The 57,671-nt window shown below is 72.9% G+C and carries 45 protein-coding genes (2 of these 45 only partly in view); 21 read left to right on the top strand and 24 right to left on the bottom strand.

Annotation, left to right across the window (positions count from 1 at the left end):
• A protein-coding gene (locus tag ACF08F_RS22530) for an ATP-grasp domain-containing protein (RefSeq protein WP_392300309.1) crosses the window boundary here: on the bottom strand, window positions 1–870 show its 5' portion. 384 nt of this gene lie to the left of the window's left edge; only the first 870 of its 1,254 coding nucleotides appear in the window; it begins with the start codon at window positions 868–870; its stop codon lies beyond the left edge, outside the window.
• Between the two features lie 386 nt (window positions 871–1,256).
• Between ACF08F_RS22530 and ACF08F_RS22525 the strand changes: the two genes are divergently transcribed.
• Window positions 1,257–2,174: a 2-hydroxyacid dehydrogenase gene (locus ACF08F_RS22525; protein ID WP_392300308.1), complete on the top strand. Its 918-nt coding sequence runs from the start codon at window positions 1,257–1,259 to the stop codon at window positions 2,172–2,174.
• 83 nt (window positions 2,175–2,257) lie between these two features.
• Here ACF08F_RS22525 and ACF08F_RS22520 read toward each other — a convergent pair whose 3' ends face one another.
• The 9 genes from ACF08F_RS22520 to ACF08F_RS22480 form a co-directional block, all read right to left on the bottom strand.
• On the bottom strand, window positions 2,258–2,821 hold the full coding sequence (locus ACF08F_RS22520; RefSeq protein ID WP_392300307.1) for a hypothetical protein: 564 nt from the start codon (window positions 2,819–2,821) through the stop codon (window positions 2,258–2,260).
• 110 nt (window positions 2,822–2,931) lie between these two features.
• Window positions 2,932–4,215: an MFS transporter gene (locus tag ACF08F_RS22515; protein WP_392300306.1), complete on the bottom strand. Its 1,284-nt coding sequence runs from the start codon at window positions 4,213–4,215 to the stop codon at window positions 2,932–2,934.
• Complete coding sequence (locus ACF08F_RS22510; protein WP_392300305.1) at window positions 4,212–5,537, bottom strand: acetyl-CoA carboxylase biotin carboxylase subunit family protein; 1,326 nt, start codon at window positions 5,535–5,537, stop codon at window positions 4,212–4,214. The genes ACF08F_RS22515 and ACF08F_RS22510 overlap by 4 nt, the downstream gene beginning before the upstream one ends.
• Window positions 5,534–7,141: an MBL fold metallo-hydrolase gene (locus ACF08F_RS22505; RefSeq protein WP_392300304.1), complete on the bottom strand. Its 1,608-nt coding sequence runs from the start codon at window positions 7,139–7,141 to the stop codon at window positions 5,534–5,536. Before ACF08F_RS22505 ends, ACF08F_RS22510 begins: the two co-directional genes overlap by 4 nt.
• 68 nt (window positions 7,142–7,209) lie before the next feature.
• Window positions 7,210–10,026: an AMP-binding protein gene (locus ACF08F_RS22500; protein ID WP_392300303.1), complete on the bottom strand. Its 2,817-nt coding sequence runs from the start codon at window positions 10,024–10,026 to the stop codon at window positions 7,210–7,212.
• 126 nt (window positions 10,027–10,152) lie between these two features.
• The gene (gntD, locus tag ACF08F_RS22495) at window positions 10,153–11,172 is read right to left on the bottom strand and encodes a guanitoxin biosynthesis L-enduracididine beta-hydroxylase GntD (RefSeq protein ID WP_392300302.1); all 1,020 of its coding nucleotides are present in this window, start codon (window positions 11,170–11,172) and stop codon (window positions 10,153–10,155) included.
• 49 nt (window positions 11,173–11,221) lie between these two features.
• The gene (locus ACF08F_RS22490) at window positions 11,222–11,902 is read right to left on the bottom strand and encodes a cyclase family protein (RefSeq protein ID WP_392300301.1); all 681 of its coding nucleotides are present in this window, start codon (window positions 11,900–11,902) and stop codon (window positions 11,222–11,224) included.
• A complete protein-coding gene (locus tag ACF08F_RS22485) occupies window positions 11,899–13,116 on the bottom strand; it encodes an argininosuccinate synthase domain-containing protein (protein ID WP_392300300.1) in 1,218 nt (405 codons plus the stop codon). Before ACF08F_RS22485 ends, ACF08F_RS22490 begins: the two co-directional genes overlap by 4 nt.
• Window positions 13,113–14,225 carry a TauD/TfdA family dioxygenase gene (locus ACF08F_RS22480; RefSeq protein WP_392300299.1) on the bottom strand — a complete coding sequence of 371 codons (1,113 nt, stop codon included), beginning with the start codon at window positions 14,223–14,225 and terminating at the stop codon, window positions 13,113–13,115. The genes ACF08F_RS22485 and ACF08F_RS22480 overlap by 4 nt, the downstream gene beginning before the upstream one ends.
• A gap of 856 nt (window positions 14,226–15,081) precedes the next feature.
• Here ACF08F_RS22480 and ACF08F_RS22475 point away from each other — a divergent pair.
• From ACF08F_RS22475 to ACF08F_RS22455, 5 genes are all read left to right on the top strand, one after another.
• Window positions 15,082–18,207, top strand: a complete 3,126-nt coding sequence (locus ACF08F_RS22475; RefSeq protein WP_392300298.1) for an amino acid adenylation domain-containing protein — start codon at window positions 15,082–15,084, stop codon at window positions 18,205–18,207.
• A gap of 259 nt (window positions 18,208–18,466) precedes the next feature.
• Entirely contained in the window at window positions 18,467–19,564 is a 1,098-nt protein-coding gene (locus ACF08F_RS22470) for an NAD-dependent epimerase/dehydratase family protein (protein WP_392300297.1), read from the top strand.
• A gap of 55 nt (window positions 19,565–19,619) precedes the next feature.
• Window positions 19,620–20,153: a chloramphenicol phosphotransferase CPT gene (gene cpt / locus ACF08F_RS22465; protein WP_392300296.1), complete on the top strand. Its 534-nt coding sequence runs from the start codon at window positions 19,620–19,622 to the stop codon at window positions 20,151–20,153.
• Between the two features lie 192 nt (window positions 20,154–20,345).
• The gene (gene cysK / locus ACF08F_RS22460) at window positions 20,346–21,326 is read left to right on the top strand and encodes a cysteine synthase A (RefSeq protein WP_392300295.1); all 981 of its coding nucleotides are present in this window, start codon (window positions 20,346–20,348) and stop codon (window positions 21,324–21,326) included.
• 26 nt (window positions 21,327–21,352) lie between these two features.
• The gene (locus ACF08F_RS22455; protein WP_392300294.1) at window positions 21,353–22,462 is read left to right on the top strand and encodes a homoserine O-acetyltransferase; all 1,110 of its coding nucleotides are present in this window, start codon (window positions 21,353–21,355) and stop codon (window positions 22,460–22,462) included.
• 73 nt (window positions 22,463–22,535) lie between these two features.
• Here the strand turns inward: ACF08F_RS22455 and ACF08F_RS22450 are convergent, their stop codons facing one another.
• The 4 genes from ACF08F_RS22450 to ACF08F_RS22435 form a co-directional block, all read right to left on the bottom strand.
• Complete coding sequence (locus tag ACF08F_RS22450) at window positions 22,536–23,177, bottom strand: HAD family hydrolase (protein ID WP_392300293.1); 642 nt, start codon at window positions 23,175–23,177, stop codon at window positions 22,536–22,538.
• A 49-nt stretch (window positions 23,178–23,226) separates the two neighbouring features.
• Window positions 23,227–24,174, bottom strand: coding sequence for an aldo/keto reductase (locus ACF08F_RS22445; RefSeq protein WP_392300292.1), 948 nt, complete (start codon window positions 24,172–24,174; stop codon window positions 23,227–23,229).
• A gap of 983 nt (window positions 24,175–25,157) precedes the next feature.
• Entirely contained in the window at window positions 25,158–26,030 is an 873-nt protein-coding gene (locus ACF08F_RS22440) for an undecaprenyl-diphosphate phosphatase (protein ID WP_392300291.1), read from the bottom strand.
• 111 nt (window positions 26,031–26,141) lie between these two features.
• Window positions 26,142–26,615 carry a winged helix-turn-helix transcriptional regulator gene (locus tag ACF08F_RS22435; RefSeq protein ID WP_392300290.1) on the bottom strand — a complete coding sequence of 158 codons (474 nt, stop codon included), beginning with the start codon at window positions 26,613–26,615 and terminating at the stop codon, window positions 26,142–26,144.
• Window positions 26,616–26,718: 103 nt separating this feature from the next.
• Between ACF08F_RS22435 and ACF08F_RS22430 the strand changes: the two genes are divergently transcribed.
• On the top strand, window positions 26,719–27,888 hold the full coding sequence (locus tag ACF08F_RS22430; protein ID WP_392300289.1) for a thiolase family protein: 1,170 nt from the start codon (window positions 26,719–26,721) through the stop codon (window positions 27,886–27,888).
• 94 nt (window positions 27,889–27,982) lie between these two features.
• On the opposite strand, the gene ACF08F_RS22425 is transcribed toward ACF08F_RS22430, so the two are convergent.
• On the bottom strand, window positions 27,983–28,753 hold the full coding sequence (locus ACF08F_RS22425) for a TVP38/TMEM64 family protein (RefSeq protein ID WP_392300288.1): 771 nt from the start codon (window positions 28,751–28,753) through the stop codon (window positions 27,983–27,985).
• Between the two features lie 193 nt (window positions 28,754–28,946).
• On the opposite strand from ACF08F_RS22425, the gene ACF08F_RS22420 reads away from it, so the two are divergent.
• Window positions 28,947–29,681 (top strand): DNA alkylation repair protein, encoded by a 735-nt coding sequence (locus tag ACF08F_RS22420; protein WP_392300287.1) that lies wholly within the window; start codon window positions 28,947–28,949, stop codon window positions 29,679–29,681.
• A 4-nt stretch (window positions 29,682–29,685) separates the two neighbouring features.
• Window positions 29,686–30,531 carry a spermidine synthase gene (locus ACF08F_RS22415; protein ID WP_392300286.1) on the top strand — a complete coding sequence of 282 codons (846 nt, stop codon included), beginning with the start codon at window positions 29,686–29,688 and terminating at the stop codon, window positions 30,529–30,531.
• Here the strand turns inward: ACF08F_RS22415 and ACF08F_RS22410 are convergent.
• Both ACF08F_RS22410 and ACF08F_RS22405 read right to left on the bottom strand, forming a co-directional pair.
• A complete protein-coding gene (locus tag ACF08F_RS22410) occupies window positions 30,493–31,896 on the bottom strand; it encodes an MFS transporter (RefSeq protein ID WP_392300285.1) in 1,404 nt (467 codons plus the stop codon). The genes ACF08F_RS22415 and ACF08F_RS22410 overlap by 39 nt on opposite strands.
• A gap of 103 nt (window positions 31,897–31,999) precedes the next feature.
• Complete coding sequence (locus ACF08F_RS22405; RefSeq protein ID WP_392300284.1) at window positions 32,000–33,121, bottom strand: hypothetical protein; 1,122 nt, start codon at window positions 33,119–33,121, stop codon at window positions 32,000–32,002.
• 82 nt (window positions 33,122–33,203) lie between these two features.
• On the opposite strand from ACF08F_RS22405, the gene ACF08F_RS22400 reads away from it, so the two are divergent.
• The 3 genes from ACF08F_RS22400 to ACF08F_RS22390 all read left to right on the top strand — a co-directional run bounded on the left by ACF08F_RS22400 (window position 33,204) and on the right by ACF08F_RS22390 (window position 37,080).
• Window positions 33,204–33,656 (top strand): DUF4442 domain-containing protein, encoded by a 453-nt coding sequence (locus ACF08F_RS22400; RefSeq protein WP_174867632.1) that lies wholly within the window; start codon window positions 33,204–33,206, stop codon window positions 33,654–33,656.
• Window positions 33,657–33,828: 172 nt separating this feature from the next.
• Window positions 33,829–36,360, top strand: coding sequence for a glycoside hydrolase family 3 C-terminal domain-containing protein (locus ACF08F_RS22395; protein WP_392300283.1), 2,532 nt, complete (start codon window positions 33,829–33,831; stop codon window positions 36,358–36,360).
• Between the two features lie 66 nt (window positions 36,361–36,426).
• On the top strand, window positions 36,427–37,080 hold the full coding sequence (locus tag ACF08F_RS22390; RefSeq protein WP_392300282.1) for a DedA family protein: 654 nt from the start codon (window positions 36,427–36,429) through the stop codon (window positions 37,078–37,080).
• Window positions 37,081–37,175: 95 nt separating this feature from the next.
• On the opposite strand, the gene ACF08F_RS22385 is transcribed toward ACF08F_RS22390, so the two are convergent.
• The gene (locus ACF08F_RS22385; protein ID WP_392300281.1) at window positions 37,176–37,703 is read right to left on the bottom strand and encodes a gamma carbonic anhydrase family protein; all 528 of its coding nucleotides are present in this window, start codon (window positions 37,701–37,703) and stop codon (window positions 37,176–37,178) included.
• Window positions 37,704–37,836: 133 nt separating this feature from the next.
• Between ACF08F_RS22385 and ACF08F_RS22380 the strand changes: the two genes are divergently transcribed.
• Window positions 37,837–38,592, top strand: coding sequence for an acyltransferase (locus ACF08F_RS22380; RefSeq protein ID WP_392300280.1), 756 nt, complete (start codon window positions 37,837–37,839; stop codon window positions 38,590–38,592).
• Between the two features lie 69 nt (window positions 38,593–38,661).
• Here the strand turns inward: ACF08F_RS22380 and ACF08F_RS22375 are convergent, their stop codons facing one another.
• On the bottom strand, window positions 38,662–39,525 hold the full coding sequence (locus ACF08F_RS22375) for an EamA family transporter (protein ID WP_392300279.1): 864 nt from the start codon (window positions 39,523–39,525) through the stop codon (window positions 38,662–38,664).
• Between the two features lie 111 nt (window positions 39,526–39,636).
• Between ACF08F_RS22375 and ACF08F_RS22370 the strand changes: the two genes are divergently transcribed.
• On the top strand, window positions 39,637–40,209 hold the full coding sequence (locus tag ACF08F_RS22370) for a helix-turn-helix domain-containing protein (protein ID WP_392300278.1): 573 nt from the start codon (window positions 39,637–39,639) through the stop codon (window positions 40,207–40,209).
• 44 nt (window positions 40,210–40,253) lie between these two features.
• Window positions 40,254–40,817 carry a YbaK/EbsC family protein gene (locus tag ACF08F_RS22365; RefSeq protein ID WP_392300277.1) on the top strand — a complete coding sequence of 188 codons (564 nt, stop codon included), beginning with the start codon at window positions 40,254–40,256 and terminating at the stop codon, window positions 40,815–40,817.
• Between the two features lie 202 nt (window positions 40,818–41,019).
• On the opposite strand, the gene ACF08F_RS22360 is transcribed toward ACF08F_RS22365, so the two are convergent.
• Window positions 41,020–41,427, bottom strand: a complete 408-nt coding sequence (locus tag ACF08F_RS22360; RefSeq protein ID WP_392300276.1) for a CoA-binding protein — start codon at window positions 41,425–41,427, stop codon at window positions 41,020–41,022.
• Between the two features lie 225 nt (window positions 41,428–41,652).
• Between ACF08F_RS22360 and ACF08F_RS22355 the strand changes: the two genes are divergently transcribed.
• Both ACF08F_RS22355 and ACF08F_RS22350 read left to right on the top strand, forming a co-directional pair.
• On the top strand, window positions 41,653–42,000 hold the full coding sequence (locus ACF08F_RS22355; RefSeq protein WP_392300275.1) for a CU044_2847 family protein: 348 nt from the start codon (window positions 41,653–41,655) through the stop codon (window positions 41,998–42,000).
• 16 nt (window positions 42,001–42,016) lie between these two features.
• On the top strand, window positions 42,017–46,279 hold the full coding sequence (locus ACF08F_RS22350; RefSeq protein ID WP_392300274.1) for a trypsin-like peptidase domain-containing protein: 4,263 nt from the start codon (window positions 42,017–42,019) through the stop codon (window positions 46,277–46,279).
• Window positions 46,280–46,411: 132 nt separating this feature from the next.
• Here the strand turns inward: ACF08F_RS22350 and ACF08F_RS22345 are convergent, their stop codons facing one another.
• On the bottom strand, window positions 46,412–47,917 hold the full coding sequence (locus ACF08F_RS22345) for a carboxylesterase/lipase family protein (RefSeq protein ID WP_392300273.1): 1,506 nt from the start codon (window positions 47,915–47,917) through the stop codon (window positions 46,412–46,414).
• A 68-nt stretch (window positions 47,918–47,985) separates the two neighbouring features.
• The gene (locus tag ACF08F_RS22340; RefSeq protein WP_392300272.1) at window positions 47,986–49,473 is read right to left on the bottom strand and encodes a long-chain fatty acid--CoA ligase; all 1,488 of its coding nucleotides are present in this window, start codon (window positions 49,471–49,473) and stop codon (window positions 47,986–47,988) included.
• A 186-nt stretch (window positions 49,474–49,659) separates the two neighbouring features.
• Here ACF08F_RS22340 and ACF08F_RS22335 point away from each other — a divergent pair, with 186 nt between their 5' ends.
• From ACF08F_RS22335 to ACF08F_RS22320, 4 genes are all read left to right on the top strand, one after another.
• A complete protein-coding gene (locus ACF08F_RS22335) occupies window positions 49,660–51,156 on the top strand; it encodes a PucR family transcriptional regulator (protein WP_392300271.1) in 1,497 nt (498 codons plus the stop codon).
• A gap of 9 nt (window positions 51,157–51,165) precedes the next feature.
• Entirely contained in the window at window positions 51,166–51,792 is a 627-nt protein-coding gene (locus tag ACF08F_RS22330; RefSeq protein ID WP_392300270.1) for a YigZ family protein, read from the top strand.
• Window positions 51,793–52,112: 320 nt separating this feature from the next.
• Window positions 52,113–53,282: an exonuclease SbcCD subunit D gene (locus ACF08F_RS22325; protein WP_392300269.1), complete on the top strand. Its 1,170-nt coding sequence runs from the start codon at window positions 52,113–52,115 to the stop codon at window positions 53,280–53,282.
• Window positions 53,279–56,314 carry an AAA family ATPase gene (locus tag ACF08F_RS22320; protein ID WP_392300268.1) on the top strand — a complete coding sequence of 1,012 codons (3,036 nt, stop codon included), beginning with the start codon at window positions 53,279–53,281 and terminating at the stop codon, window positions 56,312–56,314. The genes ACF08F_RS22325 and ACF08F_RS22320 overlap by 4 nt, the downstream gene beginning before the upstream one ends.
• On the opposite strand, the gene ACF08F_RS22315 is transcribed toward ACF08F_RS22320, so the two are convergent.
• Together ACF08F_RS22315 and ACF08F_RS22310 are read right to left on the bottom strand one after the other, a co-directional pair.
• On the bottom strand, window positions 56,304–56,753 hold the full coding sequence (locus ACF08F_RS22315) for an Lrp/AsnC family transcriptional regulator (protein ID WP_141302037.1): 450 nt from the start codon (window positions 56,751–56,753) through the stop codon (window positions 56,304–56,306). The two genes, ACF08F_RS22320 and ACF08F_RS22315, sit on opposite strands and share 11 nt — an antisense overlap.
• An 86-nt stretch (window positions 56,754–56,839) precedes the next feature.
• Window positions 56,840–57,671, bottom strand: the 3' portion of a protein-coding gene (locus tag ACF08F_RS22310; RefSeq protein ID WP_392300267.1) for a DUF885 domain-containing protein. 872 nt of this gene lie beyond the right edge of the window; 832 of the gene's 1,704 nt are visible here — the last part of the coding sequence; the start codon falls outside the window, past its right edge; its stop codon occupies window positions 56,840–56,842.

The raw sequence follows: 57,671 nt of genomic DNA, 5'->3' as shown, positions 1-57,671 counted from the left end.
GTTGATCTCCACCAGTCGCGGGCCCTTGGGGGTGAGCTTGAATTCGGAGTGGGTCGAGCCGTGGACGAAGCCGAGGGCCTGGTGGATGTGCCGCAGCTGGTCGAGCAGTTCCGCGTCGGCGAGCAGCGGGTCGTTCGCGTCGACGTCGTGACCCGTCTCCTCGAAGTACGGTTCGAGGCCGAGCCGCTTGTGCGCGAGGACCGTCGGGGTGACCTCGCCCTCGTGGATGACGGCGTCGACGCTGATCTCGGGTCCGGTCAGGAACTCCTCGACGAGCACGTTCGCGACGTGCCGGGTGAGGTTCGGGAACTCGGCTCCGTCGGCGGCGGCGAAGGCCGCGGCGATGTCCTCGGCCCGGTCGGCGCGTACGACTCCGAAGCTGGCGGCCATGGCGCGCGCCTTGACGATCACGGGGAAGCCGATCTCCTCCGCGGCGGCGAGGGCCTCCTCGACGGTGGTGACGGTGCGGGAGAGGGGCTGGGGGACGCCGGCCGCGGCAAGCGTGGCGCGGGTGGCGGCCTTGTCACGGCAGTTGGCGATGGTCTCGGGCGGGCTGCCCGGCAGGCCGAGGTCCTGGGCGAGGCGCGCGCAGGAGACGACCTTCGTCTCGTCGTAGGTGAAGACGCCCACGACCGGGAGGGAGTCCATGACGGTCCGTGCCGCCTCGCGCGTGGCGGCCGCGTCCTGCGTGTCGACCCGGGTGGCGCCCGCGCAGTAAGAGAGCTGCCAGGTGGCCTCGGTCGGGTCGAGGAGCCACAACCGGTAGTGCTGCGAGACGGCGGCCAGGACGTACTCGCGGTAAGGGCGGTATCCGCTGCCGACGAGCAGCAGGACGGGCAGCTCGTCGGTGGCGGCGGCCTGGTCGGTCATGGGCGGTTCCTTTGTCTGTGCGGAGACGGGCTGGGCGCGGAGCGGCCGGACGAATTCGCCGAGGGGATTCTTTTCGCGCCCGCGGGAGGAAGCAGGGCGCATACGAATAAGCCGGAGTGTGAGGGTGCCATCTGAAATTCCGGGGATTTCCGACACTTCCGAAGAACCCGGCGTGATGTCAAGTGATCTTGAGTTCTACCATCTGACCTCGCATGTTGTCTACGAATCGAAAGATGGTCGCCACATTTACGGCAATTCATTTGGTGGTGGCGGTATGCGGCGCGGGGCATTATTGTGCAACGCATGAATGTTGCCGGAAAGCATATTTCGGGGAACCTGGAGTTCCTCTTTCCTGGAAACGCCGGCGTACGATGGGAGACGGTTTCGTGATCACGGTTTGGCTGCCCGAGGCAGAGTCCGAGACCCTCATGGGCGGCCTGCCCGACGGGTTCCGCGCCGACGTGTGGACCGGTGGTCCCGAGCTTCCGGACTCGGTGGACACGGTGGAGGTCATCGTCCCGCCGTTCGATGTCGCCGATGCCGAACTGGCCCGGCTCGCCGAGCTGCCCCGGCTGAAGTTGGTGCAGCTGGAGTCCGTCGGGGTGGAGTGGATCCGGCCCTTCGTCCCGGGCGGTGTCACGTTGTGCAACGCCCGGGGCGCGTACGACGCGGCGGTCTCCGAGTGGATCATCGGGGTCTCCCTGGCCCATCTGCTGCGGCTGCCGCACTTCGGGCAGGCCCGGCGCGACGAACGGTGGGACTACGGCCCGACCGACTCCCTCGAGGGCAAGCGGGTGCTGGTCGTCGGCCACGGCTCGATCGGCGCGGCGCTGTCCGCGAGGCTCGCGGCCTTCGACGTGGAGGTCGTGGGCGTGGCCCGGCGCGCCCGGGAGGGCGTGCACGGCATCGAGGAGCTGCCCAAGCTGCTGCCCGAGGCGGACATCGTGGTGCTGCTCGTGCCGCTGACCCCCACCACCGCCGGTCTCGTGGACGCCGCGTTCCTGGCGGGGATGCGCGACGGCGCCCTGCTGGTGAACGCTGCCCGCGGCGGCCTTGTCGACAACGACGCGCTCCTCGCGGAGCTGCACGGCGGGCGGCTGCGCGCCGCGCTCGACGTGACCGACCCGGAGCCGCTGCCCGCGGGCCATCCGCTGTGGTCGGCGCCGGGACTGCTGCTGACCCCGCACGTCGCCGGCTCGAACGGCACTCCCCCGGCCAAGGCGATGGCCCTGGCCAAGGCGCAGCTGGAGCGCTACGCGGCCGGTCGGCCGCTGGCCAACGTGATCGACGAGGACGGCTACTGACGGACCGGACGGGCCGCCGCCGCGAGAGGCGTCGGCCCGTCCGCTCGTCGTTCGCCGGGCGGCGGACGGGCGGCCGGCGTCGATCAGAGCCAGCCGGAACGGACCAGTGCCTGCAGCTGGCCCTCGAGCGGAGCCGGCGGCTCGCCCGCGGGCGGGTTGCCGAGCTCGCCCGCGCGCACGCGTTCGAGCAGCTTGCGGGTCGCCTCCACGATCTCGGGCGCGGTCCCGCGCAGCTCCGCCGCGTCGGCCGGGCCGGCGGTGTCGAGGGGGAAGCCACCCGTCGTCAGCAGTTCGTCCAGGTCGGACAACTTGTCCCCCAGCCAGCCCAGCGGGTCGGCGGACAGCTCGCGGACGAACACCCGGTCACCCGGATCCCAGCCGGTGAAGACGGGGTGGTGGTGCGTGCGGTCGAAGCTCCCGGGCTTCCCGTCGACCGACTCCAGGAAGTCGGCGCGCCACACGGGGCGGCCCACCGAGACCGGGTAGGCGGCGTAGACGGAGTCCACGAGCTCACCCTGCTCGACCAGCCGCAGTTCCAGGCGCACGCCGTGTTCGGCGCTCTCCTGCCCCTTGAGGGGTTCGGGGTCGACGAAGTACAGATCGCCCACCACGATGCCCACCTTGTCGAAGGCAAACATGTACAGCATCCAGTTTTCCTCTCGCGTCGCGACCGGCAGGGCGTCGCGGGCGTGCCGCCCGGCGCCGTACCGGTGCTCGGATCTGTTGCGCGCGGTGCGCGGTCGAGTGGTCCGGCGGCCTACTCGGGTGCCGTCCGCGGAACGCCCCGGGGGGTCTCCCGCGCCGTACGGGCCTCCCGTACGCCCCACCAGAGGAGGACGGCGAGCGCCGAGGTGAGCAGGGCCGGGGCGAAGCGCAGCACCTGCTCCGGCAGGGAGACCGACCACCCGAGGAGCAGGGAGGACAGCGCCGCCCCGCCGAGGATGAAGGCGCGCATCACCGCGTTGACGCGACCGGAGACCTCCTCGGGGATCATCCGGAAGCGGTACTCGTTCGTGGTGACGTTCATGCCGGCCTCGCCGGCCATCAGCGCGCAGAAGGCGAGGACGACCACCGCCGGCCACGGTGTCAGCAGCCCGACGCAGGAGAGCGCGCACAGGGCGAACCACAGGCCGATGCGGCGCTCCGCGGTGGCGTCGGTCCACAGCCGGCCGCCGAGCCACGCGCCGAACGCGCTGCCCGCGGCGCCCGCGGCGAGCACCATGCCCGCCCAGCCGCTGGACCAGCCCCAGGTGCGGCCGGCGAGCACCAGGATGACGGTCGGCACGGCACCCGCGCCGAGGTTGTAGAGCGTGAGCGCCCCGGTGATCCGGGGGATGCCCCGGATCCGGCGGAAGCTGCGGAATCCCTCGATCTGCATGCGCAGGAAGCCGCGTTCGACCGTCGGCTTCTCGCCGCGGGGCAGGGCGAGTGCGACCAGTGCGGTGAGGAAGAAAGTCGCAGCGTCGATCCACAGGGCCCAGTAGCCGCCGATCGCGGCGAGGACGCCGCCGGCCAGCGCGGGGCCGATACAGCGGGCCAGCTGCGTGGCCGTCCCGTACCTGCTGTAGGCCTCGGTGACCTGGCCGGCGGGCGCGAGCTGCGGCAGGAGCCCGAAGTCGCTCGTGAGGTTGGAGACGACGGTGCCGCAGCCCGCGACCAGCAGGACCGCGAGCACGAGTTCGACTTGGTCCGCCATCAGCAGCAGCGGTGTCAGGGCGATCAGCACGCCCTGCAGGAGCTCGGCGAGGATGAAGACCCGCCGCCGCTCGTACCCGTCGATCAGCGTGCCGAGCAGGGGCGAGGCGACGAAGGGCAGGTACTGCACTCCGAGGCTGAGTGCGGCCAACATCGGTGACCCGGTGCTGGCGAGGATCGTCCACGGCATCGCCAGGTGCAGGAAGGTGTCACCCAGTTCGGACACCGACGCGGCCGACGTCAGCAGCCAGAACTTGCGCCACGAGGCCTGCGCCGGGCGGGACTGCCCCCGGGGCGGGGCCGTGACGGAGCCCGACCCGCTGTCGTCGGGCTCGGTGCCGCTCAAGAGTCCTCCCCCTCGGGCGCCACCGCGAGGGGCGCGGTGATGAGCGCGTAGGTCTCGACGATCTTCGCCATGTCCTTCTCCACCTCGGCCGAGGACCGGCCGCCGACCAGGAAGCCTCCGGCGTTGGGCCAGACACTGCCGCTGCTCTCCAGCACGTCGCCGAGGGCTGGGATCCTGGTGCCCAGGACCGAGTCGGGAAGGCCGTCCAGTCCGGTGACCGCCGTGACCAGGCGGGGTTCCTCGGCCGCCAGGGGCATGTAGAGCCACCCGGAGGAGCGCGGGTTCGGGTGGTCGATCATGATCTTCGAGGTCTCCACCTCAGAGGGCCGGCCCAGGCAGGCGAGCACGGCTTCCCTGGCCAGGTCGACGCCGAACACGGTGCGCTGGTGCCAGGAGATGCCGGCGCCGCCGAACCGGTTGCCGATCTCGAGGAAGACCAGTTCGTCGTCGGGCGTGTGGAACAGCTCCAGGTGGATCACGCTGTCGCGCAGCCCGAGGGCCTCCACGACGGTCGTCGAGAAGGCGAGGACGCGTGCCGTCAGGTCCGGGTCGTCGGGAGTGACGGCGGCGAGCGGTGCGTCCCCGTGCTGGAAGTCGAAGCAGCTGTCCAGGTAGCGGGAGGCGCAGAACCAGCGCATGGCTCCGTCGCGTACGACACCGTCGATGTGGAAGATCGAGCCGGCGACGAACTCCTCGGCCTCGTAGCCCGCTTCCAGGCCGTCGCCGGCGGCGAGGGCGAGGAGCGCGGCGCCGTCGTCCAGGACGTGGACGCCTCGGGCGGCGGCCTGGCTGCGCGGCTTGAGCACGATGCGGCCGGGGGCCCGGCGGACGAAGTCCTCCAGGGCGGCGGCGTCCGTGTCCGGTCCGACAGGGAGGAAGCGGGGCACCGGGACTCCGGCGGCCGCCACCGCCTCCTTCATCGGCACCTTGTCCCGGCACAGCAGTGCCGTGCGCACGCTCGTGCCGGGAAGCCCGAAGTGCTCGCGGAGCCGGGCAGCCGGCAGGGTGGTGTGCTCGTACATGCCGACGATCGCGGCCGGTGGGCCGAACTCGGCGGACAGCTGCTCGACGAGTTCGAGGATGCGGTCGAAGGCATGGTCGTAGGTGTCCAGGTCGTCCGAGTCCGGGAGGTCCACGCACGCGATCCGCGCGAAGCGCTCGGCGAGCTCCTCCGGGAGCCGGGCGGCGCTGCGGTGCGGCATGACGGCCGTGACGTGGTCGGCGTCGAAGTCGACGGCGTGGGCCTCGGAGGCGTGAAAGCCGACGTGGACGACGTGTCGGCGTGCAGGCGGCGCGGTGCTCGCGTCGGGCTCGGGGCTCACGGCCGCACCGCCATCGACTCGTGCAGGTACAGGCGCTTGGCCCGGCCGCCGCGCTCCTCCACGTAGGACACCAGCTTGTTGCTGTCGATCATCGCAGGGTGCTTCTCGTCGTACTCGACGCACATGACCGCGCCGAGCCAGGGTTCCTGTCCCATGGCGTAGACGTAGACCGAGCCGGCCTGGAGCGTGTCGACGATGGCTGCGGCCTGCTCGAAGTTGCTGCCCTTGAGACGCCGGCCCGCGTCGACGGCGCGCTCCAGGCGCTCGGGGAAGAGCGGGCCGTAGAGCCAGCTGACGGGGGCGCCGACGCTCTCCATGCCGATGAACACCGTATCCACCTGGCCCACGGAGGCCGTGACCTGCCCGTAGAGCTGGGGGGAGATGTTGGTGGAGTCGGCGGCGAACAGTACGCGGGTGCCGTCCAGGTCGAGGAGCCAGCCGCACTTGGTGCGGATGCGGATGTCGCCGTGCTCGCCGAGGAAGGGGAGCGCCGTGATGCTGCCGCCGGGTGTCTCCAGGGTCTCGAGGTCGTCGAGCTCCACCACGTCCCGGAAGCCGAGGGCGCGCAGGATCCGGGTGAGGTCCGGGTCGACGAGGCTGGAGCTGGCGGACTTGGCTATGAGGACGCGGCCGACCCGGTGGCGGATCTTGAGCAGCGTCTCCAGGAGCATGTGGTCTTGGTGGTTGTGGGTGATGAGCACGTTGTCGATGCGCTCGGGAAGGTCGTCGAAGGTGAAACGGCCGTCGCTCTCGTGCGAGTAGCCGCTGTAGCTGATCACCGGGTCCACGAGGAAGGTGGTGCCGCGGTGGCGTACGAAGACGCAGGCGTGGCCGACGTACTCGATGGTGTCCGGGGCGTCCTGCGGGGCGGCGGCGGGTACGGGGGTCTCCTCGAAGAAGCTCCGGAAGGTCCGCGCGCGCTCCCCGTCGAGGCCGAGTTCGGCCGTGAGCCGCTCGAGTTCGTCCGCGTGGATCCCGCCGGCGAAGATCCGGTCGAGCAGCGGCGAGTCGAGCCGGACGGTCACGAGGACCTGCTCGGGGCCGTATTCGAGCACGGGGGTGGTAAGGGCGAACGCGCGGTCGTCCTGGTGGATCTCGGAGAAGCGGATCTGGTGCAGCCCCGGATCGAAGTACGGGGACGCGTAGAACAGCGGCTCGATGAAACGGTAGTCCGGGGTGCGGTTGTCCCGGTTGTAGAACAGCTCCACCCGTCCGGCCAGCGGTTCGGGAAGCTGCCGGTACACCGGCTCCATGGAGGCGCCGTTCAGCGTGGGCAGGATCTTCTGCTCCAGCTCGTCGATGGCGTCGGCGAGTTCCATCAGGGGGGCGTGCCGGTCGCGCGCCGACTCGTACCAGTCGCGGATCTTCTCGTAGGCGCCCTCGCGCTCGTGGACGAAGGGTCCGCCCTGGAACCGGGCCTGCTTGAGCGCGGTGCGGTGGGCGTCGGGCCTCTCCAGGAAGGACTCGACGATCGTGCGGTAGTGGCCCTTGAGGAATTTCGCCAGTGTGAACGGCGGCAGCAGGTACGACCAGGCGTACCATCCGGCGACGGCGGGCTCCGCGATGACGTTCCGCTTCAGGGACAGCAGCGGTGCTGAGGTCATGTCAGCTCTCCTTCTCACAGACGTGGTGGTCGAGGGGTCTTCCCCACGGACGGCCGTACGGGCCGGCGCTACGCCCCCAGGTGGTTCGTCCGCAGCTCACGGATGATCTCCCGGTCCGTTTCACGCACCCGCTCGCCCCAGCCCTCCGCTCCGATCCACTGCCGGAAGGCGGACAGGAGGGGACCTCCGGCGGTGCCCGCCTCGGTCACCGCGGCCAGCCACTCGCGCGGGTCCACGACCTGGTCCCGCTCAAGACCGAGTGCGGCGCGCAGTTCCTCGATGTCGTACGTGCGCTGTACGAGCACCGATGCCTGGGCCGGGCCCCGTGAGTCGGCCGCGTCGAGGAGTGCGGAGGCGACGTCGGCGACGTGGCACAGCGGAACGCCGCCGACGAGGCGGGGCAGCACACCGTGTCGCAGCGACAGCCCCAGGAGCTGGGCGAAGACGTCCCGGTCCAGGAACGAGCCCTCGGAGCCGGTGTGTCCGTACACGAGCCCGGCGCGGACCAGGTCGACGCGGCAGCGCTCGCCCTGGAGCGCCCCGGCGTACCCCTCGGCGAGGAACTTCGCCTGCGAGTAGGGCTCGTCGATCGCCGTCAGCGTCGCTTCGGAGAGGGGCACGAAGTCCGTGCCGACCGAGGCCGCGGACAGGAAGACGAAGCGCGGTGCGTCCAGTGCGGCCGCCGCGCGCACCAGGGCGCGGGTGGAGGCGACGCTGCCGTGCAGCTGGCGTTCGAGCGGCAGGAGGTGGTTGACCTCGAAACCGCAGTGCACGACGGGACCCCAGCGGTGACCGTCGGCGGCCCTGCCGGAGGCGGTGTCGAGGTCGTCGTAGCGGAGGAACTCGACACCGGCGAAATCGGCGGGCCGCCGGTCGAATCGCGCACTGTGCCGGGCGACGAGGTCGTCGGGGTCGCTGGTGGACACCACGGTGACGAGGCGGCCGTCGGACAGCAGCCGGTCGAGCACGTGGCCGCCGATGAAGCCGCCGGCCCCGGTGACGACGACTCGGTCGGTCTGCTCGCGGTCGTCGGCCGGTGCCGGGCGCAGCGCGGCGAGCTCGGCGGGCAGACCGGCCAGCTCGGCGGAGACGGTGGCGAAGACGCCTGGTACAGGGTCGTGTGCCGGTGCGCCGGTCTCGGTCCCGTCGGTGGATTCGCTCACGGTCGTGCTTCCCCGCAGGCCGCGCAGGCCCGCGAGGAAGCCGTCGACGTTGAAGTCGTAACTGAGCAGGTCGAAGACGCTCTGTACGATCTCCTCGCCGTAGATCTCGCTCAGTTCGACCTGGACGCGGACGAGGGCGAGCGAGTCGCCGCCGGCGTCGAAGATGGAGATCGCGGCGTCGATCTCGGTGCCGAGGACGCCCGCGACGACGGCGTGGACGGTGGCGAGGTCGTCTCGGGCGGCCGGCGGCTCGTCCGTGACCGGTGTGACGGCGGCGGCCGCGTCGGCGTGCTGCGCGAGAGCGCGCACGGCCGCCTTGTCCGCCTTGCCGTTGTCGGTCACCGGCAGTTCGGGGAGGGCCAGCAGGACGTCCGGCACCTCCCAGGCCGGCAGTACCTCGCGCAGCCAGGCCTTCAGCTCGGCCTCGGGGCGAGCCGTCGCGGTGTGCGCGAGGACCAGGGAAGCGTCGTCCTCCAGGAGGACGACCGACGCGTCCAGCAGTTCGGCGATCCTGCCGCCCAGTTCGGTGAGGCTGATGCGGTGGCCGAGACGCTTGATCTGTTCGTCGATGCGGCCGAGGTAGTGGACCTCGTCGTCGCGGAGTTCGACGAGGTCGCCGGTGTGGTAGGCGGGGCTGCCGTCAAGAGTGGTGAAGGGGCCGCCCTCGCGGGGGAGGCCTTCGTAGCCGAGGGCGACGCCCGGGCCGACCAGGACGAGTTCGCCCTGCCCGGTGGCGTGGTAGGTGCCGTGCTCGGCGTCGTGGACGCGCGCCTGGTAGCCCTCGATGGGACGGCCGACCGATGTGGTGAAACGGGTGGGTTCGGCAACGGAGAAGCAGACGGTGCCCTCGGTGGGCCCGTAGGCGTTCAGAACCCTGCTGTAGCGCCCGGCCGCCCGGAACTCCACCTCCGACAGGGCCTCGCCGGCGAATACGACGGTGCCGATGCCCTTGCGGGCTTCTGCGTCCAGTCGCGCGTACACCGACGGCGGGACCGTGATCACGTCACAGCCGTGCTCCCCCAGGTACCTGCCGACCGCGCTGAGCCACGAGGCGCCCTCACGGGTCGGCACCACCAGGCGGGCCCCGGCGTAGAGGGCGACGAGGATCTCGGCGATGGAGGCGTCGAAGGAGAGGGAGGAGAACTGCAGCACGCGGTCGCAGGGCGAGATGCCGAACAGGCGGGTCTGCTCACGGCACAGCGTCTCGATCCCGGCATGGCCCACGTTGACCAGCTTGGGCACGCCCGTCGAGCCCGACGTGAAGATCGAATACGCCACTTCCCGGGCCGGCCAGGACGCCGGCGCCTCAGCGGGTCCGTGCGTTGCCGCGGCAGCGGCCGGGATTTCCTCGGGGCCCAGCACCGCGACCGGTGCGGCCTGTTCGCGGAGCGCGGCGCGCGTCTCCGCAGCGAAGCACAGGACCAGGCTCGGGTCGGCCACGCCCAGCGCCTCGCGCAGGCGTTCCACGGGAAGCTTGGGGTTGAGCGGGGTGTGGACGAGTCCGGCGCGCATCACCGCGAGCGCCCAGACCAGGGCCTCGGCGCTGTGGTCGCCGATCAGGACGACCCGGCCGCCGTCCGGGGAGAGCCGGCGCAGCAGCGCCGCGCGCTCCCGGGTCACCTGGTCGAGGTCCGCGTAGGACCAGGACAGGGCGCCGGACTCCAGCGCCACCAGGTCGCCGTGCCGACCGAGGATGTGGGCGACGAAGGCAGGAAGTTTCACGGATGAACCCTCTTTCGACTTGCTGTGCGGGGCGGTACGGGAAGGTCGGCCGAGGGCCATGCGCGTCGGGGCGGGGTGCTCCGGCGGTCGACGTCGATCGTCTGGCACCCCGCCGCGGGAATCGGGCTAGGAGATGACGCGGCTGTCGGCCGAGGTCCTGCCGACGCGCGACCGTCGCAGGTCGCGAGTGATGTTCATGCGCTTGAGCCAGCGGTCCGTGCCGTCGTACAGCGCCGTGAAGGGCTTGCGACCGTGGATCGCCCGGAAGTTGTCCAGGAACAGGATCTCGCCCGGAGCGAGGGTGACGTCCTGGAGCTTGCGGTTGATCTCGTCGCACAGCCGGGCCAGGGCGCCGGCCGCCTCATCGTCCAGCGCGGTCATGCAGTCGGGGTCGACACACAGGTAGGGGTCGTCCTCGCCGCCGAACAGCACCGGTTGCACGGACGGGTTGCGGTGCAGGTCCTCGATGCGGTCGAAGCTCCGGCGCGCGGCCGCGTGCCGGAACTCCGGCAGGTGGGTGGTGTAGGCGTTGCGCTCGGCCGAGTGCGAGCCGCTCGGCCGAGCCGCGAACAGTGGCTGCCGCAGGATCTCCCGGTCCGCCTCGTCGATCTCCAGGTCGGCGATGTCGGCGTAGGTGGTGGGGGCTCCGTACGGATTGCGCAGGCACATCAGTGCGGTGTAGTCGGAGCGGTGGGGGTGGAACGCCTCTTCGGTGTGCCATGCGAGCGTCTCCGCGGAGCCGGAGGAGATCTGCTCCTTCTCGTGACCCTTGATGGGCACGATGTTGTGCATCAGCAGACCCAGGTGCAGCGTGGCGTAGCCGAACGGGTCACCGAGGAGCTGGGCGCAGAGGGCGAAGACGGCCTCCTCGCGGAGCGCCGCGGCCTCCTCGTCCTGGTGCCAGTGGCTGGGGGTCGGCGGGAGGTCTTCGCCGATCCGTACGCCGGACAGCAGGAATCCGCCCGACGGCTCGGTCAGCCGGAACTCGGTGAGCGCACGACGCAGGTCCCGGGGCAGCTCGTGCGCGAGCACGGCCGCCTTCCGGTGGAACTCGGCCGCGTGCACGCTCGCCACGTCGGCGGTCAGCTCCCGGACGAGCTCGTCGATCTGGGCGTTGGCCTGGGTGTCCAGGTGGTACTTGTCCATGTCCATGACCTTCGTGGAAGTGGGAACGGGCTGCTCTCGTGGGGCGCCGTCAGCCCTGGGCCTCGACGAGTGCGTACGCGCGGACCGGGAAGGTGCCCATGCCCGCGACCGGAACGGGCGCGGCGTGGAAGCGGAATGCGCGGCCGACGACCTGCTCCAGCCCCGTCATGTGCTCGACGACCGGGATGTCCGCGGCGAGCAGCCCGGTGTGCGCCGGGCGGGTTCCGTCGGCCATGTCGTCGATGTTGACCGAGTCGATGCCGACCAGTGCGGGGCGGCGGGCCACCAGCCACTCGACGGCGTCGGCGTTCAGGAAGGGGTGCTCCGCGTCGGCGTAGCCGTCGGTGCCCCAGTGGCGGTCCCAGCCGGTGTGGACCAGGACGGCCCGGTCGGTCACGTCGAGGCCCTCGAAGGCCTCGGGGCCGATGCCGCGGGTGCCCGCCGGCACGGAGACGGCGACGCCCTCGAGGTCGGCGAAGCGGGACAGCGGCACCTCGGAGAGGTCGGCGCCCCCGTCGAAGCGGTGGAACGGGACGTCGGCGTAGGTTCCGGTGTTGGCGACCAGGGTGATCCGCCCGATCTGGAACTCGGTGCCCGGGGTGTACTTGCCGCGGGAGTCGGCCCTGGACATGTGGTCCTCGATGACCGGCCCCGGGAGCCCGGGGTAGGTGGTCATGCCCGCTCGCACGACGTGCGACAGGTCGACGAGTTCCCTCTTGCTGGTGTTCATCGCGGATCTCCGATTCGCCGCAGGCGGCTGGACAGGGTGGCCTGGGACAGCCACGGGGTGTACGAGTACTCGAGCATCGAGTCGTGGAAGCTCTTGCCGAAGCGGGTGTAGTAGAGGCCGTTCGGCGAGGACACGCTGAGGACGGTGACGGTGCCCTTGTGCAGGCGCAGCCTGACCGTGCCGGCGAGCGGGCGGTCCAGGTCGGCCAGGCACTTCGCCAGGCTCTGCCCCAGGTGGCCGAACCAGCCGCCCTGGACCACCGTGGTGGTCCACTCGCGTGCGATGGATCCGCGCACGGCGTGCTCCTGCGCCGTGAACACGGCGTTGGCCAGGACCTGGTGCGCCTTGATGATCACGGTGGCCGCCGGTGCCTCACGGACCTCGTGGTTCTTCACGCCGAAGGGCGTGTCCTCCAGTCCCGAGGAGCGGCCCACGCCGTGCTCACCGGCGAGTGCGTTGAGCCGGTGCACGAGGTCACCGAAGGCGATGGGCTCCTCGTCGAGCGCGACGGGCTGACCGCCTTCGAAGACGAGGGCGATCTCGACCGCTTCATCGGGGGCGTCCGCGACGTCCCTGGTCCACCGGAAGACGCTCTCGTCGAGGCGGTTCTCGGGGCTCTCCAGGGATCCGCACTCGATGACGCGTGCCCAAGGGTTGCTGTCGATGCTGTGGATGCCCTCGGCGAAGGTGATGCCGGCCTTGCCGAGTGCCGCCAGCTTCTGTTCGCGCGGCAGGTCGGAGCCGAGGAAGGGGGCGGCGACCCCGATCTCCGGGTCGAGGGTGGCGATCGACCCGCTGAGCCGGATCGAGCTGTTCTGCATGTACGTGGCCGTGTGACCGATGACGTCGCAGCCGTGCTCGCGTGCCACGCGGACCGCGGTCTGCGCCATGAGCGGGCGGGTGAGCGTCGAACCGACGGGGAACTGCTCCTGGTACAGCGCGTCCGCGTGCACGGCGGCGGGGGCGAACTCGCCGAAGAACCGGTCCGTTACGTCGACGTCGACGAACTCGGCGCCGAACAGACGGGCCTGCTCGGCGGCCTTCGCCGACGGCTCGGAGTCACCGATGCGCACGTGGAGCGCTGTCACGTTGGTTCCGAGAGTCTGGAGGTGCTGGAGCAGGTACGTGCCGTCGACCCCTCCCGAGTAGAGCAGGAGCATGCGGCGCGGCTTGCGCTCGGCGAGCTCCTCCAGGGTCGTGATGAACCGGTTCACGCCGGGTCCTCGATTCGCAGGGTGGGGGTGACACCGGCCGGGGTGGCGGAGAGGCCGATGCTGATGAGGGGTGCGCAGACGCGGGAGCCGGGGGCGCGGGCCGCCCGGGAGCGGCGGATGTCCGCGACGGCGAAGCAGCGCCGGAGCCAGCGGTCCGTTCCGTCGAAACGTGCGGTGAACGGGGAGCGCCCGTGGATGGCACTGCGGTTGTCGACCACGAGGAGGTCACCGACGTCGAGCACCGCCCCGCTCAGCGACGCCAGGAACGCCGTCCTCAGCTCCTCCAGTGCCGAGCGCGCCTCGTTCCCGAGCGGTTCCATGGCGTGGAAGTCGGCGAGCAGCTCCGGTGCGTCCGCCGCGCCGGAGAGCACGGGCACCGGGTCGGTCGTCAGCCCCGTGCTGCCGTCCCCGAAGGAGCTGCTCACGCGGAGCCGGTACAGCGGCCGGCGGAGCAGTGCCCTGGTTCGCTCGGAGAGCAGGGGAAGGACACGCCCCACGGATCCCAGGACGGTCTCGGCCCTGCGCTCGTGGTCGGGACGCAGGCACATCAGGGTGATGAAGTCCGGCTTGTACGGATGGAATCCGTCCTCGGTGTGGAGTTCGAGGTACACGGTCCCCGAGTTCTCCTGGCGTTCCGCCGCCCCTTCGACGGGCACGACGTCCTGGATGATCCGTCCCGCCTTCTCGTCGGCGTAGGCGATGACGTCCCCGACGACCGAGGCCACCGCGAGCTGGGCGAAGGTGGCGACGGGCAGTTCGTCCCAGTCCGCCAGGTATCCGTCTGACGGAGTGGCCGGAATGCTGGAATCCGTTGGCATGTTCCTGATGAGAAGGACGCCCGCATCGTTCCCGTGCCTCCGGAACCGGCGCAGGGTCTCCACCACGCGGTCCGGGAGCCGGTATCCGGAAAGCTCGGCCGCCAGCAGCAACTCTTCGTCGTCCAGGGACCGGGACTTCATCGCGCGGGCGCTCGCCTCGAACTCCTCGTGCGCGGAAGTCCGTTCGGCTTCGGTCAGGGCGATCGTCGCGTCACCCAGCCCATGGAGGCCGCCACCCGCAGGCTCACCTCCGGGCGCATCCGGCAGCATCGGCTCTCGTACCTGAATCATTTACTCCCCTCCCTTGGCTTCGCAACTGCATGCGAGGTTCGCCCGTCCGGATCGGTGCGATTGAGTCGAAATACATTGATCGACGGCGCGCGTCTGGGACATACCGAGTCGACCGCGACCTACGGGAAATGGTGTGCAGTCGCTGAGGGGTAGGCCGGAACGGCCGAATTTCAATCAACTCCCACAGGGAGGAGAATCCGTCAGGCCCCGCCACCTGCTGCGATCAGCGTCACGCCAGCTGGTCAGCACTTCACATCGAACCGCAGGTAACCCGAAGGCAACCCGGAATCGGCAATAGCGGAACACGCGACGTAAACGACCGTAAACCGCACATCCGAGCCGAACTCGGCAGCGTCGTACATGGAAGACTCCCCCGAGTCAAGGCATCATCGCCCGATGACTCCATCCAAACAGATAACTCCTGGTCAGCGCAAGGGGTGTTGATTCCACCTGCAACGAAGTCGGCCCTTGCCACCCCTGCGGCGCCAAACTACAGTGCTTCCCGCCAGAGCTAGTGAATGACATCGACGGGGGATATGCAATGAGGTCTGGACCGGGCTAGAGCCCTGTAGCCGGCGCATCGGGTGCGTGTGAAGACGACGTTCGGCGGGTTCTTTCCGTCGCCGGACGGGACATCTGCACCGTGCGCACACGTGCCACATCTTCATGAACCGTTCACAGTGGGCGATCGACCATTTCCGGTCGACGTCTGCCCAATTGCGACACTTCCGGCCGCAAGGGTTTACCCACCCTTACCTGCCGGCTATTCCATTGCGCCCGAATTATCCTGATCGACGGCGTAGACGCGCACACGGCAGAAAAACCACGCCGTGGAACACAGCATGAAAGTTCGCACATGAGCCATCCGACCATTCATGGCCTGATAGCCGAACGGGCCCGGTCACACCCGGACCTTCCGGCCGTCGAAGACGGCACCGAACGCCTCGCGTTCGGTGAACTGGAACGCCGCGCCGACGCCGCGGCACACCGGCTGGCCGCCCGGGGAGTGGCACCCGGCGTCTTCGTCGCCGTCTGTCTGGAGCGCTCCGTCTCCATGGTCGTGACGCTCCTGGGCATCCTGAAGGCCGGTGGCAGCTACGTCGCCCTCGACCCCGCGCACCCCGAGGACCGGCTGCGCTGGATCCTCCAGGACATCCGGCCCCGCCTCGCAGTGGCGAGTCGGACCCTGCGGTCGTCGGTGCCCTCGGACGACCTGCCGCTGCTGATCGCGGAAGAGCTGGCCGCTCCGCCGCGTGACCACGAGAGCAACGGAGGCGTCGAAGCCGCCGGACCCGTCGCGGAGTTGCCCCCCGGCGATCCCGGCCGCCTCGCCTTCATCACGTACACCTCGGGAACCACCGGACGACCCAAGGGCGTCATGGCCGAGCACGGTTCCGTCGCCTGGTTCATGGGCATGATCGACCCCTACCTGAAGCTGGGACCCGGCACCCGCTTCCTGCAGTTCTACCCGCTGACCTGGGAGACCCAGGCGCTCGACATCTACGCGGTGCTCGCGGCCGGCGGTACCGTCGTCATCCCGCCCCCCGCGGTCGAGACCGCCGGACCGGGCCTGGTGCGATTCCTGCACGAGGCCCGGATCACAGGTGCGATGCTCCCGCCCGCCCTGCTCGCCGAACTGACCGAGGAACCGGTCCTGACGGACCTCCACACGCTGGCCTACATCGGCGAGCGCTGCCAGCCGCAGGCCGCCGAACGCTGGGGCGCCGGCCGTCGGTTCGTCAACCTGTACGGGCCCACCGAGGTGACCGTTGCGGCGAGTGCCTCGGACGAGCGCCGCCCCGGCGACGCGCCCCCCATCGGCAAGCCCCTGCCCGGCCGTGAACTGCACATCCTGGACGAGCGGATGCGTCCCGTCCCGGACGGCGAGGCGGGCGAGCTCTACGTCGGCGGCCGCGGACTCGCCCGGGGCTACTGGGGACTTCCCGAGCTGACGGAGCAACAGTTCCCGGCGGACCCGTTCAGCGGCCGCCCCGGCGCCCGGCTCTACCGCACCGGCGACCGCGTACGGCTCCTGCCCGACGGAAACCTCGACTTCCTGGGCCGCGTGGACGGACAGCTGAACGTCCGCGGCCACCGTGTGGAGCGCGGCGAGGTCGAAGCGGTCCTCGCCTCCCACCCGGGCGTGCGTTCGTGCGCCGCGGTCGTCCAGGGCGAGGGACCCGACGCGCGGCTGGTCGCCTTCGTCGTCGGCGCTCCCGGCATCGACTCCGAGCTCCCCGAGCTGCTGGCACGGAAGCTGCCGCCCGTCATGGTCCCGTCCTTCGTCGTCCGGCTCGACAGCCTCCCGCTCAACCAGCACGGCAAGGTCGACCTGGCGAAGCTGCGCGGGCTGCCCCTGCCGGGCACAGGCACCGCGGGCGCGTACACGGCGCCGAAGGCCGGCGCCGAGGCCGACCTCGCCCGGATCTGGGAGGAGGTCCTGGGCATGGAACGGGTCGGTGCCACCGATGGCTTTCGTGCCCTCGGCGGCACCTCGCTGCAGGCCATCCGGGTGCAGAACCGCATCCGGGAGCACTTCGGCATCCCCCTGACCGTGCGCGAGGTCCTCGGTACCGTCACGCTGGCCGACACGGCCGAGCTGCTGGCCGCCGACGGTGCGGACCGGCCCGCCCTGCCCGCGCTCACCCGCACCGACACCGACACGTCCTATCCCGCGTCGCTGCACCAGCGGCGGGTCTGGACACAGGCCCGGATGAAGCCCGCTGCCTCCGTCGCCTACAACGAGACCACCGCGCTGCACCTGACGGGGCCGCTCGACGTGCCCGCGCTCCGGCAGGCCGTACAGGACCTGGCCGACCGGCACGAGGCCTTCCGTAGCAGCCTGCACCTGGACGGCGCCGACCTGCGGGTCGACGTCGCGCCGCGGGTCGAGGTGCCACTGGTCGAGGAGGACCTGACCGGCTCCGCCGACCCCCTCGCGGAGGCCGCACGGCGCGCCGCCGCGCTGGGCGCCGCCCCCTTCGCCCTGGACCGCGCCCCCCTCCTGCGGGCGTTCCTGCTCACCACCTCGCCCGAGTCCCGGGTACTCGTCCTGGTCACGCACCACACCGTCGCCGACGGCCTGTCGCAGGACGTGATCGACCTCGACCTGGCCCGGTGCTACGCCGCGCGCCGGGAGGGCCGCGACCCCGAGCCCCGTCCGGCCGACGGACTGCGGCCCCGCGACCACGCGGTCTGGCAGCGCGCCACCGTCGGGCACCCCGCGCTCGCGGCGGGCCTCGACCACTGGCGCGAGCTGCTCGCGGACGCCCCGACGGAGGTGCGTCTGCCGGCCGCCGTACCGCGGCCGCCCTCCTTCAGCCACCTCGGCGCCCGGCTCGACCAAGGCACCGGCGCCGAACTGCGCCATGCCGTCGAGCGCTTGGCGAAGGAGGCGGGCACCACCCCGTACGCCGTCTGCCTGCTCGCGCTCGGCATCCTGGTGGCCCGGCACACCGGGCAGCAGGACGTGCTCATCGGCTCGCCCTTCTCCGGACGCCCGAACCGGGGGTCCGAGGACGTCGTCGGCTTCTTCACCAACACCGCGGCGATGCGCGTGTCGCTCGCCGGCGACCGGGTGCCGCTGCACGTGCTCGACGGCCTCGACCGGCAGGTCCAGGATGCGCTGGAGCACCAGCACGTGGCGTTCAACGACGTGGTACGGGCCGTCGGCGCCCGGGCCGGTGCCTCGGGCCAGCCCCTCGTCCAGGTGGTCCTCGCCTACCAGGGGCCGCTGCGCCCCCTGGCGGCGCTGACCGGCACCGAGGCGGTGCCGTGGCTCGTGGACAACGGAACGGCCAAGGCCGACCTGACCATCGAGATCAACGAGGTCGAGGACGAGCTGGTGGTCGTGCTCCCCTACAGCGCCGATGTCCTGGACGGCCCGACCGCCCGGCGGATGCTGGACGAGTACCTGGCCATCCTGGGCGAGGTGACCGCCGAGCCGACACGGCCCGTCCGCATCGCGGCACACCCCGGCTAGGGCGTTTCTTTCGGATCAGGCCGGATCAGTGAGCGGGGTCTGGTGCGTGCGATCGCAAGGCGGAGGAGGGAGGCATGGCGGAGCCATGGCGACCGACGACAACGCGGCGAGCGTAGGTGCCGGACCCCGCGAGCCCGGCAAGATCCGGAAGAGGCCCCTAGGGCGTGTTGCGAAAGTCCCGCCTGCCCGACGGCACCCGACCGGCCGCCGTACACCCACCACCCGACCGGCCACGAGCCGCCAAGAGGGGACCCTCGCAGTGGATCCTTCCGCACTCCTCACTCGACCTCTGGCCGGGGGCGATGTTGCGGCCGACGTCAACGCCCCCGGCATACCGGCCCGATCGGTGTTCCGCGCCGTCTCGGCGGAGCTGGACGGGCTTCCGGCAGTCCTCGCCGCACTGCGCCCCGAGGGTCCCGTGGCCGAGGAGGCGGTCACGGTCGCCGGGGCCGACGGTTTCGTCGGCGGCCATGTGCTGGAGCGGCTGCTCGGCAGCGGCAGCCGGCTCACGGTCGTCGCCACGGGCCACGCGGAGCGGGTCGTCGACCGCCACTGTGCGCGCTTCGGACGCCGGCCCTCCGAATTCGCGGACGTCCGGTTACTCGGCTACGACGACCTCCGTGAGGCAGCGGGTTCCCGTGACCGCTGGGGCACGGTCGTGCACTGCGGACACGAGGCCGGCGACACCCTGCCGTCGGAACGACCGCCGGAGGCCGGCGTGGCCGCCACGCGCGCGCTGGTCCGGGCGGCGGCCGAGCGGGGAGCCCACCGCTTCGTCCTCGTCTCGTCCGCTTCCGTCGGTGAGGAGTTCACGCCCTTCACCGAGGAATCGCTGGTGGCCGTCAGGGACCCGCACGCGCGGTCGCAGTTCGTCGCGGAGGCGTACGCGGGGGCCCTGGAGGGTGCGGCGTGCCGCGTCACCGTGTTGCGGGCCGGACTCGTGTACGGGCACGCGCCCGGTGACCTCGGCTTCCTCGAGCACGACGCCTTCGCCAACCTGCTGCGCTCATCGGCTCGGTTGGGTGTGATGCCCCGCCTGGAGGGACGGGTGCCGGTCTGCCACGTCACCGACCTGACGAACTCCCTCCTTGCCGCCGCGACCGGAGGCACCGTGTCGGCGACCCGTTCCGTGCTGGTACAGCGCACGTACGACCTCGACGCGCTGCGCGCGGAGCTGCACGGTGTGCGGGTGGTGGATCCTCAGGAGTGGCTGACCGCCGTCTCCGGGACGGGCGGAGTGGACACGCGGATGCCGGCGGCGCTGCTGCGGTGGCTGAACGGACCGGGCTGGAGCCGGCCGGTGTCCACGACCTGTCGGCCGATCATCAGGCAACTCACCCGGGCCCTGTCCCTGTGACCACCGCGCCCGACACCCCCACTGAACGCACACCATCGAAAGGCGAACGCACCCAGTGAACACCAACGTCATCGTGCTGAACGGCGGTTCCAGCGCCGGGAAGTCCGGCATCGTCCGCTGTCTCAAGGCGATCCTCCCGCAGCCGTGGATCAACATGGGCGTGGACGACCTCATCGACCGGCTTCCGCCCTCCATGCTCGACTCGGGCAACGGCGTCTCGTTCGGGCAGGGCGGCGAGGTCATCCTCGGCGACGACTGGCGGGCGATGGAGACCGCCTGGACGAAGGGCGTCGCCGCCATGGCCCGGGCGGGCGCCCGCATCATCATCGACGACGTCTTTCTGAGCGGCGGGACCGACCAGGAGCGCCTGCGGGGTCACCTCGAATCCCTGAACGTCCTGTGGGTCGGTGTGCACTGTTCCCCCGAGGCCGTCGAGAAGAGGGAGATCGCGCGGGGCGACCGCATTCCCGGCATGGCGGCCCTGCAGGCCGCCACGGTGCACAAGGGCGTGGTGTACGACGTGGAGGTCGACACCACCCACGCGGAAACGCTCGACTGCGCGCGCGCCATCGCCGAGCACGTGCGCTGACCGCCCCGACGCCGCCCACGGGCGGGCACCTTTCCCCGCCACGTGCCCGTCCCCCCAGGCCGTGGCCGCACGACGCGCGCCGGGCCGACGGCAGGCCGATGCCGTTCGACGCCTCCCTCAACGCAACCCGACCGACAGAGCGACCGAGCGGACACGCGAAGGCCGCATTCGCCGACGAAGGACAGTTCCCTCATGCCTCTGTACGACAGCATCCTCGACACCATCGGCCGTACGCCGATCGTCAAGCTGGACCGCATCGCGCCGGACCACGTCACGCTCTACGGCAAGGTCGAGTCGTTCAACCCCGGCGGCTCCGTCAAGGACCGCCTCGCCCTCTCGGTCATCCTCGACGCGGAGGCGAGAGGGGAGCTGAAGCCCGGCGACACGATCGTGGAGTGCACCTCGGGCAACGTGGGCGTCGCCCTGGCGATGGTCGCCGCGGCGCGCGGCTACCAGTTCGTGGCGGTCATGGGGGACGACTTCTCCGTGGAGCGCCGCAAGCTGATCCGCGCCTACGGCGGCAAGGTCATCCTCTTCCCCGCCGTCGCCGAGGGCAGCGCCGGCGGCCGGGCCAGGGCCGACGCACTGGCGGAGAAGCACGGCTGGTTCCGCTCCCGGCAGTTCGACAACCCGGCCAACCCGGCCTACCACCGCGAGACGACGGCGGCGGAGATCCTCGGCGACTTCGCGGGCAAGCGGCTCGACTACTTCGTGTCCGGCTTCGGTACGAGCGGCACGCTCACAGGCGTCGGCCAGATGCTCAAGCGTGCCCGGCCCGAGGTGCGCGTGGTGACCTTCGAGCCCGAGACGGCCCGCGTGCTGGCCGGCGAGGAGTGGAAGGCCCACAAGATCCAGGGGCTGGCCCCCAACTTCGTGCCCGGGGTGCTCGACCCGAGCGTCATCGACGACCTGCTGACCGTGGACGAGGTCGTGGCACGCGACACGGCGCGCCGCATCGCGGCCGAGGAGGGCGTCTTCGTGGGCATCTCCGCCGGGGCCGCCGTCGCGACGGCGCTGCGCGTGGCGGAGACCGCTCCCGAGGGGTCGGTCCTGCTCGCCATGCTGCCCGACACCGGCGAGCGCTACCTGTCCACCTTCCTGTTCGAGGGCATGAACGAGGGCTCGGACGACGAGTGGCTGGCCTCGCTCGACGAGAACACCGACGGCGCCTGACCGAGGACCTGAAGGGGAACGGGAGCATGAGGGAATTCATCCCCCCTGCCACACGCTTCGTCGACCTGCCCGACGGCTTCCCGATGAAGCGTGGCGGCACGCTCCACGGTGCGCGGATCGGCTACCAGACGTACGGAAGGCCGAGCCCGGCACGCGATGTCGTCCTGATCCTCACCGGTCTGTCCGCCGACGCGCATCCGGCCTCCCACGCGGACGACCCCAAGCCGGGCTGGTGGGAGTCCATGCTGGGGCCGGGCAAGCCCATCGACACGGACCGCTGGTACGTCATCTGCGTCAATTCGCTGGGCAGTTGCAAGGGCTCGACGGGACCGGCCTCGATCGACCCGCGGACGGGCGAGCCCTACCGGCTGGGCTTCCCCGACATCGCCATCGAGGACATCGCGGACGCCGCAGCGCACACGGTGCGGGCCCTGGGATTCGAGCGCCTGGCCTGCGTGATCGGGGCCTCCATGGGAGGGATGAGCGCGTTGTCCCTGCTCGCCCGGCACGGGATCGCCAGGAACCACATCAACATCTCGGGTGCGGTGCACTCGTCGCCGTTCTCGATCGCCATCCGGTCGTTGCAGCGAGAAGCGGTGCGGTGCGACCCGCACTGGAACCAGGGCCGGTACGACGCCGAGCGATACCCGCGGCACGGGATGCTCCTCGCGCGCAAGCTGGGGATGGCGACGTACAGGTCGGCACAGGAGTGGGAGAGCCGCTTCGGGCGGGCACGCCTGACCCGGGAGCGTCCCGCGGAGGACGACCCGTTCGGCCCGGAGTTCGAGGTGGAGGGCTATCTCGACTTTCACGCACGGCGGTTCCTGGAGGGGTTCGACCCGAACAGCTACCTCTACCTGAGCCGCTCCATCGACCGGTTCGACCTGGGCGAGTCCTGCGGCGGCACGGCCGAGGCAGCGCTGGCGGGGCTGCGACTCGACAGGGCACTGGTCATGGGGGTCGAGACGGACATCCTGTTCCCGGTGCGGCAGCAGCGTCAGATCGCCGAGGGGCTCGCCGCCGGCGGGACCGACGTACGGTTCCTGCCGATGGAGTCACCGCAGGGACACGATGCCTTCCTGGTGGACACCGATCGTTTCGGTCCACCGATCGCCAAGTTCCTGTCGTCTGTGTGACGCCGCGAAGGCGGGTGCGGAAGGGGCGAGCCGCCCTTCCGCACCCGCCTCCGCGGCGTGGGGATTCGTTCGCTCAGCCCGCCGACAGGATCGGGAACGCCTCGGCGACGGACTTCACGACCTCACCCGGCTGCGGAGCCCCGATCGGCAGGGCCCGGCCGCCCGAGATCCAGATCGTCGACATCCCCAGGGGCGCGGCGCCCGCGATGTCGTGTTCCAGGGAGTCGCCGACCATCCAAGCACCTGCCAGCTCCACGCCGGCGCGGCGCGCGACGATGTGGAAGACCTCCGGATCGGGCTTGCTCACCACTTCGTCGTCCGCGTAGCACACCACGTCGAAGAGGCCTTCCAGGCGGTCGTGCATCTTCGGAAGCTGCTGGGCCCTCGTCCCGTTGGTCAGGATCGCCGTCCGCCACCCTCGCTCCCGCAGGGCGCGCAGGCCTTCCGGCACACCGTCGTAGGTCCGGACGAGCTGCGGCATCCGTACCGAGAAATTCCGTTGGAGTTCGGCCGGGGATTCGGGGAATCCGAAATGGTCCACGATGGCGCGGAAGGTCTCACCGGGTGGAACCGGTCGATTCTGTTCTTCCCGCAAGAATTCCAGACCCTCCGGCCCCAGCGACCGCTGCTCGGTCAATTCCACGAACCAGCGGTCGATCGCGCCGGTGCTGTCCACCAACGTGTCGTCGAGGTCGAATATGACGAACTTGTTCACGCGTGCCCACTCATTCTCGCGGAAAGGACGGAAACGGAAAGGGTCGGCGTCACTCGCGCGCGCCCGTCGGTGCGGGCATCGCGTCGAGCTCGGCGAGCTCGTCCTCCGTCAACACCAGGTCGGCGGCCGCGGCGTTCTGGTCCAGGTAGCGCGCGGTCTTGGTGCCCGGGATGGGGATGACGTACTCGCCCTGCGCGAGCAGCCAGGCCAGTGCGACCTGGGCGGGGGTTGCCGCGTGGCGCTCACCGATGGAGCGGACGACGTCCACGAGCCGCGCGTTGGCGGCGAGGTTCTCCGCCGTGAAGCGGGGCATGTCCGCGCGGAAGTCGCCGTCACCGAGGTCGGTGGGCGATGCGTACCGCCCGCTCAGCAGGCCGCTGCCGAGCGGCGAGTGGCACAGGAAGGCGATGCCCTGCTCGTTGCAGTAGGGCACCAAATCAGCCTGGAACTCGCGCGTGAACAGGGAGAACTCCGACTGCACGGCGGCCACCGGGTGCACGCTCTGGGCCCGGCGCAGCTCGTCGAGCGTCATCTCCGAGAGGCCGATGGCGCGCGCCTTGCCCTCGGTGACCAGTTCCGACAGCGCGCCCCAACTCTCCTCCACCGGCACTTCCGGGTCGACGCGGTGCTGGAAGTAGAGGTCCACGTGGTCGGTGCCCAGGCGGCGCAGGCTGGCCTCCAGAGCGGAACGGAGGTACTCCGGGCGACCGTTGAGGCTGAAGTCCGAGCCGTCGTAGCGCACCCCGCCCTTGGTCGAGAGCACGGCCTCCTCGCGCCGTCCCGCGAGAGCCCGGCCGACCAGTTCCTCGTTGGTGAACGGGCCGTACACGTCGGCGGTGTCGATGAGGTTGACGCCCAGGTCGAGCGCCCGGCCCACCACGGCCAGGGAGGAGCTGTCATCCCGGTTCTGGGGGTCGTAGGCGAAGGACATTCCCATCGTCCCCAGGCCTATTCGACCGATAACCGGCCCTCCATTGCCCAGTGTGGTGGTTCGCACGAAACGATCCCCTTTCAAGGAGATGGTCGGTTGAGGTGCCCGACTGTTTGGCTGCCGATACCGAAAGCCATCGCGGGGCCGCAGAGATTCAACATCCTAGCCTGTGGGGGAGCTTCCGTTCGAGGGATTGTGACGCGTTCCTTGTGGTCGGGAACCGCCGTCCGAAGCGGAGTGCACGAGGTCGAAGTACCTCGTTTATGCGTTTACCGCGAAACGAGCCACCGATACGGCGGCAGCCGTGAGCAGCAGGTCGTCCTGGGCGCAATGACTTGTCATACTCCAGCAGCGGATCGCGTCCTGGGCCGGTTCTTCTCCGGTAGTGGCTGCGGCGGGCGGCGGCTTGCCGATGCAGTCGCCGGCGGGACCGGTCCGGTACGTGATCCCGGGGATCGCGCCGGGTCTGGCCGGGCCAGGCTCCGGCGGGCCGCCACCCAGCGATGGTGAGTCGGGGTGTCCCCGTCGGAGAAGTCGATCGCCGGCGGCTTCGCGCTGGCCCAACTCCCGCTCCACCAGGGCCCGTCCACGGCTCGTGACAGAGGCGGCGAACACCCCGGTCCGACAGTTGCCGATCTTTCCCGAGGTGCCCGCCCTTGACCGTTGACCATGGTCTGCGTGGTGGGGACCCGGCTCGTGCAGCAATCACCGGCAGCCGGCGGATCACCGGGCCGACGCCCACGTGATCGCTGAACTCGTCGCCGAGGTCGGCCCGTTGTGGAACGAGCGTCACCACCCGCGATACGTGAAGGTGAACACGCGTCCGGCCCGCGGCCTTCGACGCGCCACCGCCGACCATGCACGAGCTCGTGAGAAGCCGCCCCCTCGCCTTGCGGGCTCTTCCGCGTCATCCCCTGCTTTGCGGACGCGCACGTCCTGGTGGGGCGTGTCCCGCCTCCCCGGTGGGAGACGAGTGGGAGACGGTCATGGCGTGGCGCTGCGATCAGGCGCTGGGAAACGCCGGACAGAGCTACCTGTGCGGCTCTGGCTCAACCGCCGGATTCGCCCGCGTGCGGGCTGAGCACACCGGCTCCCACCAGCACGAAGAGCAGGATGCCGAGCAGGATGCGGTAGATCACGAAGGGCATGAAGCTCTTGGTGGTGATGAACTTCATGAACCACGCGATGACGGCGTAACCGACGGCGAAGGCGATGATCGTGGCGAAGATCGTCGGCCCCCAGGAGACGTGCCCCTCGCCCGCGTCCTTCAGCTCGTACGCGCCCGAGGCGAGGACCGCCGGGATCGCGAGGAGGAAGGAGTAGCGGGCGGCGGCCTCACGGGTGTAGCCCATGAGCAGGCCGCCGGAGATCGTCGCGCCCGAGCGGGAGACGCCCGGGATCAGCGCCATCGCCTGGCAGAAGCCGAAGATCAGGCCGTCCCGCACGCCGAGTTCCTTGAGCGTCTTGCGCTCGCGGACGACGCGGTGACGGCCGCCGGCCTCGTCCCGCGCGGCCAGCCGGTCGGCGACGCCGAGGACGATGCCCATGACGATCAGGGTGGTCGCGATCAGCCGCAGGTCGCGGAAGGGGCCCTCGATCTGGTCCTTGAGCGTGATGCCGAGGACGCCGATCGGGATCGAGCCGACGATGACGAGCCAGCCCATCTGGGCGTCGTGGTCGGAGCGCATCGACTTGTCGGTGAGCGAGCGGAACCAGGCCGAGACGATCCGCGCGATGTCCTTGCGGAAGTAGATCAGGACGGCGGTCTCGGTGCCGATCTGGGTGATCGCGGTGAAGGCCGCGCCCGGGTCCTCCCAGCCGGCGAAGGCCGCGGTCAGCCTGAGGTGCGCGCTGGAGGAGATGGGAAGGAACTCCGTCAGCCCCTGTACGAGTCCGAGGATGAACGATTCGAACCAACTCATGGGGCTAGGGCCGTCCCGTTATGTACGTGTGCGGTCAGAAGGTCGAGCGCAGCGTACCGCCCCAAGATGACGTGCTCGTGATCAGGCTCGTGACGCTTCCGTGACCAGGACTTATCCGGCTTCGTCGAGCCTCGCGGGGCCCGACGTCGTCCATCCCGGCGACCGGACGTGGGCGCGGAGGCTCGGCCGGTCGGCCTCGCCGCCGCAGTGGGCGCAGACGACGCGCGGACTGAGGACCTCGCCGCAGTCGTGCTCCAGGACGACGGGGCGGTCGTCCTCGTTGAGGTGGCGGTCGCCCCAGGCCATCAGGGTCAGGAGCACGGGCTGGAGCTCCTCGCCGGCGGCCGTCGCCCGGTACTCGAAGCGCTGCGGGCGCTCGCTGTACGGCACCTTCTCCAGGATCCCGGCCTCGACGAGCCGCTTGAGGCGGGCGGTGAGGATGTCGCGCGGGGCGCCGGTGTTGCGCGCGATCCGGTCGAAGCGGTGCACGCCGAGGGAGACCTCGCGGAGCACGAGCAGCGCGTACTTCTCGCCGACGAGCGAGAGCGTGTCGGCGATCGAGCAGGGGCGGGGGGCGGCCTTCATGGAGCCAGCCTAGGCCAGCCCGAGAGGGAGGGTTTGAAAAGCCAACTCACTGGGATATGTTACCGACGAGTGTTGGTCCAGTTTTCCAACTCAGGAGTTGGTCATGCGTGACGCCGTCATCGTCGAAGCCGTCCGTACACCGATGGGAAGGGGCAAGGCCGGGGGAGCCCTGTCCCACGTCCACCCCGTCGCCCTCCTCTCCCACACCCTGCGCGCCCTGATCGACCGCAGCGGCGTCGACCCCGCCCTCGTCGACGACGTGATCGGCGGAACGGTCGACCAGGTCGGTGAGCAGGCCATGAACACCACCCGGTACGCCTGGCTCGGCGCCGGTTTCCCGGAGTCCGTGCCGGCCACCACCGTCGACCGGCAGTGCGGCTCCTCCCAGCAGGCCGTCCACTTCGCCGCCCAGGGAGTCCTCTCCGGGGCGTACGACATCGCCGTCGCCTGCGGAGTCGAGTCCATGAGCCGGGTCCCGATGTGGTCGAACGTGCCGCCCGGCGCCGACCCCTTCGGACCCGGCGTCGCCGAGCGCTACCCGGAAGGCCTCGTGCCGCAGGGCATCAGCGCCGAGCTCATCGCCGCCAAGTGGTCCATCGGCCGCGAGGCCATGGACGAGTTCGCCGCCGCGTCGCACACCAAGGCCGCCCGCGCCTGGGAGGCCGGACTCTTCGACGCCGAGGTCGTCCCGTACGAGGGCGTCCGCCGCGACGAGTCGGTGCGCCCCGCGACCACCCCCGAGATCCTCGCCGGCCTCCGGCCCGCCTTCGAGGACCCCGGCTTCGCGGCCCGCTTCCCGCAGATCGACTGGTCCGTCACCGCCGGCAACAGCAGCCCCGTCAACGACGGCGCGTCCGCCGTGCTCGTCATGGCCGCCGACACCGCCCGGAGCCTCGGCCTGCGGCCCCTCGCCCGGCTCCACAGCTTCGCCGTCACCGGCTCCGACCCGCTCCTGATGCTCACCGGCGTCATCCCGGCCACCGAGAAGGTCCTGCGCCGGGCGGGCCTCTCCCTCTCCGACATCGACCTCTTCGAGATCAACGAGGCCTTCGCGAGCGTCGTGCTCGCCTGGCAGCAGGAGACCGGCGTCGACCCGGCCCGGGTCAACGTCCACGGAGGGGCCGTCGCGCTCGGGCACCCGCTCGGCGCCAGCGGCACGCGCATCGCGACGACCCTGGTCCACGCCCTGCGGGCCCGGGGCGCCCGCTACGGCCTCCAGGCGATGTGCGAGGCGGGCGGACTCGCCAACGCGATGATCGTCGAGGCGCTCTGAGCGACGGGCGCCCAGAGGTCGTCAGGGCGTCAGGCCCTTGAGCCGTCAGGCCCTCAGGACATCGTGACGCTGTCCCGTCGGGACCGTCGTCCCGTCAGGCCGTGCCGACCGGCTCACGCTCCTGTGCGGGAGCCGCGTCCGGGAGCGCGGCCGGGGTCCCGGACGCGCCCCGCAGGGCGTGGCGCTTGCGCCAGGCCACGACCGCCGCGCCCAGCCCGGACAGGACGATGAACCCGGCCGAGAAGAGGAACGCGGGCGAGCCCGGCGAACCGGCCTGGGCGCCCGCGATCACGTACGCCGCCGTGTTCGGCACGGTGCCGATCGCCGTCGCCAGGAGGAACGGCACGTACCGCATCCGGGACACCGCCGCGCAGTAGTTGGCCGCCGCGAAGGGGACGCCAGGGAAGAGCCGGATCGCCAGCATCGAACGGAACCCGTGCCGGCTCAGCTGCCCGTCCGCCGCCGTCAGCCAGCGGCCCCGGACGAACGGCCGCAGCGCGTCCTGCCCCAGGACCCGGCCGAGGGTGAAGGCGATCCCGGCGCCCAGCACCGTCCCCGCCACCGCCGCCGTCAGACCGGCCGCGGACCCGAACAGCGCCCCCGCCGCCAGGTTGAGCACCGGACGCGGCACGAAGGCCGCCGTGCACACCCCGTACGCGAGGCCGAAGAGGAGGACCGCGCCCGCGCCGCTCGTCTGCGGGGGCCAGCCCGAGGCCAGCAGCCGCTGGGGCTCGTACAGCAGCACCAGCCCCGCCGCGGTGAGCAGCAGCAGGGCGAGGACGGAGAGCCGCGAACGGGGCGAGAGCAGGGCCTGGGAGCAGCGGACTGCGAGGGAGCCCGGCGGCCGGGACGCGGGAGCGAGCATTCGGGGAGAGTAGCGGACGGGTCCGTATGATCGCCGTAATGTGCGTCATGTCCGTCCGGGCGGAGACCCGGCGGAATCCGGGCGGCGACGGCGGCGACCGCTTGGCGTCCGCTTGGCGTCCGCGTGGCATCCGGCCGGTGTCCGCCCGGCGGCAGGGCGGCGTCCCGGACCGTGCCGTGACCGAGAGGGCCCCATGACCGAGACCGCGCCGACCGACGACGTCCCCGGCAGTGCCCTCGCCGACACCGTCCTGGAGCGGCTCACCACCCTCTACCCCGCCGCCGGCAACCCCTTCCGGGCCCAGGAGATGGTCGCGTACATGAAGGGCGTCGCCCCCTTCCTCGGCGTACGGACGCCCGAGCGCCGCGCCCTGTCCCGCACCGTCCTCGACGGCACCGCCCGTCCCGACGAGGACGACTGCACCGCGATCGCCCTGCGCTGCTTCGCCCTGCCCGAGCGCGAGTACCACTACTTCGCCGTCGACTACCTCACCCGCCATGTGAAGCGCTGCTCCTCCGGCTTCCTGCCCGTCGCCCGCCGGCTCGTCACCACCGTCTCCTGGTGGGACACCGTCGACCACCTGGCCGCCCATGTCGTCGGCGGCCTCGTCGCGGCCGACCCGTCCCTCGCGGCCCGCATGGACGAGTGGATCGAGGACGAGGACCTGTGGGTGGCGCGCACCGCGCTCCTCCACCAGCTCCGCTACAAGGACGCGACCGACGCCGACCGGCTCTTCGCCTACTGCCTGCGCCGCGCCGCCCACCCCGACTTCTTCGTCCGCAAGGCGATCGGCTGGAGCCTGCGCGAGTACGGCAAGACCGCCCCCGCCGAGGTCCGCGCCTTCGTCGCCGCCAACCGCTCCCTGCTCTCCCCGCTCTCCGTCCGGGAGGCCCTGAAGAACCTCGACCGGCGGCCCTCGGCACAATGAGAACGTGAACGAGCACATCCCCGTCATCCGCGAGGTCGACCAGGGCACCGCGCGCCTCATGCCCGACGTGGACCGGGAGCGGGCCTGGCTCCTGACGGTCGACGGCGCGCCCCAGTCGTACGTCGACCTGGACGATCCGGCGTACCTGGAGTTCGAGTACGCGCGCCGGCTCGCCCATGTCGTCGACGGCGCCGCCGACGAGGGCGCACCGCTGGACGTCCTGCACCTGGGCGGCGGGGCGCTCTCCCTGCCCCGGTACGTCTGCGTCACCCGGCCCGGCTCGCGCCAGGACGTCGTGGAGGCGGACCGGGAACTGCTCGCCCTCGTCGCCGAGCACCTGCCGCTGCCCGAGGGCTCGGGAGTCGCCGTGCACGGCGCGGACGCCCGGCAGTGGCTGGAGGCGGCGCCGGACGCCTCGGCCGACCTGATCGTCGGCGACGTCTTCGGCGGCTCGCGGGTGCCCGCGCACCTCACCTCGATCGAGTACGCCCGCGAGGTCCGGCGCGTCCTGCGGCCCGGCGGGCTCTACGCCGCCAACCTGGCCGACGGCGCGCCCTTCGGGTTCCTCCGCTCCCAGCTCGCGACCTTCGCCGCCGTCTTCCCCGAGCTGGCCCTCGTCGCCGAACCGGCCGTGCTGCGCGGCCGCCGCTTCGGGAACGCGGTGCTCGTCGCCTCCGCCCGGGAGATCGACGTCGCCCACCTCGCCCGGCGGGCCGCCGCGGACGCCTTCCCCGCGCGCGTGGAGCACGGGGCGACGCTCGACCGGTTCACCGGGGACGCGGAACCGGTCCTGGACGCCGGGGCCGTACCGTCACCCGTGCCGCCCGAGGGCGCCTTCGGCGTCGGCTGAGACGGTGGCCTGGCCGTCGGCCGAGCCGTCGGTCCGGGCGGCGGTGGGGGAGTCGGGAGCCGGCCCCGAGGCAGCGTCCGAGGCAGGCCCCGGCGCCGCGCCCGCGATCTCCTTCGTCTGCGGACGGCGGGTCAGGTTCCGTACGTCCGGCACCAGCAGGACCAGGGCCGTGACGAACACCATCAGCCCCGCCGCGCCCCACAGGGCCTCGCTCCGGCCGAACGCGCTCTCGGCCGGGCCCGCGAGCGCCGTGGACAGCGGCAGCAGGGCGGTCGAGCCGAACCAGTCGTAGGCGGAGACCCGGGAGAGCTTCTCCTCCGGGATCTCCTGGTGCAGGGCCGTCATCCACGAGACGCCGAAGACCTCGATCGCCATGCCGCTGATGAACATGGCGGCCGTGAGCCCCACCACGTCCAGCGGTACGGCGAGCGCCGCCGAGGGCAGCGCTATCGGGAAGACGCAGAGCGTGCCGACGAACAGCAGCCTGCGCGGCTTCCACCGGGTCATCAGGACGGCGCCGGCGACGGTTCCCACCCCGTAGGCGGCGAGCGCGATGCCCCAGGGGCGGGCGCCGCCCAGCTCGTCCCGGGCGACGAGCGGTCCGAAGACCGCCTCGACCGCCCCGATCAGGCCCACGACCACCGAGAACTGGGCGACGATCGACCACAGCCACGGCCGGCCGATGAACTCCTGCCAGCCCTCGCGCAGATCGGCGAGGAGCCCGCCGCTCGGGGCCCGCTCGGGGGTGCCGCTCACATCGAGGAAGGCTCGCAGTCCGCCCGCGACGGCGAAGGCGAGGGCGTCGATCGCGAGGACCCAGCCGGGCCCGACGAAGGCGACGAGCGCGCCGCCCAGCGCGGCGCCGCCGATGCCGGCGCCGTGCATGGCCATCCGGTAGACGGCGAACGCCCGGCCGGCCTGCTCCCCCGTGACGCTGGTCAGCAGCATGCCCTCGGCGGCCGGGTTGAAGAAGGCCTGCCCGGTGCCGCACAGGGCGGTGAGCACCATCATCTGCCAGATCTGCGCCCCGCCCGAGAGGACGAGGACGGCGAAGACGGCCTGCGAGACGCAGTTGAGGGCGTTGGCCGCGACCATCACGCGGTGGCGCGGTATCCGGTCGGCCACGGCGCCGCCGATGAGCAGGAAGAGGACGAGCGGCAGGAAGCGGGCCATCGCGACGAGCCCGACGTCGCCCGCGCTGCCCCCGCTCTCGAAGACCGCCCAGGTGGTGGCGATCAGCGCGCCGTGCGCGCCGAGGTTGGTCACCACCGTCGCGGCCGTGAGCAGGACGTAGTTGCGGCCCGCCCACTCGGGCCGGCGGGCGGCGAGGGAGGTGCGGCGCGGGGAGGGGGCGGGTTTGTTCACCCCGGGACTATCCCTGGCTCCTCCCCTTCCTGCCAAACCGATATCCGGACGGTGGGGAGCGCCCCGCGCCGCGCGGGCACGGGGCGCTTCTCCGCCGGCCGGGTCAGGACGCGGAGGTGAGCCTGACCGTGGAGAGGATCTGCTTGATGGTGGCGTCCGGCAGTTCGTCCTTGACGCCGTCGGGCCCGTAGAGCACGAAGGTGCTGAAGTCGCCCTTGGCGTTCTTGAAGGTGAAGGCGAGCGACTTGCCGTCCGACTCGCACTTGTTGCGCTTCTTGACGCCCGGAGCGGTGGCGGTCGCCATGCTGCCGGTGAGGCCGGACTTCGTCGTGTACGGCACGGGCTTGGAGATCTTGATCGTGCTCTTGGGCATGTGCTGGGCGTAGCCGCCCCACACCCAGGTGCCGGCCTCGCCGCGCGCCGCGTCCGAGGTGTTCTTGGCGCCCTGGCCGCCCTTGGTGCCGGCCGTGGCCAGGCCCCAGGTCTCCTCGCTGCCGTCCTTGTTGACGTCGTAGGTGCACCAGTTCTTCTTGAAGCGCGTGGGGCTGGACATCGTGACGAGCGGGGTGCCGGACTTCTTCTCGTCGTCGAAGTACGTGATCGACCCCGGCTTGAACACCTCCCACTCGGGCGGTACGTCGAACAGGGTGCCGTACTTGGGGTTGTGGACGACCTTCCAGCCGGGGATCGTCGGCTGCTGGGCGGCGCCGTCACGCGGGTTGTCGAGCGGCGGCGCGGAGGGCTCGGAGGGCTCGGAGGGCGCGCCGGAGGCCGGGGCCGACACGGACGGCTTCGGGTCGGCGGCGGTCGGCTCCTTCTCGTCGTCCTTGCCGAGCACGAGGAATCCGGTGACGCCGGCCGCGACGACCACGGCGGTGGCGGCGACGATCGCCACGAGCGTCGTCTTCTTCTTGCCGCCGTCGGGGCCGGGCGTCCCGGGCTGCCCCGGGACCGCGTACTGCGCCACGGTCGGCTGCTGGTACGGGTTCGGCTGCTGGTATCCCGGCTGCTGGGGGTAGCCCTGCTGGCCGTACCCCTGCTGCGGGTAGCCCGGCTGGGCGGGCTGCTGCGGATACCCGGGCTGCGTCGGCGGCTGTGGGTAACCGGGCTGGGCCGGCTGCTGCTGGTACGGGTTCGGCTGCTGGTACCCCGACTGCTGGTAGGGGTTCTGACTCTGGTCCTGCGGGTTCTGCTCGCCCCCGGGCGGCTGCTGTCCTGGCCACATGGCCAGTAACGATAGAGGTGCGGTGGCGGCGGGGCCACGAGAGGGATGGCCAAGGCTGCTACCGGTGGGTAACATCACGGCCATGAGCGCAGACCAGATGACCGTCGGCGAGATGCTCGCCGCCACGGTCCCCATGGCCGGAACCCTCAACCTGGAGTTCCTGGAGACCACCGCCGAGCGCGCCGTCGTGCGCCTGCCGGACCAGCCCGCCTATCACAACCACGTCGGCGGCCCGCACGCCGGAGCGATGTTCACCCTGGCCGAGTCCGCCAGCGGCGCCATCGTGCTCGCCGCCTTCGGCGACCAGCTGACCCGCGCCGTCCCGCTCGCCGTCAGCGCCGAGATCGCCTACAAGAAGCTCGCCATGGGCGTCGTCACCGCCACCGCGACCCTGGGCCGCCCCGTGGCCGAGGTCGTCGCCGAACTCGACGCCGGTCAGCGGCCGGAGTTCCCGGTGCGGATCGACATCACCCGCGAGGACGGCGCCGTCACCGGCGAGATGACCGTCCTGTGGACGCTGCGCCCGAACGCCTGATCCACGAGGTACTCCGCGGACGCGCCGCGCCGGCCCCCGCACCCCCCTTCGGGTGCGGGGGCCGACGTGTTCCGGGCCGCCGCCCCGGAATCGGACGTCCCGTCACGCATAGTGCGGGCAGGGCACGGACGCACCCGGGCCGGGCCCGCACCCCGCGCGAAGGAGCCGCCGCGTGTCCGACGAAGCGTCACCCGCCACCGCCCCGTCCCCGGAGGCCCGGCCCCGGCGGCGCGGCCCGCGGCTCTCGCGGCGGGCGCTGCTCCTCGCGCTGACCGGCGGCGCCGCCCTCGCCGCCGTCCCGCCCGCGACGGCCGGCACGCGGCCCCGGCGGACCGCGCCCCTCGCCGCGCCCGTCGGACGGGTCGACGAACTCCTCGCCCGGCTCACCCTCGACGAGAAGGTCTCCCTCCTCCACGGCGCCGCCGACCCCGCGAGCCTCGGCCAGGCCGGCCACGTCCCCGGCGTGCCCCGGCTGGGCATCCCGCCGCTCCGCCTCGCCGACGGCCCCGCCGGCATCCGCGTCCGCCGCCCTGCGACCGCCCTGCCCGCGCCCGTCATGCTCGCCGCCTCCTTCGACCCCGGCCTCGCCCGTGCCTACGGCCGGGTCATCGGCCGCGAGGGACGCGCCCTCGGCCAGGACGTGCTGCTGTCCCCGATGGCCAACCTCATCCGCACCCCGTACGCGGGACGGAACTTCGAGACCTTCTCCGAGGACCCGCTCCTCACCGCCGACCTCGTCGCCGAGGAGATCCGCGGCATCCAGGCCGAGGGCCTCGTCGCCACCGTCAAGCACTTCGCCCTCAACAACCAGGAACGCGACCGCACCACCGTCGACGTCCACGCCGCCGAACAGACCCTGCACGAGACCGAACTGCGGGCCTTCGAAGCCGCCGTGGCCGCCGGAGCGGGCGCCGTCATGGCCGCGTACAACAAGGTCGACGGCGTCCACGCCACCGAGAACGCCCCCCTGCTCACCGGGATCCTGCGGGACCGCTGGGGCTTCGACGGCTGGGTCATGAGCGACTGGGGCGCCGTCCACTCGACCGGCCCCGCGCTCGCCGCCGGACTCGACATGGAGATGCCCGGCGGCTCCCGCTACGGCGCCGCCCTGCGCGACGCCGTCCGCGCGGGCCGGATCGGCGAGGCCGCCGTCGACCGCTCCGTACGCCGCATCCTTTCCGTACGCGAGCGCTTCGGGCTCCTCGACGAGACCCCGTCGCGCCCCGCCAGGGACGCCGCATCCGGCGCCCGGCTCGCCCTGCGGGTCGCCGTCGCCGGGGCGACCCTCCTGCGCAACGAACGCGGAGCCCTGCCGCTCACCGACCGGGCCGTCCGCTCCCTCGCCGTCATCGGCCCCACGGCCACTGTCCCCTTCGTCAGCGGCGGCGGCAGCGCCCATGTCGTCCCCGACGCCGCCACCAGCCCCCTGGACGCGATCCGGGCCAGAGCGGGGAAGGACGCCTCCGTCGCCCACGCCGTGGGGGAGGACCTCTTCGGCCGCCCGCTGCCGCCGCTGTCACCCGCCGTCGACCTGGAGGGCGTCCGCGTCGCCGCCGGTGCCACCTGGACCCGTACGGTCACGCTCACCGCCACCGACCCCGACGAGTGGACCTTCCTCGTCCACTACAGCGGCCCCCGGCCCACCGTCACCCTCGACGGCACCGAGCTCTTCCCCGTCCGCCAGGGCATCACCGAGTACTTCGTCGGCGGCCTCCTCGGCCGCGCGCCCGACGGACTCCACGTCCGGCGCACCGGCCGGAGCCTCACCGCCGGACCGCACGAGCTGAAGATCACCGCTCGCGGCGGCCCCGCCGGACAGCTCTTCCGGCTCCGTGCCGTCACCGGGGCCACCCGCGCCGCCGACCTGGCCGAGGCCGTCCGCGCCGCGCGCGCCGCGCACAGCGTCGTCCTCTTCGCCTACGAGGACGCCACCGAGGGCCAGGACCGCGCGACCCTCGCCCTCCCCGGCCACCAGGAGGCCCTGATCGAGGCGGTGACGGCGGCCAACGCCCGTACCACCGTCGTCCTCAACACCTCGTCGGCCGTCACCATGCCGTGGCGGGAACGGACCGCCGCCGTCCTCCAGATGTACTACCCCGGGCAGGAGGGCGCGGCCGCCACCACGGCCGTCCTCTTCGGCGACGCCGACCCCGGCGGGCGCCTCACCCAGACCTTCCCGGCCGCCGAGGACCGCCACCCCACGGCCGGGAACCCGCGCCGCTACCCGGGCGAGGGCGGGGTGGAGGAGTACGGGGAAGGCGTGCACGTCGGCCACCGCTGGTACGAGGCCGAGGGCGTCGTCCCGCTCTACCCCTTCGGGCACGGCCTCTCGTACACGACCTTCCGGTACGAGGACCTGACCGTCGCCCCCGGGGCCGCGGAGGGTCTCGACGTCACGTTCACCGTCCGCAACACCGGCCGCCGGGACGGCGTCGAGGTCGCCCAGATCTACCTCGGCCCCTCCCCGGACCTGACATCACTCGGGATCGACCAGCCGCGCTCCGCCCTCGCCGGCTACCGCCGGCTGGAGCTCGCGGCCGGCGAACGGCGGCGGGTGACCGTCCACGTCACCGCCCGCACCCTGTCCTCCTGGGACACCGCACGGCACGGCTGGGTCCTCGGCACGGGCCGCCGGACCGTGCGCGTCGGCTCCTCCTCGGCCGACCCCGGCCTCCGCCTCGGCGTCGAGGTCCGCCCCTCCTGACCGGGTAGGCTGCCCCGGCGTGCCCGACGCGGGGCACGCCGGGCGGCCGACACGGGAGGAACCGCGTTGCACGTGCAGGAATGGCTGGAGACGATCCCGCCGGTCGCGATCTACGCGCTGGTCGGCGTGGTGATCGGACTGGAGAGCCTGGGCATCCCGCTGCCCGGCGAGATCGTCCTCGTGAGCTCGGCGCTGCTCGCCTCGCAGCACGGTGACATCAACCCGTACGTGCTCGGTGCCTGTGCCACCGCCGGCGCGATCATCGGCGACTCGATCGGCTACGCCATCGGCCGCAGGGGCGGTAGACCCCTCCTCGCCTGGCTGGGGAACAAGTTCCCGAAGCACTTCAGCGAGGCCAACATCGCGCTCGCCGAGCGCTCCTTCCAGAAGTGGGGCATGTGGGCGGTCTTCTTCGGCCGCTTCGTCGCACTGCTGCGGATCTTCGCCGGGCCCCTCGCGGGCGTCCTGCACATGCCGTACTGGAAGTTCCTCATCGCCAACGTCTTCGGCGGCATCCTCTGGGCCGGCGGCACCACGGCCGTCATCTACTCGGTCGGCATCGTCGCCGAGGCCTGGCTCAAGCGCTTCTCCTGGCTGGGCCTCGTCCTCGCCGTACTGATCGGCGTCGCCTCGATGCTGATCATCAAGAACCGCGCCAAGAAGGCGGCGGCGGAGCGGCAGGACGCCGTCGAGCGGGAGCCGGTCGCCGTCGGCGACTGAGCCGGACGGAAGACGGCCGGGGAACGGCCGGGAAGACCGACAGGAGGGCGGCACCCGCGCGGGTGCCGCCCTCCTTCGTCCTCGGGCCGTACGGCTCAGCCCCCGAAGGCCTCCGCGTGGCTCTGCGCGAGCTGCAGGTAGACCTCGGCGTTCAGCTTGATGCCGGCCTTCTCCTCCTCCGTCAGCGGACGGCGGACCTTCGCCGGGACGCCGGCGACCAGCGAACCCGGCGGGACCTGCATGCCCTGCGGGACGAGCGCCTGGGCGGCGACGAGCGAGCCCGCGCCGATCCGGGCCCCGTTGAGGACGGTCGCGCCCATGCCGACGAGCACGTCGTCCTCGATCACGCAGCCGTGGACGGTCGCGTTGTGGCCGACGGTCACCCGGGCCCCGATCGAGACGGGGAAACCGGGGTCGACGTGGACCGTGGAGTTGTCCTGGACGTTGGAGTCCTCGCCGATCGCGATGGGACCGCAGTCCGCCCGCAGCACCGTGTGGTACCAGATGTTGGCGCGGGCGCCGAGGGTGACCTCGCCCAGCACCACCGAGGTCGGGGCCGTGAACGCGGTCGGGTCGATCTGCGGCTCCTTACCGCCCACACCCTTGATCAACGCCTCTGCCATGGTTCGCTCCTGATCGTTCAGCCGTCGTGTCGCGCCCGGGGGTGGCCCCCGGGCGCACCCTATGCGGTGCCCATGACGGACATCACAGCGCACCGCACTGATCAGGCACGAAGGCGCCGACTACCGTGGCCGGGTGCCCAGGAACAGAAACACGTTCTCATCCCTCGCCGCCTGGCGGCGCAGGGCCGTCGCCGCTGCGGTGCAAGGCGCCTGGCGCTGGGCGCAGCAGGCCGGTTCCGTCACCGCCGAGCACCCGGGGAAGCTGCGCTTCCGCCGCCTCGGCGCGGGGACGCGGCTGGCCTTCCCGCAGGGCACGGTCTTCGGCGAGCCGTGGATCGAGATCGGCGAGTGCTGCATCATCGCCGAGCAGGTGACCCTCACGGCGGGGATGCTGCCGGGCCTCGACCTCGGTACGGAGACCGTCCTGACCCTCGGCGACGGGGTGGTCCTCGGACGGGGCAGCCACGTCATCGCCGACACGACGGTGACCATCGGCTCGGACACCTACTGCGGCCCGTACGTCTACATCACCTCGACCAACCACAGCTACGACGACCCGGACGAGCCCATCGGCCGCCAGTGGCCCCGCTCGGAGCCGGTCTCCATCGGGCCCGGCTGCTGGCTCGGCACGGGCGCGGTGATCCTGCCCGGCGCGCGCATCGGCCGGAACGTGGTCGTCGCCGCGGGCGCCGTCGTCCGTGGCGAGGTGCCGGACCACTCGGTGGTGGCCGGGGCCCCGGCCAGGGTCGTGCGCAGCTGGGACAAGGAGAAGGGCTGGCAGCCGCCGCTGCGCACCCCGGCCCCCCAGCCGATCCCGGAGCACGTGACCTCGGAACAGCTCGCCGCGCTCGCGGCCTGGGAGGTCGAACAGGCGGGCACGTCCTCGTAGGGGTGTCCTGCGCGGCGGGGTGGCGGGCTCCGGGGCCGTGTGTCGCGGGGTGGCGGGCGCCGCTCCGTGTCAGGCGGCGGCCAGCAGGACCGTGCCGCCGAGGGCGAGTGCCGCGCCGGCCGCCTGGACCGGGCGGAGGCGCTCCTTGAGGACCGCGAACGCGGCCAGGGCGGTGACCACGGGGTAGAGGCTGGCGAGGACCGCGGCGACGACGACCGGTCCCTGCTGGGCGGCGATCGCGTACGTCCCGTTGGCCGCGACGTCCGCGAGGCCGACGAAGGCGAGGGCGGGGAGCGCCGCGCGCATGACGGCGGGGCCGCCCTCGGGGAGGGCCCGGCCGCCCCGGCGCACGGAGACCCACAGGGCGCCGCCGCCCACCAGGACGTTGGTGACGCGCTGGACCAGCAGGGCGAGGAACAGGCCGGTGACGGTGGTGGAGGACTCGGCGATGAGGGCCATCACCGAGCCGAAGCCGAAGGCCGCGAACAGGGTGAGCAGGACCGCCTGGCGCTGCACGGGCGCGCCGCGCAGCTCGGGGCCGCCCGCGAGCGTCACGCCGACGATCGCCACGACGACGCCGGCGAGCTGGAGGAGCCCGGGGCGGTCGCCGAGGAACAGGCCGACGGAGACGGGGACGACGACGCCGAGCGAACCGAGCGGCGAGACCACGCCCATGGGGCCGAGGGCCAGCGCCTTGTAGAAGGCGAGCATGGCCGCGGGGCCGACGACGCCGGCCCCGACCGCGTACCAGAGCTGGGGGCTCGCCTCGGTCCAGGCTCCGGTCGCGAGGACGAGGGTGCCGAGGACGAGGACGGCGAGGACCTGGGAGACCACGACGACCGTGAGGGCCGGGATCCGGCGGGTGAGCAGTCCGCCGCCGAAGTCGGCGAGGCCCCAGAGAAACGCGGTGGCCAGGGCGAACAGGGCGGTCATGGATCCTCGCAGTCGCGTGCGGCAGCACGCAGTACAGTGCAGTGAACAGTCGGGTACAGCCCACCGTAGTTCAGTGCATTGAACTCTGTCATCCAAGATATTGGACGGAATGTGTCGGACCTCGATCAGCTCACGCAGTCGCTCGCCCGGAACCTGAAGCGCTGGCGCAAGGAGCGGGGCTTCACCCTGGACGCGCTCGCCGCCCGGGCCGGGGTGAGCCGGGGCATGATCATCCAGATCGAGCAGGCCAGGACCAACCCCAGTGTCGGCACCACCGTGAAGCTGGCGGACGCCCTCGGCGTCTCCATCACGACCCTCCTCGACTACGAGCAGGGCCCCCAGGTCCGGCTGGTCCCGCCGGACCAGGCCGTCCGCATGTGGTCCACCCCCACCGGCAGCCACACCACCCTCCTCGTCGGCACCGAGGCCCGCGGGCCGCTGGAGCTCTGGTCCTGGACGCTCGTGCCAGGCGAGGGCAGCGACTCCGACCCGCACCCGGACGGCACCACCGAACTCCTGCACGTCGGCGCCGGAACCCTCACCCTCGTCGTCGACGGGGCCGAGCACACCCTGCCGGCCGGCACGTCCGCGGTCTTCGAGGCGAACGTGCCGCACACCTACCGCAACGACGGGGACGAGACGGTCGAGATGACCATGGCCGTCTCCATCCCGCCCGCACGCTGAGACGGACGTCCGCGACCCGGGGGCGGGTTGTTAGCGTGACGCGCATGCGCGCACCCCTCGGAGACTTCGACAACGCCCGCCCCGCCGCCGACTGCCTCGACGAGCTGACCGGCCCCGTCGCCACCGCCGTCCGCGCCTGGCAGGGGCCCGTACCGGTCGAACAGCTCCTGTACGTGGACACCGACCCGGACATCGCCGACACCGCCGTCTTCGTGGAGCACCACGGGCCCGCGCTGCTCGACGCGTCCGCCAACTGCGTGGTCGTCGCGGGCAAGCGGGGCGAGACGACCACGCGGGCCGCCTGTGTCGTGAAGTCGGCGACCCGGGTCGACGTCAACGGAGTCGTGCGCAAGCACCTCGGCGCCCGCAAGGCCTCGTTCGCGCCGATGGACGCGGCGACCGGCGAGACCGGCATGGAGTACGGCGGGATCACCCCCGTCGGCCTCCCGGCGGACTGGGCCCTCCTCGTCGACGCCGCCGTCGTGGACACCGAGTGGGTCCTCGTCGGCAGCGGTCGCCGGCGCGGCAAGCTGATCCTGCCGGGGAAGGCCTTCGCCCAACTCCCGGGCGCGGTCGTCCTCGACGGCCTCGGCGTGCCGGTCGCCTGAACCGGCTCCGCGGCCGCTGCACCCGCCACGTCGTGCCCGCCACGTCGTGCCCGCAGCGTCGTGCCCGCAGCGTCGGGCCCGCCACGTCGTGCCCGCAGCGTCGTGCCCGCAGCGTCGGGCCCGCCACGTCGTGCCCGCAGCGTCGGGCCCGCCACGCCGTGCCCGTCGCGTCGGGCGCGGCGGGCCGGGCGCGGCGGGCCGGTCAGGCCAGGCGGGGGAGTTCGATCGCGGGGCAGCGGTCCATGACCATGTCCAGGCCCGCCTCGCGCGTACGGGCGAACGCGGCCTCGTCGACGACGTCCAGCTGGAACCAGACCGCCTTGGCGCCGATCGCGACCGCCTCGTCGGCGACCGCACCCGCCTGCTCGCTGTTCACGAACACGTCGACGACGTCGACCGGGAACGGGATCTCGTCCAGGGAGGCGTAACCCTGCTCGCCGTGGACCGTCTCGGCCTTCGGGTGGACGGGGACGATCCGCTTGCCGTACCGCTGCAGCAGCGCCGCGACGCCGTACGCCGCCCGGCGCTGGTTCGACGAGAGGCCGACGACCGCCCAGGTGTCGCCGCTCTGGGTGAGGATCCGGCGGATGGTCTCCGGGTTGCCGTGCACGCTTGCCTCCTGGGGCCGTCACTCGACGGCGCCGGGCCGGCGCCGTCGATCTGTCCAACAGGTGCGGCCGCGAGGGGATTCCCGCCGCCGCCCCGAGGATCCACCGTGGCTTCAACTGATCGGTAAAGGGCCGTAGTTGGCGTCTTGTGGCCTTGACCCTGCCGTCCCCGTGAGGTCAGCTCGTGTCCGACGACGGACGAGGACGGCGACGGGAGTGCGCACGCGATGGCCGAGGTGACGGTGCAGGTGCCGACGGGGCGGCCCGGAGACGAGCCGGTGCTGGTACGGATCAGGGAGACCGAGGGCACGGACGCGGTCACCCGGGTCGGACGCGGAGCGCGGGCCGCCGTCCAGGCCTCGCGCACGCTCGACCAGATGCTCGACGCCGTACGGCCCGTCGCCGAGAGCTTCGTGTCCCGCTTCACGCAGATGGAGAACCCCCCGGACGAGATCGGCCTGGAGTTCGGCATCTCCCTCACCGCTGGCGCCGACGTCGTCATCGCGACGACGGGGACCGAGGCGAACTTCACGGTCACCCTGAACTGGTCGGACCTCTCCCGCCGAGCCGGCTGAGCGAGGCGGACGGGCGATGAGCGAGCGGCACCCCTCCCACGACGAGATCGCCGAGGAGGCGCTCGCCGCCGCCACGGTGCGGATCACCGGCCCGGCGGGCGTCGCCGGGGTCGGCGTACTGATCGCCCCGCGCCTCGTCCTGACCTGCGCCCACGTCGTCACCGACGCGTCCGGGCTGCCGCGCGGACACACCGAACCGCCGCAGGCCGCGCTGGACGTCCGGCTGCTCCAGACCCACGCGGACGCCGGCACCGTCACCGCCCGGACCCGGGACTGGGTGCCCGAGCACCCGGACGGCCGGGGCGACCTCGCCGTGCTCCGCCTCGCCGCCGCGCTGCCCGGCGCGCGGCCCGTCGTCATGGCCGACCCGCCCTCGACGATGGCGCACCGGGCCCTCGTCCTCGGGCTGCCCGACAACGTCGCCGAGGGCGGCTGGCACACCGCCACGCTCCACGGACGCACCGGCATCGGCTGGCTCCAGATGTCCCCGGACGGCGCCTCGGACCCGATCCGCCCGGGCTTCAGCGGCGCGGCCGTGTGGGACAAGACGACCGGCGCCGTGGTGGGCGTCGTCACGGCGACCGCCTCCGGAACCGGCGGCCAGAGCTTCTGCATCCCGACCCGCACCATCACCGCGCAGCTCCCGGCGCTCGCCGGACTCCTGGCCCCACGCTCCCCGTTCCCCGGTCTCCACGCCTTCACCGAGGACGACACCCGGGACTTCTTCGGCCGGGACGCCGACGTCGCCGCGGTCCTCGGTCTCCTGGAGGCGGACGGTCCCACCGGCTGCACCACCCTGACCGGACCCTCGGGGTCCGGCAAGTCCTCCGTCCTCATGGCCGGCGTCCTGCCGCGCCTCAGGGAACAGGGCGTCGAGGTCGTCCTGGTGCGCGCCGTCTCCGGACGACCGCCGGTCCTGCCGCCGCCCCCGCCGGCCGACGGCGGCCACCGGCGCGTGGTCGTGGCCGTCGACCAGGCGGAAGCCCTCCTCACCCTGCCGGACGGCGAGCTGCGCGACACCGCCGACCGGCTCCTGGCGGCCGCGGCGCGCCCCGGCACACGGGTGCTCACGGTCGTCCGCTCCGACCTCCAGGACGCGATGCTCAGCCACCCCGAACTGGGCCGGCTCGTCGGCGGCGCGCCCGCCCACCAGCTGGGCCCGATGACCGCGCGGCAGCTCACCGAAGCCGTCGTGCGGCCGCTCGACGCGATACCCGGCGTCGAGTACGGCGCCGGTCTCGCGGCCCGGATCGTCGAGGACACGGTCGGGCGGCCCGGCGGGCTGCCGCTGCTCGGCTTCGTCCTGGAGACGCTGTGGGAACAGCGCCGCGGCGGCCGCCTCCGCCTCGACGTCTACGAGCGGCTCGGCGGGGTCGGCCGCGCCCTCGGCGAGCGGGCGGACGCGGCCTGGGACGCGGTCCAGGGCGAAACGCCCTCGCCGGCCGCCCGAAGCCTGCTGCGGGCACTGGTGCGGATCCCGCCCGGGACGCGGACGGCGCTGCGGGCGCGGCTGCTCCGGCGCGACGCGGGCGAGGAACGGTGGGCCGTGGCCCAGGCGCTGGCCGACTCCCGCATCCTCGTGCTCGGTGTGGACGAGGAAGGGCGCGAGACGGTCGAGCTCGCCCACGAGGCGCTCATCGCGCACTGGCGGCCGCTGACCGAGCTGCTCACCGAGGACCGCGCCTTCCTGGAGTGGCTGGGCACCCTGCGCTACGACGCCCGGCGCTGGCGGCGCGAGGGCAGACCCGACGGCCACCTCCTGGAGGACCCCGCCCTGGCCCTCGCCGAGGAGCGGCTGGCGGAGCAGGGGGACGAACTCACGCAGGACGACCGCGAGTTCATTCGGAGCAGCGGGGAACTGCGCGACCGCAGAGGCCGGGAGGCCGCCCGGAGCGCCGGCCGGGCGCGCCGGGTGCGGCAGCTCACCGCGGTCGTCGCCGTCGTCTCCTCACTGGCCCTCGTCGTGGGGGCGTTCCTCTACCGGGGCATGGTCGCGGAGCAGCGGCGCCTGACCTCCGACCGGCTGGCCCAGCAGGCGGCCGCGCTGGACGGCGTCTCCCTCACCACCTCGTCGCTGTTCGCCGTCGGCGCCTTCCGCGCCGCCGACCGGCAGCCGGCCCGCTCGACGCTGATCGCCCAGGACCTGCGGATGCGGGACGTCGAGCACGTCGTCATGGAGGGCAGGTCCGACGTCCAGGACCTCGCCTTCACCGGATCCGGCGAGCAGTTGTACGCCCTCCTGGACGACGGTGACGTCGTCCAGCTCGACCTGCGCGGGGCGGACGCCGCACGACCCGATCCGCGGTTCCGGACGCGTACCGGCGACAACGCGCGGTTCGCCGTCTCGCCGAACGGCCGGGTCATGGTGCGGTCGAGCGAATGGGGCGTCATCGCCCTGGGGGTCCACGCCTCCGCGGAGGCCGTCTTCGACCACGGGGCGAAGGTGCGGTACGTCCCGCTGCGCGGGGCCGAGGCGGCGGAGAGGAACCCCCGCCGCGCGAGCGACCTCCGCTTCGACGGCGCAGGGGACCGGGTCCTCGCCGCGATCCGCCGGGAAGGCGTCCTCGTGTGGCGCACCGCCGACGGCGGCCGCGTCGGCCGGACGCTCACCCCGCCGAAGGGCTGGGACGCGGTCGAGGCGTGGTTCGGGGCCGACCACACGGTCGTGGGCCGGATCGTGCCCGCCGGCACGGCCCGGGACGACGCGCCAGGCCGCCTGCTGGCCTGGGACCTCGCGACGGGCGCGGCGAAGAGCCCCTGGGGCGAGCGCGCCGCGGCGTCCGCGACCGTCAGCGGCGACGGCGGCACCCTGGTGACCTGCACCGCGCAGGGCACCCTGGAGGTGTGGCGGCTCGGCCGCGCGCCGCGGCGCGCCCACACGTACTCCTCCACCACGACGGCCGAGGTCTGCCCGCTCCACGTGCCCCGGCTCGACGCCACCGGGCGGCACCTCGTCAAGCCGGTGGGCCGCATGGGCGGCGACCTCGGCCGGATGCGCTTCCTCGTCGTCGACCTGGAGAAGGGCTGGCCCGGGACGTTCGACGTGCCGTCCCCCGCGCCCGAGGACGCCACCGTCACGGGCCGGAGCGGCTTCCCGGCGGTGGCTCTCAACGGCCCGCCGGACGATCTGCGGGCCGCCGTCGCGGTCGGCGGCAGCGTCGTCACCGTACGGGTCCGGTCCCCGGACTCCTTCGACACCAACGTCCTGCTCGGCGGCTTCCGCACCGCGGACGGGGAGCACCGGCGCCTCGCGGTGGTCGACGCCTCCGGTGGTGCGCTCCAGCTCTGGGACCTGAAGACCCGCGAGCTGATGGGCTCCGCCGGCTCGCCGAAGCCGCTGGCCCGCTTCCCCACCTCCTTCAGCCCCGACGGCTCCCGCGTCCTGACCGTCACCGAGGACCGGCGGAGCATGCTCGTCTGGCGGCTGACCGAGCGGCCGTCCGGGCCCGGCACCACGCACACCCTCACGAAGGAGCACGAGCTGGAACTGCCGGCCCCGCCCGACCTCACGGCCGAGGGACCCGATCCGCTGACCGGGCTCACCCCGTCCTGGATCGTCACCACCTTCCCCGACGACCGGCACGCCGTGATCTCGGGCCTCTCCTACATGTCGCGCTGGAACCTCGACACGGGCCGGCAGGACGGCAGGCCGTACCGGCCCTCGGAACAGGAGAGGTGGGCCCTCGCGAGCGCGGCGGCGGGCACCTGGGGCGCCGCCGTGCCCGGCACGCGCACGGCGGTCGTGCGGACCGTCGGCGAGGTCGGGGTCTGGGACTTCGGCACGGGCGAGTACACCCGGTGGTTCACGTGGGGAGAGCACGGCGCGTCCGTCCGCGACCTGCTCGTCTCGCCGGACGGGAAACGGCTCGCCGTGCAGTACGCGGGCGGCTCGGTCCGGATCTGGGACATCGCCCGCAAGGCGTGGGAGGGCACGCTCACCGGCGACGGCGTGTACACGCTCGGCCGCTTCCTCGACGAGCGGGGCGACACCCTGCACACGATGACCCGCGCCGGTGAGCAGGTGGTCTGGGACACCCGGGAGAAGACGATGCGCTACCGGTACTGGGTGCGCTTCGACACGACGATGTCACCGAACTCGACCGGCGAGCGGATCACGGCGGTCGAGGGGTCCCGCCCCTACACCGTCCCTCTCGACGCCGAGGCGTCGATCGAGCGGCTCTGCGCGCTCGCCCAGCGCGGGCCGACCCGGGCGGAGAAGGCCCGGGCCGGGGACAGCGACGAGTTCGCCGAGGCGTGCCGGTCGGGGGAGGGGTCCTGACGATCCGTCCCCTTCCTCGTCACTCTCCCCGTCCCCGTCCCCGTCCCCGTCCCCGTCCCCGTCCCCGTCCCCGTCCCCTTCCCCGTCCCCGTCCCCGTCCCCTTCCCCGTCCCCTTCCCCGTCCCTGGACCGTCAGTCGGCCCGTGAGCCGCCCCAGGCGAGCCGCTCCTCCTCGCGCGGTGCCTCGACCAGGGCCGGTTCGCCCGGACCGAAGGTCATCACCGGGCGCCGCGCGTCCCACCGACGCCAGCCCGGATCACCCGTCGTGGCGAAGGCCACCCAGGCCGCGTGCATGGCCTTGGCCAAGGCTCGGGGCGTGTCCGGGCCCGTCAGCAACTGTGTCTCCGGCGCGTCGAGCGTGTCGAAGACGAAGCCGAGTTCGAGCGCGTGGCAGGCGCGGAGGTCGCGCACGGGCGAGGGCCAGCCGAACTCGTACAGATACGTCGCGGCGGCCCTTCCGGAGGCCACCCGGAAGTCCGCCAGCATGTTCAGCGGGACCCGCAGCACCCAGTCCGTCACGATCGCGCCCAGGACCTCACCCGGCTTCTCCTGCGGCCGGCCCGCCCGGTACACCTTGGCCGTGTGGGGCGCTATCCGGCCCTTCCGGAGCAGCAGCCGCTGAGTCAGCGGCCCCACCCGGTCGGCCTGTCCGCCCGGCACGAACCACAGCCGGTACTCGTCCGTGTTCGTGCCCATCAGCAGCTCCACGTCCGCCGAAGCGCCGTCCGCGAGCGCGTCGCCCGGATCCTCCGGCAGGACGTCGCCGTCCACGGTGATGTGGAAGGCATGGCCGGCGAGGAACGGCGATCCCTTGCCCGTGACCGCGGTCTGCGCGGCGAGGAGCTTCTCCCGGTCGACCAGGGCGAACGCCTCCGCCGTCGCCGGAACCTTGAGCCGCGCGGCGATCGCCTCCGTGGTCCTCCGGGCGTAGCCGGGCGACTTGGAGGTCGGGGCGCCGCTCTGCAGCACGGCCCGCCGGAACAGGCCCTTCGCGAGCGGCGAGGCCAGCAGGGCGCCGATCGATATCGCGCCGGCCGACTCGCCGAACACGGTGACCCGCTCCGGGTCCCCGCCGAAGGCCGCGATGTTCTCCCGTACCCAGGTCAGCGCGGCGATCTGGTCGCGCAGACCGAGGTTGGCGGGAGCGTCGGGGAAGACCCCGAACCCCTCGATGCCGAGGCGGTAGTTGACCGAGACGAGGACGACGCCGTCCCGGGCGAAGGCGGTGCCGTCGTAGACCGGCACCGACGAGGAGCCGTGGACCAGCGACCCGCCGTGGATCCAGACCATGACGGGACGCCCGGGGTCGCCGGGACCGTCCTCCCCGGCCGGCCAGGGGGCCCAGACGTTGAGGTTGAGGCAGTCGTCGCCCGCCACCTCCGGGTCGGGCAGCAGCGCGTCGAGCGGCGGGGAGTACGGGCGCTTGGGCGCCGTCGGCCCGAAGGCGACGGCCTCCCGGACCCCCTCCCAGGCCTTCGCGGGCTCCGGCGCACGGAACCGCAACTCCCCGACGGGGGCCTGCGCGTAGGGGATTCCCAGAAAGGACGCCACCCCGTCGTTCAGGGCGCCCCGCAGAAGGCCGTTCCTCGTGCGGACCCCGGGACCGTCCGGGACGTTCTCCGCGACGTACTCCGACATCGATTCACCTTTCCGTGGGTCGACGGTGACGCACCGTCCAGATGATGGGGTGACGGCAGGGCGTGCGGTCACCCCCCGGACACCAGCGCCCTCTTGAGGACCTTGCCGGTCGGGCCGAGCGGCAGCGCCTCGACGAAGCGCACGATCCGCGGGTACTTGTGCCGGCCCAGCCGCTCCCGCGACCACTCCACGAGCTCCTCCTCGGAGAGCGGGGGCGTCCCGTCCCGGCGCACCACCACCGCGCAGACCTCCTCGCCCTTCACGTCGTCGGGCACGCCGATCACCGCGACCTCCGAGACCGCGGGATGGCGCACCAGCACCTCCTCGACCTCGCGCGGATAGATGTTGAAGCCGCCCCGGATCACCAGGTCCTTCTTCCGGTCCACGATCCGCAGGAAGCCGTCCTCGTCCAGGACACCCAGGTCGCCCGTGCGGAACCAGCCGTCCACGAGCGCGGCGGCCGTCGCCGCGGGGTCGTCGAGATAGCCCGCGAAGACGTTGTGCCCGCGCACCACGACCTCGCCGACCTCGCCGTCCGCGAGCAGCACCACCTCCCGCTCCACGGCGGCGTCCGCGACGCCCACCTCCACGCCCCACACCGCGTGCCCGACCGTCCCCGGACGGCGGCCGAGGTGCGGCTGGTTGAAGGTGGCGACCGGTGACGTCTCCGTCAGGCCGTACCCCTCCAGGACCTGCGTGCGGAAGGTTTCCTCGAAGCGCTCCAGGACGGCCACCGGCAGGGCGGCGCCGCCCGAGACGGCGGCGCGCAGGGCCGTCGGGCGCCGGTCGGAGACCGCGGCGGCCTCCACGAGCGCGTGGTACATCGTCGGCACCCCCATGAAGACCGTCACGTCCTCGGCGGCGAGCACCTCCAGGGCCGCGGGGCCGCTGAACCGGGGCATGAGCACGAGCGTCGCGCCCTGGCGCAGCGTCCCGTTCATCGCGCAGGTCTGGCCGTAGCTGTGGAAGAGCGGCAGACAGCCGAGGACCACGTCGCCCTCGCCGAGACCGAGGAGGTCCCGGGAGGTCACGGAGGCGTTCATGACGATGTTCAGGTGGGTCAGCAGGGCGCCCTTGGGGCGGCCGGTCGTCCCGCTCGTGTAGAGGATCACGGCCGCGTCCGAGGGGTCGGCCGGCTCGGCGGCGGGCAGCGGCTCGGCCGCCGAGGGCGCGCCCTGGAAGGCGCGCACCCCGGCCGCCCGCGCGGCCTCGTCGGCCACCGCCCACAGCGGCCCGCCGCTCACGACGCCCACAGCGCCGCTGTGCTCCAGGACGTACCGCACCTCGTCGGCGACGAGCAGCGCGTGGACCGGTACGACGGTCACGCCGGCCGCGAGCGCGCCGTAGTACACGCGCAGGAACTCGGTCGTGTTCGGCAGGAGCACGGCCAGCCGGTCGCCCGGTTTCACCCCCGCCTCCCGCAGTCCGGCCGCGCAGCGGAGCGCCTCCGTCCACAGCTCGCGGTAGGTGAGGCGGGCGGCGCCCTCGACGACCGCGGTCCGGTCGGGGAAGTGACGGGCCGACTCGCCCAGGACCCCGGCGACGCTCAGTGACATGACTCGCTCCAGATTCGCGGAGTTGACGGCCGTACGACGATCGGCCGACTCGGCACAGAATCCGACGCCGCGCGGGCCGGATGCCATGTGCAGCTGCCCACCATGTGCCGCACCGGGGTGGGCAGCGGCCCCGTCGGCCCGCGCGACCCGTGGCATTCGCCAAATCCCGGGGCTACGGTGCGAGCCATGACGCACAGCCCGGCCGCCCCGCGCCCCGCCGCCCCGCGCTCCGGCCCCGCGCGCCCCGGGGCCACCGATTCCGCGCGCCCCGGATCCGGGCTCTCCGGCTCCGCGCGCGCGGGGGCCGCCGGTTCCGCACGCTCCGGTTCCGCACGCTCCGGTTCCGGGCTCTCCGGCTCCGCGCGCCCCGCCGGAGCCCACACCCCGCTCGGGTCCGACGCCGGTTCCGGGGCGCTCCGGCGCGCGCTGGCCACCACGATGCTCGCCGACGTCGACCGGCTCACCGACCGGGCCGTCGACGACATCCGCGCCCACTCGGGCACGTACGCGGCCGACGCACCCGTCACCCGCGAGGACCTCTGGGAGATCTGCCGCGACAACCTCCTGCGCGCCCTGGAGGACTTCGGCGGCCTCGCCCCGACCGGCGGCGACTTCGAGTGGGCGGCCCGCGAGACCGGCCGCCGCCGCGCCGAGCAGGGCGTGCCCCTCGACACCGTCCTCCAGGCGTACCGGCGCGGCGGCCGGGTCCTCTGGCAGGTCATGGCCGAGCACCTCAGGGCCCGGGCCGGCCGCGAGGCCGACAGTCGGGACGTCGAGCTGGACATGGCGAGCGGCGTCTGGGAGACGATCGACCGCTACTCCGTCGCGATGGCCGACGAGTACCGGCTCGCCCAGCTGGAGCTCCAGAGCCGCCAGGACACCCGGCGCGTCGCCCTCTTCGAGGCGCTGCTCGACGGCCGCGCCGACGACCCCGCCGTCGCCTCGGCCGCGGCCGCCGCGCTCGGCGTCCCCGCCTGCGACCGGTACGTCGTCGTGGTCGCCGCCCAGGACCCGGCCGCCCCGCCGCACCCGGCGCCCGTCCTGGAGGCGCGGGGGATGTGGTCGTTCTGGCGGCCCCGCTCCGGCCGGTACGCCGGGATCGTCCGGCTGCCGCGCCGCGACGCCCCCGCCGGCGGCCCGGCCGCGGGGCCCCGGGGCTCCGCCGACCCCGCGGCCCGCGACCTCCTCGACGCCCTGCGGGAACTGACCGGCGCGACGGCCGGGATCTCCCCGGAGTTCGAGCGGCTCTCCCACGCGGGCCGCGCCCTCCGGCTCGCCGAACAGACCCTCCGTACCCTCCCGGCGGGCAGCGGGGAGGCCGCCGCCTTCGACGACCGGCTCGCGCAGGTGCTCCTCAGCGGGCGCTCCGACATCGCCGAGCGGATCGTCACGGTCCACCTCGGGCCCGTCCTCGCGACCGGCGGCGAGCGGGCCGCGCTCCTGACCACCCTCCGGGTCTGGCTCGACCACGGCTGCTCCGCCGCCCGCGCCGCAGAACTGCTCTACTGCCACCGCAACACCGTCCTCAACCGCATCGGCCGCGTCGCCGAGCTCACCGGCCGCTCCAGCGAGTCCGGCGAGGCGCGCCTCGGCTGGGCCCTGGCCCTGCGCGCGCTGCCGTACGCGGGCCAGGGGGAGTCCCCGGAACCGGCCGCCGGGGAGTACGAGGCGGACGGAACGTAGGCTGGCGGGATGCAGGAGCAGTACCGCACGCTCGCCCGCGAGGGCGTCCACGAGACCGAGATCAACCGCTCGCGCTTCCTCTGCGCGCTCGCGCCCGTCGCCGACGAGCGGGAGGCGCAGGAGTTCGTCGCGCGCGTCCGCAGGGAGCACCCCACCGCCACGCACAACTGCTTCGCGTACGTCCTCGGCGCCGACGCCTCCGTGCAGAAGGCGAGCGACGACGGCGAGCCCGGCGGCACGGCCGGGGTGCCGATGCTCCAGATGCTCCTGCGCCGTGAGATGCGTTACGTCGCCGCCGTCGTCACCCGCTACTACGGCGGCGTGAAACTCGGCGCGGGCGGTCTCATCCGCGCGTACGGCGGCGTGGTCGGCGAGGCCCTCGACGAGCTCGGCACCGTGACCCGGCAGCGCTTCCGGCTCGCCACCGTCACGGTCGACCACCAGCGGGCCGGGAAGCTGGAGAACGACCTGCGGGCGACCGGCCGCGCGGTCCGTGACGTGCGGTACGCCGAGGCCGTCACGATCGAGATCGGCCTCCCGGACGCCGACGTCCCCGACTTCCGGGCCTGGCTCGCCGACACCACGGCGGGCACGGCCCTGCTCGCCCTCGGCGGCGAGGCGTACGGCGACGCCTGAGCGCCCGCAGCCGACAACCCGAGCGCCCGAAGCCGCCCCCCGAGCGCTCGCGGGCCGGCGCCCGAGAGCCGCCCGGCCGTCGTCCGAGAGCCGCCCGGCCGTCGTCCGAACATGCGCCCGGAATCCCGTCCGGCCCCCACCCACACCCCCACCCACACCCCCGCCCGGAATCCCGTCCGGCCCCCACCCACACCCCCACCCACACCCCCGCCCGGAATCCCGTCCGGCCCCACCCACACCCCCGGCCGGGATAGCGTGGTGGGCGCACGGAACGGGAAGCGGCGGCGAGGAGCGGCACACATGCGGGGTGGGACGGCATCGTGAGGCTCCTGCACACCTCGGACTGGCACCTCGGCCGGTCCTTCCACCGCGTCGGGCTCCTCGAAGCCCAGGCCGCGTTCCTCGACCACCTCGTGGCGACCGTGCACGCGCACGGGGTCGACGCCGTCCTCGTCTCCGGGGACGTCTACGACCGGGCCGTGCCGCCGCTGTCCGCCGTCGAACTCTTCGACACGGCGCTGCACCGCCTCGCCGAGGCCGGCGTGCCGACCGTCATGATCTCCGGCAACCACGACTCGGCCCGCCGCCTCGGCGTCGGCGCGGGGCTCATCGAGCGGGCGGGCATCCACCTCCGTACCGACCCGGACGGAATCGGGACCCCCGTCGTGCTCAGCGACGCCCACGGCGACGTCGCCCTCTACGGCCTGCCGTACCTCGAACCGGCGCTCGTGCGCGAGCGGCTCGGCGCGGCGAAGGGCGGACACGAGGCCGTGCTCGCCGCCGCCATGGACCGGGTGCGCGCCGACCTCGCGGGCCGCCCCGACGGCACCCGCTCCGTCGTCCTCGCCCACGCCTTCGTGGCGGGCGGCGCGCCCAGCGACAGCGAGCGGGACATCACCGTCGGCGGCGTCGCCGCCGTCCCCGCCGCCGTCTTCGACGGCGTCGACTACGTCGCCCTCGGCCACCTCCACGGCAGCCAGACCCTCACCCCGCGGGTGCGCTACTCCGGCTCCCCGCTCGCGTACTCCTTCTCCGAGGCCGACCACCGCAAGACGATGTGGCTCGTCGACCTCGGCGCTGACGGCGCCGTCCTCACCGCCGAGCGCCTCGACTGCCCCGTCCCGCGCCCCCTCGCCCGGATCCGGGGCCGGCTCGACGACCTCCTCGCCGACCCCGCGCTCGCGCCCCACGAGCAGTCCTGGGTCGAGGCCACCCTCACCGACCCCACGCGCCCCGCCGAGCCCATGGCCCGGCTCACCGAACGCTTCCCGCACACCCTGAACCTCGTCTTCGACCCCGAGCGGACCGAGGACGGCCCCGGCGCCTCCTACGCCCAGCGGCTCCGGGACCGCAGCGACCAGCAGATCGCGGAGGACTTCGTGGCCCACGTACGCGGCGGAGAGGGGCTCGACGGCCCCGAGCGGACGGTGCTGTACGCCGCCTTCGACGACGTACGGGTCGACTCGGCCGAGCGCGAGGTGGGCCGGTGAGGCTGCACCGCCTGGAGATCACCGCGTTCGGGCCCTTCGGCACCACGCAGACGGTCGACTTCGACACCCTCTCCGCCGCCGGCCTCTTCCTCCTCCACGGTCCGACCGGCGCGGGGAAGACCTCCGTCCTCGACGCCGTCTGCTTCGCCCTGTACGGCAGCGTGCCCGGCGTGCGGCAGAGCCCCGGCACCTCCCTGCGCAGCGACCACGCCCCGGTCGGCACGTACACCGAGGTCCTCCTCGAACTGAGCGTGGGCGACCGGCGCCTGGAGATCACCCGCAGGCCCGCCCAGCAGCGGCCCAAGAAGCGCGGCACCCCCGGCTTCACCACCGAGAAGGCCCAGACCTGGCTCCGCGAGTACGACCCCGCCACCGGAACCTGGGCCGGACTCAGCCGCTCCCACCAGGAGATCGGCGAGGAGATCACCCAGCTCCTCGGCATGAGCCGCGAGCAGTTCTGCCAGGTCGTCCTCCTCCCGCAGGGCGACTTCGCGAAGTTCCTGCGCGCCGACGCCGAGGCCCGCGGCAAGCTCCTCGGCCGCCTCTTCGACACCCGCCGCTTCGCCGCCGTCGAGGAGCGCCTCGCCGACCTCCGGCGCGCCGCCGAGCAGCAGGTACGGGACGGGGACGAGCGGCTCCTCGCCCTCGCCCACCGGATGACGCAGGCCGCCGGCGGCCTCGAAGCCGCCCGCACCCCCGTCGAGGGGCGCCCCGGCGACCCCGGCCTCGCCGAGTCCGTCCTGACCTGGGCCGCCGTCGCCCGCACCGAGGCCCGCGAGGCCCTCGACATCACCGGCGTGCGGTTCACCGCCGCCGAGCACGGACAGACCTCCGCGCGCGCCGCCCTCGACGCCGAGAAGGAGCTCGCCGACCGCCAGGCCCGGCACGCCGACGCGCTCCGCCGCCGCGAGCAGCTCACCGCCCGCACCCCCGAGCGCGACCGCCACCAGGCCGCGCTCGACCGGTCCCTCAAGGCCGAGCGCGTCGCCCCCGCGCTCGGCCTGCGCACGGACGCCGAGCGCGAGCACGCCGCCGCGCACGCGGCCCGGGAACGCTCCCGCGCCCTGCTGCCCACCGACCTCGCCGACCAGGGTGCCGAGCACCTCTCCGCGCTCGAACACCGGCTGCGCGGGGAGCTGGGCGGCCTCGACGCCGCCCGTCGCGCCGAGCGCCGCTCCGCCGCCCTCGCCGAGGAGCGCACCGCCCTCGTCCGTGAGGCGCGGGCCGACGAGGACGCACTCCAGGACGCGGCCGGCTGGCTCGCCGACTGGGAGCCCCGCCGGACCGCCCTGGCCGAACGGGTCCTGGCCGCGACGGACGCGGCGGCCCGCGCCGAGCACCTCGCCGGACGTCTGGAGCCCGCCCGCCGACGCCTCGACGCGGCCAGCCGCCGCGACACCCTGGAGCGGGAGACCGCCGCCGCCGAGGCACGGCTCACGGACGCCCGGGAGCACCGGAACACCGCCCACGAGACCTGGCTCGACGTCAAGTCCCGCCGTCTGCGGGGCATCGCCGCCGAACTCGCCGCCACGCTCGCCGAGGGCGAGGCCTGCCAGGTCTGCGGCTCCACCGCCCACCCGGACCCGGCCCGCACCACGGACGGCCACGTCGACCGGGCCACCGAGGACGCCGCCTACGCGGCCTACACCCGCGCCGACGAGGCCCGCACCGCAGCCGAGCGCGACCGGGACCTCACCCGGGCGGCCTGGTCGGCGGCCCGTACGGAGGTCCTCGGCGCGGAGCCGGGCACCGACCCGACCGTCGCCGAACTCGCCGTGGAGGTCGAGGAGTTGACCCGGCTGCACGGCGAGGCACACGCGCTCGCCGGGCAGGCGCACGGCGCCCGGGAGGCGCTCGCGCGCGCCGAGCGGGAGCACGAGGATCGGGTCGCCGCGCAGCGGGAGGCCGAGCGGCGGGCCGCCGCGCGCACCTCGCGCCGCGAGGCCCTCGAAGGGGAGCAGGCCTCGCTCGACGAGGAACTCGTGCGCGGGCGCGGCGAGTTCGCCAGCGTGGCCGAGCACGCCACCCGGCTGGAGCGGAAGATCGCGATCCTGGTCGAGGCCGCGGGGGACGTGCGCGCCGCCGAACTGGCCGCCCAGCGGCTCAAGGAGGCCGACGACCGGCTCGCCGACGCCGCCTACCGCGCGGGCTTCACCACCCCGGCCGAGGCCCGCGACGCCCTCGTCGGCGAGGCCGAACGCCGGGACCTCCAGCGGCGCGTGGACGCCTGGCAGGCCGAGGCGGCCGCCGTCGCGGACCGGCTCGCCGAGCCCGGCACCGCCGCTGCCGCCGTACTCCCGCCGGCCGACCCGGCGGCCGCAGAGGCCGCCCACACGGCGGCCGAGCGCCGCCTGCGGCAGGCCGCGTCCGAGCTGGCGGCGGCCCGCGAGCGCGCGACCGGACTGACCGGCCTCTCCCGCCGGGCCGGCACCGAGGTCCACCGGCTCGGCCCGCTCCGCGAGGAGTACGACCGGGTGGCCAGGCTCGCCGCCCTCACCGCCGGGACGTCCGCGGAGAACGAGCGCCGGATGCGTCTGGAGTCGTACGTCCTGGCCGCCCGGCTCGAACAGGTCGCCGCCGCCGCGACCGCCCGCCTCCAGCGCATGTCCTCCGGCCGCTACACCCTCGTCCACTCCGACGCCCGTTCCGGCGGCAAGCGCGCGGGCCTCGGGCTGCACGTCGTCGACGCCTGGACGGGCAACGAACGCGACACCGCCACGCTCTCCGGCGGCGAGACCTTCTTCGCCTCCCTCGCCCTCGCCCTCGGCCTCGCCGACGTCGTCACGGACGAGGCGGGCGGCGTCCGGCTCGACACCCTCTTCATCGACGAGGGCTTCGGCAGCCTCGACGAGCAGACGCTCGACGAGGTCCTCGACGTCCTCGACTCGCTGCGCGAACGCGACCGCAGCGTCGGCATCGTCAGCCACGTCGGCGACCTGCGCCGCCGTGTCCCGGCCCAGCTGGAGGTCGTCAAGGCGCGGCACGGCTCAGCGGTGCGGCTGCGCACCGGCGGGGACGCGCTCAGCGGCTGATGGAGCGCCGGGGGAGCGGCGAGGAGTAGACGACGCTCGTCGTCACCGAGCCGAGCGTGGCGATCTTCCCGGAGATCTCCTCCAGGTGCCGCATGGAGCGGGCGGCGACCTTGAGGACGAAGCAGTCGTCACCCGTCACGTGGTGGGCCTCCAGGACCTCGGGCGTCGTGGCGATGAGGTCGTGGAACGGCTTGTAGTTGCCGTGCGGGTAGCGCAGCCGTACGAAGGCGAGGATCGGCAGCCCGAGCCGGTCCTGGTCGACGATCGCCGTGTACCCGGCGATCACCCCCGCGTCCTCCAGGCGCCGCACCCGCTCGGTCACGGCGGACGGCGACATCGACACGGCGCGGGCCAGCTCGGCGAAGCTCGCCCGGCCCTCGGACTGCAGGGCCTCGAGAATGCGCCAGTCGGTGGCGTCCGGAGTGTAAGCGCTGGTCATGCCTGAGAAATAGCAGGGGAATCCCCGGCCGATCAAGCGAGCGGCCGGGGATTCCCATGGGCTGGTACGGGGGTGGCCCCGCTCCGTCAGAGGCGCGAGAGCTCGTCGACGAGGTCGTCGAGACCCAGCGGGCCCTGCGAGAGGGCCGCCATGTGCCAGGCCTTCGCGTCGAACGCGTCGCCGTGCGCGGCCCGCGCGTTGGCCCGGCCGAGCAGCCAGGCACGCTCGCCCAGCTTGTAGCCGATCGCCTGCCCCGGCATCGAGAGGTAGCGGGTCATCTCGCTCTCCACGAAGACCGGCGGGCGGCTGCTGTGCAGCTGGAAGAACTCCTGCGCGAGCTCCGGCGTCCACCGCTCGCCCGGCCGGAACGGCGAGTCCGCCGGGATCTCCAGGCCCAGGTGCATGCCGATGTCCACGATCACCCGGCACGCCCGCATCATCTGCCCGTCGAGGTAGCCGAGCCGCCGCTCGGCGTCGGGCAGGAAGCCGAGCTCGTCCATCAGACGCTCCGCGTACAGCGCCCAGCCCTCCATGTTGGCGCTCACCTTGCCGATGGTCGCCTGGTAGCGGGAGAGCCGGTCGGCGACGTGCACCCACTGCGCGCTCTGCAGGTGATGACCGGGCACGCCCTCGTGGTACCAGGTCGACACCAGGTCGTAGACGGGGAAGCGGGTCTGGCCGTCCACCGGGAGCCAGGTGCGTCCGGGGCGCGAGAAGTCCTCGGACGGGCCGGTGTAGTACGGGGCGGCCGCCCCGCCGGCCGGCGCGATCCGGGACTCCACCCGCCGTACGCGGTCGGCCAGTTCGAAGTGGGTGCCGTCGAGCGCCGCGACGGCCTCGTCCATCAGCTCCTGGAGCCAGACCCGTACCTCCTCCACACCCTCGATGTGCGTGCCGTGCTCGTCGAGGTGGGCCAGG

This window comes from Streptomyces sp. NPDC015130 (assembly GCF_043080005.1).
Taxonomy (GTDB): domain Bacteria; phylum Actinomycetota; class Actinomycetes; order Streptomycetales; family Streptomycetaceae; genus Streptomyces.
Note: the sequence above shows the minus strand (reverse complement) of the source record. Positions and strands in the feature narration are given on the sequence as shown.

What these genes read in the sequence shown, in the direction of transcription:
- ACF08F_RS22355 (WP_392300275.1), top strand. Translation starts at nt 41,653, where the DNA reads ATGGCCGAGGTGACGGTGCAGGTGCCGACGGGGCGGCCCGGAGACGAG.
- ACF08F_RS22455 (WP_392300294.1), top strand. Translation starts at nt 21,353, where the DNA reads ATGAGGGAATTCATCCCCCCTGCCACACGCTTCGTCGACCTGCCCGAC.
- ACF08F_RS22365 (WP_392300277.1), top strand. Translation starts at nt 40,254, where the DNA reads ATGCGCGCACCCCTCGGAGACTTCGACAACGCCCGCCCCGCCGCCGAC.
- ACF08F_RS22490 (WP_392300301.1), bottom strand. Translation starts at nt 11,902, where the DNA reads ATGAACACCAGCAAGAGGGAACTCGTCGACCTGTCGCACGTCGTGCGA.
- ACF08F_RS22330 (WP_392300270.1), top strand. Translation starts at nt 51,166, where the DNA reads ATGCAGGAGCAGTACCGCACGCTCGCCCGCGAGGGCGTCCACGAGACC.
- ACF08F_RS22315 (WP_141302037.1), bottom strand. Translation starts at nt 56,753, where the DNA reads ATGACCAGCGCTTACACTCCGGACGCCACCGACTGGCGCATTCTCGAG.
- ACF08F_RS22425 (WP_392300288.1), bottom strand. Translation starts at nt 28,753, where the DNA reads ATGCTCGCTCCCGCGTCCCGGCCGCCGGGCTCCCTCGCAGTCCGCTGC.
- ACF08F_RS22440 (WP_392300291.1), bottom strand. Translation starts at nt 26,030, where the DNA reads ATGAGTTGGTTCGAATCGTTCATCCTCGGACTCGTACAGGGGCTGACG.
- ACF08F_RS22430 (WP_392300289.1), top strand. Translation starts at nt 26,719, where the DNA reads ATGCGTGACGCCGTCATCGTCGAAGCCGTCCGTACACCGATGGGAAGG.
- ACF08F_RS22480 (WP_392300299.1), bottom strand. Translation starts at nt 14,225, where the DNA reads ATGATTCAGGTACGAGAGCCGATGCTGCCGGATGCGCCCGGAGGTGAG.
- cysK (WP_392300295.1), top strand. Translation starts at nt 20,346, where the DNA reads ATGCCTCTGTACGACAGCATCCTCGACACCATCGGCCGTACGCCGATC.
- ACF08F_RS22375 (WP_392300279.1), bottom strand. Translation starts at nt 39,525, where the DNA reads ATGACCGCCCTGTTCGCCCTGGCCACCGCGTTTCTCTGGGGCCTCGCC.
- ACF08F_RS22335 (WP_392300271.1), top strand. Translation starts at nt 49,660, where the DNA reads ATGACGCACAGCCCGGCCGCCCCGCGCCCCGCCGCCCCGCGCTCCGGC.
- ACF08F_RS22405 (WP_392300284.1), bottom strand. Translation starts at nt 33,121, where the DNA reads ATGTGGCCAGGACAGCAGCCGCCCGGGGGCGAGCAGAACCCGCAGGAC.
- gntD (WP_392300302.1), bottom strand. Translation starts at nt 11,172, where the DNA reads ATGGACAAGTACCACCTGGACACCCAGGCCAACGCCCAGATCGACGAG.
- ACF08F_RS22520 (WP_392300307.1), bottom strand. Translation starts at nt 2,821, where the DNA reads ATGCTGTACATGTTTGCCTTCGACAAGGTGGGCATCGTGGTGGGCGAT.
- ACF08F_RS22435 (WP_392300290.1), bottom strand. Translation starts at nt 26,615, where the DNA reads ATGAAGGCCGCCCCCCGCCCCTGCTCGATCGCCGACACGCTCTCGCTC.
- ACF08F_RS22340 (WP_392300272.1), bottom strand. Translation starts at nt 49,473, where the DNA reads ATGTCACTGAGCGTCGCCGGGGTCCTGGGCGAGTCGGCCCGTCACTTC.
- ACF08F_RS22350 (WP_392300274.1), top strand. Translation starts at nt 42,017, where the DNA reads ATGAGCGAGCGGCACCCCTCCCACGACGAGATCGCCGAGGAGGCGCTC.
- ACF08F_RS22420 (WP_392300287.1), top strand. Translation starts at nt 28,947, where the DNA reads ATGACCGAGACCGCGCCGACCGACGACGTCCCCGGCAGTGCCCTCGCC.
- ACF08F_RS22400 (WP_174867632.1), top strand. Translation starts at nt 33,204, where the DNA reads ATGAGCGCAGACCAGATGACCGTCGGCGAGATGCTCGCCGCCACGGTC.
- ACF08F_RS22475 (WP_392300298.1), top strand. Translation starts at nt 15,082, where the DNA reads ATGAGCCATCCGACCATTCATGGCCTGATAGCCGAACGGGCCCGGTCA.
- ACF08F_RS22505 (WP_392300304.1), bottom strand. Translation starts at nt 7,141, where the DNA reads ATGACCTCAGCACCGCTGCTGTCCCTGAAGCGGAACGTCATCGCGGAG.
- ACF08F_RS22345 (WP_392300273.1), bottom strand. Translation starts at nt 47,917, where the DNA reads ATGTCGGAGTACGTCGCGGAGAACGTCCCGGACGGTCCCGGGGTCCGC.
- ACF08F_RS22385 (WP_392300281.1), bottom strand. Translation starts at nt 37,703, where the DNA reads ATGGCAGAGGCGTTGATCAAGGGTGTGGGCGGTAAGGAGCCGCAGATC.